This is a genomic window from Paenibacillus humicola (assembly GCF_028826105.1).
GTDB lineage: Bacteria > Bacillota > Bacilli > Paenibacillales > Paenibacillaceae > Paenibacillus_Z > Paenibacillus_Z humicola.
This window is the reverse complement of the sequence record NZ_JAQGPL010000001.1, coordinates 646,554-704,224: the sequence shown is the minus strand read 5'-3', so window position 1 is coordinate 704,224 and position 57,671 is coordinate 646,554. Positions and strand designations below refer to the sequence as shown.

The 57,671-nt window shown below is 61.4% G+C and carries 53 protein-coding genes, 1 pseudogene and 2 riboswitches (2 of these 56 cut by a window edge); of the genes and pseudogenes, 11 read left to right on the top strand and 43 right to left on the bottom strand.

Annotation, left to right across the window (positions count from 1 at the left end; genetic code table 11):
• From purF to guaA, 10 genes are all read right to left on the bottom strand, one after another.
• Positions 1-510, bottom strand: the beginning of a protein-coding gene (gene purF / locus PD282_RS03325) for an amidophosphoribosyltransferase (RefSeq protein ID WP_274648970.1). The gene continues 972 nt to the left of window position 1, outside the view; only the first 510 of its 1,482 coding nucleotides appear in the window; the start codon lies at positions 508-510; the stop codon falls past the left edge of the window.
• A complete protein-coding gene (gene purL / locus PD282_RS03320; protein WP_274648969.1) occupies positions 495-2,738 on the bottom strand; it encodes a phosphoribosylformylglycinamidine synthase subunit PurL in 2,244 nt (747 codons plus the stop codon). Before purL ends, purF begins: the two co-directional genes overlap by 16 nt.
• Entirely contained in the window at positions 2,716-3,411 is a 696-nt protein-coding gene (purQ, locus tag PD282_RS03315; protein ID WP_274648968.1) for a phosphoribosylformylglycinamidine synthase subunit PurQ, read from the bottom strand. The genes purL and purQ overlap by 23 nt, the downstream gene beginning before the upstream one ends.
• Before the next feature lie 4 nt (positions 3,412-3,415).
• Entirely contained in the window at positions 3,416-3,658 is a 243-nt protein-coding gene (purS, locus tag PD282_RS03310) for a phosphoribosylformylglycinamidine synthase subunit PurS (RefSeq protein WP_274648967.1), read from the bottom strand.
• A 118-nt stretch (positions 3,659-3,776) separates the two neighbouring features.
• Entirely contained in the window at positions 3,777-4,667 is an 891-nt protein-coding gene (locus tag PD282_RS03305) for a phosphoribosylaminoimidazolesuccinocarboxamide synthase (RefSeq protein WP_274648966.1), read from the bottom strand.
• Between the two features lie 144 nt (positions 4,668-4,811).
• Positions 4,812-6,107, bottom strand: a complete 1,296-nt coding sequence (gene purB / locus PD282_RS03300; protein WP_274648965.1) for an adenylosuccinate lyase — start codon at positions 6,105-6,107, stop codon at positions 4,812-4,814.
• Between the two features lie 6 nt (positions 6,108-6,113).
• Complete coding sequence (purK, locus tag PD282_RS03295) at positions 6,114-7,331, bottom strand: 5-(carboxyamino)imidazole ribonucleotide synthase (protein ID WP_274648964.1); 1,218 nt, start codon at positions 7,329-7,331, stop codon at positions 6,114-6,116.
• Positions 7,328-7,813 (bottom strand): 5-(carboxyamino)imidazole ribonucleotide mutase, encoded by a 486-nt coding sequence (gene purE / locus PD282_RS03290; protein WP_274648963.1) that lies wholly within the window; start codon positions 7,811-7,813, stop codon positions 7,328-7,330. The genes purK and purE overlap by 4 nt, the downstream gene beginning before the upstream one ends.
• Positions 7,814-7,993: 180 nt before the next feature.
• A riboswitch (purine riboswitch) is annotated at positions 7,994-8,095 on the bottom strand.
• A 320-nt stretch (positions 8,096-8,415) separates the two neighbouring features.
• Positions 8,416-9,813, bottom strand: coding sequence for an NCS2 family permease (locus PD282_RS03285; protein WP_274648962.1), 1,398 nt, complete (start codon positions 9,811-9,813; stop codon positions 8,416-8,418).
• Positions 9,814-10,027: 214 nt separating this feature from the next.
• Positions 10,028-10,129: riboswitch (purine riboswitch) on the bottom strand.
• A gap of 362 nt (positions 10,130-10,491) precedes the next feature.
• Entirely contained in the window at positions 10,492-12,030 is a 1,539-nt protein-coding gene (gene guaA, locus PD282_RS03280) for a glutamine-hydrolyzing GMP synthase (protein ID WP_274648961.1), read from the bottom strand.
• Between the two features lie 286 nt (positions 12,031-12,316).
• Between guaA and PD282_RS03275 the strand changes: the two genes are divergently transcribed.
• Positions 12,317-12,508, top strand: a complete 192-nt coding sequence (locus PD282_RS03275) for a hypothetical protein (RefSeq protein ID WP_274648960.1) — start codon at positions 12,317-12,319, stop codon at positions 12,506-12,508.
• A 189-nt stretch (positions 12,509-12,697) separates the two neighbouring features.
• On the opposite strand, the gene PD282_RS03270 is transcribed toward PD282_RS03275, so the two are convergent.
• The 10 genes and pseudogenes from PD282_RS03270 to PD282_RS03225 all read right to left on the bottom strand — a co-directional run.
• Positions 12,698-13,138, bottom strand: a complete 441-nt coding sequence (locus tag PD282_RS03270; RefSeq protein WP_274654992.1) for a hypothetical protein — start codon at positions 13,136-13,138, stop codon at positions 12,698-12,700.
• A 12-nt stretch (positions 13,139-13,150) separates the two neighbouring features.
• On the bottom strand, positions 13,151-13,501 hold the full coding sequence (locus PD282_RS03265) for an ASCH domain-containing protein (protein WP_274654990.1): 351 nt from the start codon (positions 13,499-13,501) through the stop codon (positions 13,151-13,153).
• 308 nt (positions 13,502-13,809) lie between these two features.
• Positions 13,810-16,353: a DUF4129 domain-containing transglutaminase family protein gene (locus PD282_RS03260; protein ID WP_274648959.1), complete on the bottom strand. Its 2,544-nt coding sequence runs from the start codon at positions 16,351-16,353 to the stop codon at positions 13,810-13,812.
• Positions 16,331-18,172: a DUF58 domain-containing protein gene (locus PD282_RS03255; protein ID WP_274648958.1), complete on the bottom strand. Its 1,842-nt coding sequence runs from the start codon at positions 18,170-18,172 to the stop codon at positions 16,331-16,333. The genes PD282_RS03260 and PD282_RS03255 overlap by 23 nt, the downstream gene beginning before the upstream one ends.
• Complete coding sequence (locus tag PD282_RS03250) at positions 18,169-19,194, bottom strand: AAA family ATPase (RefSeq protein ID WP_338045153.1); 1,026 nt, start codon at positions 19,192-19,194, stop codon at positions 18,169-18,171. Before PD282_RS03250 ends, PD282_RS03255 begins: the two co-directional genes overlap by 4 nt.
• A 434-nt stretch (positions 19,195-19,628) precedes the next feature.
• Positions 19,629-20,228 carry a GNAT family N-acetyltransferase gene (locus PD282_RS03245; protein WP_274648957.1) on the bottom strand — a complete coding sequence of 200 codons (600 nt, stop codon included), beginning with the start codon at positions 20,226-20,228 and terminating at the stop codon, positions 19,629-19,631.
• Positions 20,149-20,670, bottom strand: coding sequence for a thioredoxin-dependent thiol peroxidase (gene bcp / locus PD282_RS03240; RefSeq protein ID WP_274648956.1), 522 nt, complete (start codon positions 20,668-20,670; stop codon positions 20,149-20,151). The genes PD282_RS03245 and bcp overlap by 80 nt, the downstream gene beginning before the upstream one ends.
• A 56-nt stretch (positions 20,671-20,726) precedes the next feature.
• Positions 20,727-21,518: an ABC transporter permease gene (locus PD282_RS03235; RefSeq protein WP_274648955.1), complete on the bottom strand. Its 792-nt coding sequence runs from the start codon at positions 21,516-21,518 to the stop codon at positions 20,727-20,729.
• A gap of 7 nt (positions 21,519-21,525) precedes the next feature.
• Positions 21,526-22,320: an ABC transporter permease gene (locus tag PD282_RS03230; RefSeq protein ID WP_274648954.1), complete on the bottom strand. Its 795-nt coding sequence runs from the start codon at positions 22,318-22,320 to the stop codon at positions 21,526-21,528.
• Positions 22,321-22,591: 271 nt separating this feature from the next.
• A pseudogene (locus PD282_RS03225) lies at positions 22,592-23,599 on the bottom strand (ABC transporter ATP-binding protein); the annotation flags it as partial.
• A gap of 212 nt (positions 23,600-23,811) precedes the next feature.
• Here PD282_RS03225 and PD282_RS03220 point away from each other — a divergent pair.
• Positions 23,812-24,972, top strand: a complete 1,161-nt coding sequence (locus tag PD282_RS03220; RefSeq protein ID WP_274648953.1) for an LCP family protein — start codon at positions 23,812-23,814, stop codon at positions 24,970-24,972.
• Positions 24,973-25,103: 131 nt separating this feature from the next.
• On the opposite strand, the gene PD282_RS03215 is transcribed toward PD282_RS03220, so the two are convergent.
• Positions 25,104-25,937 (bottom strand): sugar phosphate isomerase/epimerase family protein, encoded by an 834-nt coding sequence (locus PD282_RS03215; protein WP_274648952.1) that lies wholly within the window; start codon positions 25,935-25,937, stop codon positions 25,104-25,106.
• 239 nt (positions 25,938-26,176) lie between these two features.
• On the opposite strand from PD282_RS03215, the gene PD282_RS03210 reads away from it, so the two are divergent.
• Positions 26,177-27,499, top strand: coding sequence for a glutamate-1-semialdehyde 2,1-aminomutase (locus tag PD282_RS03210; RefSeq protein WP_274648951.1), 1,323 nt, complete (start codon positions 26,177-26,179; stop codon positions 27,497-27,499).
• 273 nt (positions 27,500-27,772) lie between these two features.
• A complete protein-coding gene (locus PD282_RS03205) occupies positions 27,773-28,252 on the top strand; it encodes a nuclear transport factor 2 family protein (RefSeq protein WP_274648950.1) in 480 nt (159 codons plus the stop codon).
• A 104-nt stretch (positions 28,253-28,356) separates the two neighbouring features.
• On the opposite strand, the gene PD282_RS03200 is transcribed toward PD282_RS03205, so the two are convergent.
• The 8 genes from PD282_RS03200 to PD282_RS03165 all read right to left on the bottom strand — a co-directional run bounded on the left by PD282_RS03200 (position 28,357) and on the right by PD282_RS03165 (position 36,248).
• Positions 28,357-29,202 carry an inositol monophosphatase family protein gene (locus tag PD282_RS03200; RefSeq protein WP_274648949.1) on the bottom strand — a complete coding sequence of 282 codons (846 nt, stop codon included), beginning with the start codon at positions 29,200-29,202 and terminating at the stop codon, positions 28,357-28,359.
• Positions 29,203-29,298: 96 nt separating this feature from the next.
• Entirely contained in the window at positions 29,299-30,120 is an 822-nt protein-coding gene (locus PD282_RS03195; RefSeq protein ID WP_274648948.1) for a sulfite exporter TauE/SafE family protein, read from the bottom strand.
• 150 nt (positions 30,121-30,270) lie between these two features.
• A complete protein-coding gene (locus tag PD282_RS03190; RefSeq protein WP_274648947.1) occupies positions 30,271-31,305 on the bottom strand; it encodes an NAD-dependent epimerase in 1,035 nt (344 codons plus the stop codon).
• A 150-nt stretch (positions 31,306-31,455) separates the two neighbouring features.
• Positions 31,456-32,226, bottom strand: a complete 771-nt coding sequence (fabI, locus tag PD282_RS03185; protein WP_274648946.1) for an enoyl-ACP reductase FabI — start codon at positions 32,224-32,226, stop codon at positions 31,456-31,458.
• 89 nt (positions 32,227-32,315) lie between these two features.
• A complete protein-coding gene (gene uvsE / locus PD282_RS03180; protein ID WP_274648945.1) occupies positions 32,316-33,449 on the bottom strand; it encodes a UV DNA damage repair endonuclease UvsE in 1,134 nt (377 codons plus the stop codon).
• 2 nt (positions 33,450-33,451) lie between these two features.
• Complete coding sequence (locus PD282_RS03175) at positions 33,452-33,769, bottom strand: hypothetical protein (protein ID WP_274648944.1); 318 nt, start codon at positions 33,767-33,769, stop codon at positions 33,452-33,454.
• A 146-nt stretch (positions 33,770-33,915) separates the two neighbouring features.
• Complete coding sequence (locus tag PD282_RS03170; RefSeq protein ID WP_274648943.1) at positions 33,916-35,037, bottom strand: D-alanine--D-alanine ligase; 1,122 nt, start codon at positions 35,035-35,037, stop codon at positions 33,916-33,918.
• Positions 35,038-35,102: 65 nt separating this feature from the next.
• The gene (locus PD282_RS03165) at positions 35,103-36,248 is read right to left on the bottom strand and encodes an amidase domain-containing protein (RefSeq protein ID WP_274648942.1); all 1,146 of its coding nucleotides are present in this window, start codon (positions 36,246-36,248) and stop codon (positions 35,103-35,105) included.
• A gap of 317 nt (positions 36,249-36,565) precedes the next feature.
• On the opposite strand from PD282_RS03165, the gene acnA reads away from it, so the two are divergent.
• Complete coding sequence (gene acnA / locus PD282_RS03160; RefSeq protein WP_274648941.1) at positions 36,566-39,277, top strand: aconitate hydratase AcnA; 2,712 nt, start codon at positions 36,566-36,568, stop codon at positions 39,275-39,277.
• Positions 39,278-39,387: 110 nt separating this feature from the next.
• Here acnA and PD282_RS03155 read toward each other — a convergent pair whose 3' ends face one another.
• Complete coding sequence (locus tag PD282_RS03155; RefSeq protein ID WP_274648940.1) at positions 39,388-40,134, bottom strand: IclR family transcriptional regulator; 747 nt, start codon at positions 40,132-40,134, stop codon at positions 39,388-39,390.
• Between the two features lie 311 nt (positions 40,135-40,445).
• On the opposite strand from PD282_RS03155, the gene PD282_RS03150 reads away from it, so the two are divergent.
• The gene (locus PD282_RS03150) at positions 40,446-41,498 is read left to right on the top strand and encodes an alpha/beta hydrolase (RefSeq protein WP_274648939.1); all 1,053 of its coding nucleotides are present in this window, start codon (positions 40,446-40,448) and stop codon (positions 41,496-41,498) included.
• A gap of 212 nt (positions 41,499-41,710) precedes the next feature.
• Here PD282_RS03150 and PD282_RS03145 read toward each other — a convergent pair whose 3' ends face one another.
• The 8 genes from PD282_RS03145 to PD282_RS03110 all read right to left on the bottom strand — a co-directional run bounded on the left by PD282_RS03145 (position 41,711) and on the right by PD282_RS03110 (position 47,853).
• Positions 41,711-42,799, bottom strand: a complete 1,089-nt coding sequence (locus PD282_RS03145; RefSeq protein WP_274648938.1) for a mandelate racemase/muconate lactonizing enzyme family protein — start codon at positions 42,797-42,799, stop codon at positions 41,711-41,713.
• A gap of 370 nt (positions 42,800-43,169) precedes the next feature.
• Entirely contained in the window at positions 43,170-43,763 is a 594-nt protein-coding gene (folE, locus tag PD282_RS03140; RefSeq protein ID WP_274648937.1) for a GTP cyclohydrolase I FolE, read from the bottom strand.
• Positions 43,764-43,802: 39 nt separating this feature from the next.
• Positions 43,803-44,027 carry a YneF family protein gene (locus PD282_RS03135; protein ID WP_274648936.1) on the bottom strand — a complete coding sequence of 75 codons (225 nt, stop codon included), beginning with the start codon at positions 44,025-44,027 and terminating at the stop codon, positions 43,803-43,805.
• 305 nt (positions 44,028-44,332) lie between these two features.
• On the bottom strand, positions 44,333-45,568 hold the full coding sequence (gene queG, locus PD282_RS03130; RefSeq protein WP_420832266.1) for a tRNA epoxyqueuosine(34) reductase QueG: 1,236 nt from the start codon (positions 45,566-45,568) through the stop codon (positions 44,333-44,335).
• 58 nt (positions 45,569-45,626) lie between these two features.
• Positions 45,627-46,064: a ribonuclease HI gene (gene rnhA, locus PD282_RS03125; protein ID WP_274648934.1), complete on the bottom strand. Its 438-nt coding sequence runs from the start codon at positions 46,062-46,064 to the stop codon at positions 45,627-45,629.
• A gap of 19 nt (positions 46,065-46,083) precedes the next feature.
• Positions 46,084-46,731, bottom strand: a complete 648-nt coding sequence (gene lepB, locus PD282_RS03120; protein WP_274648933.1) for a signal peptidase I — start codon at positions 46,729-46,731, stop codon at positions 46,084-46,086.
• A 7-nt stretch (positions 46,732-46,738) separates the two neighbouring features.
• Entirely contained in the window at positions 46,739-47,290 is a 552-nt protein-coding gene (locus tag PD282_RS03115; RefSeq protein ID WP_274648932.1) for a DUF402 domain-containing protein, read from the bottom strand.
• A gap of 140 nt (positions 47,291-47,430) precedes the next feature.
• Complete coding sequence (locus tag PD282_RS03110; RefSeq protein ID WP_274648931.1) at positions 47,431-47,853, bottom strand: GNAT family N-acetyltransferase; 423 nt, start codon at positions 47,851-47,853, stop codon at positions 47,431-47,433.
• 525 nt (positions 47,854-48,378) lie between these two features.
• Here PD282_RS03110 and PD282_RS03105 point away from each other — a divergent pair.
• Positions 48,379-48,990, top strand: coding sequence for a superoxide dismutase (locus tag PD282_RS03105; protein WP_274648930.1), 612 nt, complete (start codon positions 48,379-48,381; stop codon positions 48,988-48,990).
• A gap of 721 nt (positions 48,991-49,711) precedes the next feature.
• Positions 49,712-50,119 (top strand): hypothetical protein, encoded by a 408-nt coding sequence (locus PD282_RS03100; RefSeq protein ID WP_274648929.1) that lies wholly within the window; start codon positions 49,712-49,714, stop codon positions 50,117-50,119.
• Between the two features lie 67 nt (positions 50,120-50,186).
• Here the strand turns inward: PD282_RS03100 and PD282_RS03095 are convergent, their stop codons facing one another.
• The 4 genes from PD282_RS03095 to galU all read right to left on the bottom strand — a co-directional run bounded on the left by PD282_RS03095 (position 50,187) and on the right by galU (position 55,115).
• Positions 50,187-51,863 (bottom strand): ribulokinase, encoded by a 1,677-nt coding sequence (locus PD282_RS03095; RefSeq protein ID WP_274648928.1) that lies wholly within the window; start codon positions 51,861-51,863, stop codon positions 50,187-50,189.
• A gap of 155 nt (positions 51,864-52,018) precedes the next feature.
• Positions 52,019-52,714, bottom strand: a complete 696-nt coding sequence (gene araD, locus PD282_RS03090; RefSeq protein WP_274648927.1) for an L-ribulose-5-phosphate 4-epimerase — start codon at positions 52,712-52,714, stop codon at positions 52,019-52,021.
• 105 nt (positions 52,715-52,819) lie between these two features.
• On the bottom strand, positions 52,820-53,941 hold the full coding sequence (locus tag PD282_RS03085; RefSeq protein WP_274648926.1) for a GntR family transcriptional regulator: 1,122 nt from the start codon (positions 53,939-53,941) through the stop codon (positions 52,820-52,822).
• A 298-nt stretch (positions 53,942-54,239) separates the two neighbouring features.
• On the bottom strand, positions 54,240-55,115 hold the full coding sequence (galU, locus tag PD282_RS03080) for a UTP--glucose-1-phosphate uridylyltransferase GalU (protein WP_274648925.1): 876 nt from the start codon (positions 55,113-55,115) through the stop codon (positions 54,240-54,242).
• Positions 55,116-55,324: 209 nt separating this feature from the next.
• On the opposite strand from galU, the gene PD282_RS03075 reads away from it, so the two are divergent.
• From PD282_RS03075 to PD282_RS03065, 3 genes are all read left to right on the top strand, one after another.
• Complete coding sequence (locus PD282_RS03075; RefSeq protein WP_274648924.1) at positions 55,325-55,732, top strand: secondary thiamine-phosphate synthase enzyme YjbQ; 408 nt, start codon at positions 55,325-55,327, stop codon at positions 55,730-55,732.
• 121 nt (positions 55,733-55,853) lie between these two features.
• Complete coding sequence (gene trxB, locus PD282_RS03070; RefSeq protein ID WP_274648923.1) at positions 55,854-56,801, top strand: thioredoxin-disulfide reductase; 948 nt, start codon at positions 55,854-55,856, stop codon at positions 56,799-56,801.
• Between the two features lie 47 nt (positions 56,802-56,848).
• A complete protein-coding gene (locus PD282_RS03065; protein WP_274648922.1) occupies positions 56,849-57,286 on the top strand; it encodes a Dps family protein in 438 nt (145 codons plus the stop codon).
• Between the two features lie 108 nt (positions 57,287-57,394).
• On the opposite strand, the gene PD282_RS03060 is transcribed toward PD282_RS03065, so the two are convergent.
• Positions 57,395-57,671 carry the 3' portion of a CBO0543 family protein gene (locus PD282_RS03060; RefSeq protein ID WP_274648921.1) on the bottom strand. The gene runs 227 nt beyond the window's last position, so the window shows 277 of its 504 coding nt (coding positions 228-504); the start codon falls outside the window, past its right edge; its stop codon occupies positions 57,395-57,397.

The following is a 57,671-nucleotide window of genomic DNA, read 5'->3' as shown; positions in this document are numbered from 1 at the left end:
GATCAGGTGGGCGATAACCTCTGTATCGCTCGTTGTTTGGAAAATCGACCCGAGCTCCTCCAGCTCCTCCCGGATGGCGGGAGCGTTGACGATGTTGCCGTTCGTCGCTACGGCCAGATCCCCGGAACGGTATTTAAAGACGAGCGGCTGCGCATTCGCCAGCCGGCTCTCGCCGGCGGTCGAATAACGGACGTGGCCGATCGCCATGTTGCCTTCGAGCGCGTCGAGCCGGTGCTTATCGAATACTTCCTTGACGAGCCCCATGCCCCGGTGGTACGTAAACCGGCCGCCCTTGTCGAGGTCGACCGTGCAGATGCCGGAGCTTTCCTCGCCGCGGTGCTGCAGCGCGTGAAGGCCGTAATAGGCAAGCTGGGCGGCGTCCGGAATGCCCCAGACGCCGAATACGCCGCATTCCTCGCGCAGCTTGTCGAATATGTCGTCCCGCCCGATGCCTTCGTTATAATGGCTGCCGGTCCACAGCTTCGGCAGCTGCTTCACTTCAACAGACATGGAATCGCATCCTTCCAGACCTTCTCCAATTGTTCGACCGGCGCCGAAACGCACGGTCTGCCGCTTACGCCGATCGTCAAATCGGCGCCGCGCACCGTGCCGATCCGGGCGTTCGGTACGCCCCGCTCCGTCAAATATTGCGCGAGCTTGTCCGCCCGCTCCGGCTTCGCCGACAGCAGAATGCGCGATTGCGATTCGCTGAACAGCGCCGCGTCGGCGCGCAGCTCCGTCGCGACGTTCACTTCGGCGCCCAGCTTGCCGCTGATGCACGATTCCGCCAGCGCAGCCGCGAGGCCGCCTTCGGACAGATCGTGCGCCGATGCGACGAGCCCTTGGCGAATAGCGCCGAGCACCGCGTCCAGCAGCTTTTTCTCGGCGTCCAGATCGATCTGAGGCGGGCGGCCTTCCGTCCGTCCGTGCAGCACGTACTGCAGCTCGCTGCCGCCCAGCTCGTGCTTCGTTTCGCCGAGCAGCAGGATGACGTCGCCCTCGGCTTTAAAGCCCTGCGTCGTAATATGATCGAGATCGTGCACGAGTCCGACCATGCCGATAACCGGCGTCGGATAAATCGCTCCTTTGGCATTCTCGTTATACAGCGATACGTTGCCGCCGATGACCGGCGTCTCCAGCGTTCTGCACGCCTCGGACATGCCGTCCGCCGCTTTCTCGAGCTGCCAGAACACCTCCGGCTTCTCCGGACTTCCGAAATTCAGGTTGTCCGTAATCGCGAGCGGCTCGGCCCCGGAGCAGACGATGTTGCGCGCCGCCTCGGCGACGGCGATGCGCCCGCCGACCTCCGGATCGAGGTAGACGTAACGTCCGTTGCAATCCGTCGTCATGGCGAGCGCTTTGCGCGTGCCGCGAATCGTGACGACCGCCGCATCCGAGCCGGGCTGAACGGCCGTGCTCGTGCGCACCATATAGTCATATTGATTATATACCCATTCTTTGCTGGCCACAGTCGGCGAGGCGAGCACCTGCTTCAGCGCTTCCGTCAAATCGGCCGGCTCGGGATACGCCGCCGTATCGACCTTCGCGTTCTCGGCGTAATACGCCGGCTCGAGCGAGGGCTTGTGATAGACCGGGCATTCGTCGACGAGCGCCTTGACCGGCATGTCGGCAACCTGCTCGCCCTTGTGGAACAGGCGGAGGCGGCCGTCGTCCGTCACCTTGCCGACCTTCGCGCAGATGACGCCCCAGCGATCGAAAATTTCCCTCGCCTGCGCCTCATGCTCCGGCGCAACGACGAACAGCATCCGCTCCTGCGATTCGGACAGCATCATTTCGTACGGCGTCATGCCTTCCTCTCGTTGCGGCACCTCGTCGAGGTACAGCTCGAGGCCGTTGCCCGCCTTCGACGCCATCTCCGCGCTGGAGCACGTCAGCCCCGCCGCGCCCATGTCCTGAATGCCGAGCACGATGCCGGAATCGATCAGCTCGAGCGTCGCTTCCATGACGAGCTTCTCCATGAACGGATCGCCGACCTGCACCGCCGTCCGCTTCTCCTCCGATTCCTCGGACAGCTCGACGGAGGCGAAGGTGGCGCCGTGAATGCCGTCGCGGCCGGTAGCCGGCCCGACGTAAAAGACCGGGTTGCCGACGCCTTTAGCAACGCCGCGCTGGATTTTATCGTGATCGATAAGACCGACGCACATCGCATTGACAAGCGGGTTGCCCTCGTAGCTTTCGTCGAACATCACTTCGCCCGCCACCGTCGGGATGCCGATGCAGTTGCCGTAGCCGGCAATGCCGCCGACGACGTGCTCGAACAAATATTTGACGCGGTCGTTCTCGAGCCGGCCGAAACGGAGGCTGTTCAGCAGCGCGACCGGACGCGCGCCCATCGAGAAAATGTCGCGGATGATGCCGCCGACCCCCGTCGCCGCGCCCTGATACGGCTCGACCGCGGACGGATGGTTGTGCGATTCGATTTTGAATACGACCGCCTGGTTGTCGCCGATGTCGACGATGCCCGCGCCTTCGCCGGGGCCCATCAGCACCTTCGGACCGGTGACCGGAAACTTTTTCAGGATCGGCTTGGAGTTCTTGTACGCGCAGTGCTCCGACCACATGACGCTGAACACGCCGATTTCCGTATAATTCGGCTGGCGGCCGAGAAAGCCGCAGATCAGCTCGTATTCCTGGTCCGTCACGCCGAACTGCCGGTAAATTTTCTGGTCCGCGATTTGCTCCGCCGTCGGCTCCTTAGCCGTTAACTGCTGCGCCATGCCGTTCCCTCCATGCGTTCAAAATCGAAGTAAACATCCGTTTGCCGTCCTCCGAGCCGAGCAGCTGATCGATCGCGCGCTCCGGGTGCGGCATCATGCCGACGACGTTGCCGCGCTCGCTGCAAATTCCCGCGATACCGTTCACGGATCCGTTCGGGTTTGCCCCCGCTTTGTAACGGAACACGACCTGCCCGTTCGCCTCGAGCTTCGCCAGCGTTTCCTCGTCGCAGTAGTAATTGCCTTCGCCGTGCGCGATCGGGATATCGACGATTTCGCCCTTCGCGAATTGGTTCGTGAACGGCGTCGCGTTGTTGACCACCTCAAGCAGCGCGCTGTGGCAGCGGAACTGCATGCCGCTGTTGCGCAGCAGCGCCCCCGGCAGCAGCCCCGCCTCAGTAAGAATCTGGAAGCCGTTGCAAATGCCGAGAATAAATTTGCCCTGCTCGGCCGCTTTGACCACCTCGCTCATGACCGGGGCGAAACGGGCGATTGCGCCGCAGCGCAAATAATCGCCGTAGGAGAAACCGCCCGGCACGAGAATCGCGTCGTAGGCCGAGAGATCGGTTGCCGTATGCCAGACGTAGTCGACCTCCTGGCCGATCGTGTCTTCCACCGCCTTGTAGCAGTCGATATCGCAGTTGGAGCCGGGGAAAACGAGTACCGCGAACTTCATCGGTTCAGCCCTCCAATTCGAATCGGTAATCTTCGACGACCGTGTTGGCCAGCAGCTTCTCGCACATCGTCTTCAGGCGCGTTTCGGCTTCCGCGCGATCGCTGGTTTCGAGCTCCAGCTCGAGATATTTGCCGATGCGCACCCTGCCGACTTCGCCGAAGCCCATCGAATGCAGCGCGCCCTGGACGGCGCTGCCTTGCGGATCGAGCACGTTTTGTTTGATCGTCACGTAAACCTTCGCTTTCATGGGGTGGGTCGCCTCCGATAAAATGGTTATGGGATGCGGGGCATCTTTGCTTGCCCCGCGCGTGAATGATTGCCATGTCCGTCCGGTGAAGCTTATGCTTTTCCGCCGGCGGCTTCCGCTACAGCGATTCGCCCGTCAAGCGGCGGTAGATCTCGAGATAACGGCGGGTCGTTTCTTCAACGACGCGGGCCGGCAGCGGGTCGGGCTTGCTGTTCTGATCCCAGTCCGATGCGGCCAGGTAGCTGCGCACCGGCTCTTTGTCCATGCTGTCGATCTCGATGTCGTATGCGTAGTTTTCTTTCGCCCAAAACCGGGAAGCGTCGGGCGTAAAAATTTCGTCGATGAGAATGACTTGACCGTCGATAAGGCCGAACTCGAATTTGCAGTCGGCCAGAATGATGCCGCGCTCTTCGCAGTAGGCGCGCGCGAATTCGTACAGCTTCACGCTGCGGTCGCACAGCTCTTCTGCCAGCTCGACGCCGACCAGCTCCTGCATCCGTTCGAACGAAATATCTTCGTCGTGGCCGACGTCGTTTTTGGCCGCCGGCGTGAAGAGCGGGCGCTCGAAGCGCTCGTTCTTGTGCATGCCCGCCGGCAGCGGAATGCCGTTCACCGCCGACGTTTTGGTATATTGTCTCCAACCGCCGCCCGTGATATAGCCGCGGACGACGCATTCGATGTCGATGCGCTCCGCTTTTTTCGTGACCATGATGCGGTTTTTCAATAGCTCCGGCTCCGTCACGAGATCGCCGAGCCGGCTCACATCCGTATGGACGACGTGGTTCGGCTGGATCCCTTTCGTCTGCTCGAACCAGAACGCCGACAGGCGGTTCAGCACGCTGCCCTTCTCCGGCACCGCCGGTTCGAGCACGTAATCGAACGCGCTGATGCGGTCGGTGACGACGATCAAATAATGCTCGCCCAGATCGTACAGCTCGCGCACCTTGCCTTTATACAGCAGCGGCGCTTTCACATAATCGGCCGCCGTGGACAGCGCTTGTGCAGTCATCGTTATCTCGCTCCCTTTCATCTGCCGCGTGTACCGGCTCGTGAAAAGCCTGTCCGGCGCAGCCCGTACCTGCGGCATGCTTATCCGCGTCACCCACTTCCCGCCCGGCAATCCGTGAAGAAAGCGGGCGGCGCGGCTGACGCGTCAGATCAATCCGAGACGTTTGAAAATCGTATCGACATGCTTCAGATGCCACGCCGGGTTGAAGCAGTCGTCGATCTCTTCCGGCGACAGCACCTCCGTAATTTCCGGCGACGCTTCAATGATGTCGCGGAACTGGCGCTGTTCCTCCCACGCCTGCATCGCGCGCGGCTGAACGGTGTCGTACGCCCGCTCGCGGCTGAAGCCCTTGTCGATCAGCTTCGTCAGCACGCGGCCGGAGAACGGCACGCCGTAAGTGCGCTGCATGTTGCGTTTCATGTTTTCCGGGAATACAGTCAGGTTCTTGATAATGTTGCCGAGCCGGTTCAGCATATAGTTCAGCAGCATCGTCGCATCCGGCAAAATGATACGCTCCACCGAGGAGTGGCTGATGTCGCGCTCGTGCCAGAGCGTGACGTTCTCATAGGCGGAAATCATATGGCCGCGGATGACGCGGGCCAGGCCGGAAATGTTCTCGCAGCCGATCGGATTGCGTTTGTGCGGCATCGCGGACGAGCCCTTCTGCCCTTTGGCGAACGGCTCCTCCACTTCGCGGAACTCGCTCTTCTGCAGGGCGCGGATTTCCGTCGCGAACTTGTCGAGCGACGTCGCGATGAGGGCGAGCGTCGCCATATATTCCGCGTGGCGGTCGCGCTGCAGCGTCTGGGTCGAGATCGGCGCCGGCGAAATGCCGAGCTTCTCGCAGACGAACTGCTCGACGAACGGATCGATGTTGGCGTACGTCCCGACCGCGCCGGAAATTTTGCCGAACTGGACGCCGCCGGCCGCATGGCGGAACCGCTCGAGGTTTCGCTTCATCTCTTCGTACCAGAGCGCAACCTTAAGACCGAAGGTCGTCGGCTCCGCATGAACGCCGTGGGTCCTGCCCATCATCGGCGTATCCTTGTAGGCGACCGCCTGGACGCGGAGAATGTCGATGAAGTTCAGGATGTCCTTTTCCAAAATCGCGTTCGCCTGGCGGAGCAGATAGCCGAGCGCCGTATCGACGACGTCCGTCGACGTCAGGCCGTAATGGACCCATTTGCGCTCCGGGCCGACGGTCTCGGAAACGGCGCGCGTAAAGGCGATGACGTCGTGGCGCGTCTCCTGCTCGATTTCGTTGATGCGGTCGATGTTAAAGGTTGCGCCGCTGCGCAGCGCTTCGGCGTCCTCGCGCGGTATCGCGCCGAGCTCCACCCACGCTTCGCAGGCGCAAAGCTCGACCTCGAGCCATGCTTTGAATTTGTTCTCCTCGGTCCAAATCGCTCTCATTTCCGGTCTGCTGTACCGTTCCAACATCGCCTATCAAACCCTCCAAATATTCGTTTCGGATATCCAGGCCAGCGCGGTGTCCGTATCCTTCGCCAGCACGTTGACGTGGCCCATCTTCCGTTTATGCTTCGCTTCATGCTTGCCGTACAAATGCACCTTCGGCGCGGCGCCGAGCCGCGCGGCAGCCTCGTCGGGCGCCGCCATCCATTCCAGCAGCGGGCCGACATGCTCGCCGAGCACGTTCGCCATGACGACCGGCGACATCAGCGACGGGTCGCCGAGCGGCAGGCCGCAGACGGCACGGATGTGCTGCTCGAACTGCGACGTGCGGCACGCCTCCATCGTGTAGTGGCCGCTGTTGTGCGGCCGCGGCGCCAGCTCGTTGACGAAGATCCCGCCGTCCGCGGTCAGAAACATTTCGACCGCGATCAGCCCGACGACGCCGAGCCCTTCCGCGATGCGGGCGGCCAGCTTCTCCGCTTCCGCCAGGACGGCGGCGTTCACGCGGGCGGGCACGATCGACAGGTGCAAAATGTTCTCGACGTGGATGTTCTCGGCAGCCGGGAACGTCCGGATTTCGCCCTGCGGATTTCTCGCCGCGATGACGGACAGCTCCTTCTCGAAGCGGATAAACTGCTCGAGCACGAGCTCCGTCCGCGCCTTGCTCAGCGTTTCGAACGCTTCGCCGGTTTCGTCCATGCTGCGGATGACCCATTGTCCCTTGCCGTCATAGCCGCCGGTCGCGGTTTTCAGTACGCAAGGCAGGCCGAAGCGCTCCGCGGCCTCGCGCAGCTCGTCCGCGCTGCGGATTTCGGCGTAAGGGGCTACGCGCACTCCTGCCGCCTCGATCGCCCGCTTCTCGCGCAGCCGGTGCTGCGTCGTATACAGCAGCCCGCTGCCCTGCGGCACGTACGATTCCTCCTTGAGCATGGCGGCGACGCCCGCATCGACATTTTCGAATTCGTACGTGATGACGTCGGCGCGCCGGGCCAGCTCGCGCGCCGCTTCGCGGTCGTCGTAGGCGGCGACGATCTGCTCGGCCACCTGCCCGCACGGCGCGTCCGGCGTCGGATCGAGCGCGACGAAGCGGTAGCCCATCGCGCTGCCGGCATTCGCCATCATCCGGCCGAGCTGGCCGCCGCCGAGGATACCGACCGTCGCGCCGGGCAAAATGACCTTCGCGCCGTCTGCGCGGTCGCCGGGTACACCGGGCGCTAACCGTTCTCCGACCGGCCCGTTCGTCCCGCTCATAGCGTCTCGCCGCTTTCCATCACTTCGCGCCGGATGCGGTCGCGCCGCGCCTGTACGCGCGCCTGCACCTCAGGGTCGAACGCTCCGAGCATTTGCGCCGCGAGCAGCCCTGCGTTCGTGCCGCCGGCATTGCCGATCGCCACGGTGGCGACCGGAATGCCGCCCGGCATCTGCACGATCGACAAAAGCGAATCGAGCCCGCTCAGGCTCGACGACTTGACGGGCACGCCAATAACGGGCAGAACCGTCTTCGCGGCGACCATGCCCGGCAAATGCGCCGCGCCGCCGGCACCGGCGATAATGACTTTCAGGCCGCGGGCGGCGGCGGTTTCCGCATATTCGAACATCAGGTCCGGCGTCCGGTGCGCCGAGACGACCTTTTTCTCATACGGAATGTGGAGCTCGTCCAGAATATCGCAGGCAAGCTTCATCGTCTCCCAGTCCGATTTGCTGCCCATGATGACGCCCACTTTCGCTGACATCGCAAAAACCTGCCTTCTATAGAGAGAGTATGGAAATAAACGACATATTCAGGAAAATAAAAATCCCGCCAGCGGTGTTTCCGGTCGGAAAACGGCTGCGGGACACGAACGGCCGTAAAGGAGGGTCATTTCATCCCTCCCAAAAGACAGGCCGAGGCTGCCCCGAACCGGGGCAACCTCATCTCTTCAACTCGCGCTCGTAGTCCGAAAATTTGCGGTTTTCGGGTAGAAACGTCCGGGCCTTATTCCCGAATATATACGAACTGCTCATGCACAAATTCAGTTTACTCAACCGCCCTACGCCTGTCAACCTAAATACGAACATTTATCGAGCCACCTTTTATAAAAGTTCGTTTTTCCGTCATGTATCGAATTCCGCCGTTTACGACCATAACCGCCAGTCGGAAACTAGCCGGCTTCAATACCGCCGGTGCGGCCGCATTTTGTCCATGGTCCAGGGATTTAACGCTTTCGTATAGCTTGCTCCGATCTGCAGGGAGCATACCTTACCTTTTAAAAGGGAAGTCCCGCAGAGCCTGCTTCCAAGCCGGCGGAACTTCCTCATGTGTTTGGCGTGCCCGGTCCGGCGCGCCAATGCCGCGTTACCCCTGGCTGCCGATAAACCCGTAGCGCGCGATAATGAGAACCGCGAGAATCCACATCAGCCAGTGCACCCTGTACTTGCCGTTGCCCTTGCCCGTAACGTTCGCCACTGTGGCCAGCACGACATACGAGACGATGCCGAGCGAAATGCCGTTGGCGATATTGTACGTAAACGGCATAAACGCGATCGTGAGGAAGGCCGGGATCGCATACACCATATCGCCGAAATCGATATCCTTGACCGATTGCATCATCAGCACGCCGACGATGATCAGCGCGGCGGCCGTCGCGGCATCGGGGATAAGCGAAACGACCGGCCAAAGGAACAGTGCGATCAGAAAAGCGATGCCCGTCGAAACGGCGGTCAGACCGGTCCGGCCGCCCTGGGCGACGCCGGATGCGCTCTCGACATAGGCCGTCACCGTGCTCGTTCCGAGCATTGCGCCGCCGCTGACGCCGATCGCATCGACGAACATCGCCTTGCCGACGCGTTTGCGGCCTTCTTCCGGATTTTTCATGATGCCGGCGCGGCTCGCCGTTCCGAGCAGCGTACCGAACGTATCGAACAGCTCGACGAACGTGAACGTCGCAATCACGGACACGAGCCCGGTCTGCCATACGCCGTTCCAGTCGAAATCCCAGAAGTTCAGCTGCGCAAAATCCGGCGACCAGCTGGCGCCCTGCAGCTTGGCGTCCACATCGACGTTGCCGGTCGCGATGGCGATGATCGTCGTGGCCAGGATGCCCCACAGGATGGCGCCCCGCACGCGCAGCACCATCATGACGCCGATCAGCAGCAGGCCGATCAGCGTCAAATAGACGCCCGGCGTTTCCAAGCTGCCCATGTGAAACACCGTTTCGAAGCCGAGCACGTCGGCGAAGACGCCTTTCGGAATGTCCGTCACCGTATTTTCGACCGCGATCGTCATGAGCCCGCTGTTTTTCAGCCCGATGATCGTAATGAAGAGACCGATGCCGACCGTAATCGCGCTCTTCAGGCTGTCCGGCACCGCCGTGATGAGCATCTGCCGAATCTGCGTCACCGTCAGAATGAGAAAGATGATACCGGAAATGAAGACAGCCGTCAGCGCCACCTCCGGCGTAATCGGCGAGCCTGTCGCTTTCGAAGCGAGCACCGTCGTCGCAAAATAGGCGTTGAGGCCCATTCCGGGCGCCAGCGCGACCGGAAAGTTGACGAACAGGCCCATCGCGATCGTGAAAATGCCGGCCGCCAGCGCCGTCGCCAAAAACACCGAGTAGGCGTTAAGCCCCGTTTCGCCAAGGACGCTCGGGTTGACGGCGAGGATATACGCCATCGTCATAAAGGTCGTCAATCCGGCCAGGATTTCCGTTCTTACCGTTGTTCCGTGTTCCTTCAAACGAAAGAAACCGCCCATTTTTGATAAGCCCTCCCCAAAAAATGTGATCAGAACAAACGAAACCCGGGTGAATGCGGAATGCCGCCCATCGCGGCGCGTCAGTCCCTCCGGAAAACAAGCGGCGGCAAACCATGACAAGCCGCTTCGATTCGTTCGGGACGACAGACTTTTCCAGCATTCTCCCAGGTTCCGCACAAAACGAGAAAAGGTAACGCAGCGGACCGGAAGCTGCGCGCCTTTTCAAGCTTTTCGTAGCCGGATCATTTGCGGTGACCTCGTAGAAACTCCCGGGCCCTATTCCCGGGATTATACGAAAAGAGCTGCTGATTGTCGTTATGGACAAGCCCATTCTAAAGCGGATTCGACAACACGGTCAATAGAAAAGTCGAGAAAACGCTTAACGTGTCCGGCCCTCGGACGAGCGGCCCCGAACGGGGGACCGCAGACGTGCGGTCGGCGGATGAGCAGCCGGTAAACGAGCGGCTTCAAAGCGGCTGGCAGACGGGCAGCCGGTAAAGGTGAAGCTTCAGAGCGGGCGGCAGTCGGGCGGCCACAAATGGATTTGCGCTAGCCGGAACGGATCCCTCGGCGCTGCCGGTTCCGGTTCCGCCAGCAGCGGAACAGATCCCTGCAAATTAAAAAACGGCTGTCCGGGAAGATGAATTCCCGTGCAGCCGATAACCGGTTTCGCCGTGCTTATTCCCATTCGATCGTTGCGGGCGGCTTCGACGTAATGTCATAGACGACCCGGTTGACGTTCTCGACCTCGTTGACGATCCGGACCGATATTTTCTCCAGCACGTCCCATGGGATGCGCGCCCAGTCGGCGGTCATGCCGTCGATCGACGTGACTGCGCGGATACCGACAGTGTACGAATAGGTACGGGCGTCGCCCATGACGCCGACGCTCTTCATATTCGGCAGCGCCGTGAAATACTGCCAAATTTCCCGGTCCAATCCGGCTTTGGCGATTTCGTCGCGAAGAATCGCATCGGAATCGCGGACGATCTTCAGCTTCTCCTCCGTTACTTCGCCTAGCACGCGGATCGCCAGGCCCGGACCCGGGAACGGCTGCCGCCACACGATTTCCTCCGGCAGGCCGCACTCTTCGCCGACCTTCCGCACCTCGTCCTTGAACAGCGCCTTCAGCGGCTCGACGAGCTTGAACTTGATATCCTTCGGCAGGCCGCCGACGTTATGGTGCGACTTGATCGTCTGCGCCGTCGCCGTGCCGCTTTCGACGATATCGGTGTACAGCGTTCCCTGCGCCAGAAACTCGAAGTCGTCGAACTTCGCGGATTCCTCCTGGAACACGTAGATGAACTCGTTGCCGATAATTTTGCGCTTTTGCTCCGGATCGTCGACGCCATTCAGCTTGCCGAGAAACCGCTCGCTGGCGTCGATTTTGACGACCTTCATATCGAACTTGCCGACGAACGTCTCCATAACGCTCTCCGCTTCGCCCTTGCGCAGCAGGCCGTGGTCGATGAACATGCACGTCAGCTGGTCGCCGATCGCCTTGTGGATCAGGATCGCGACGACCGAGGAATCGACGCCGCCGGAAAGCGCGCACAGCACCTTGCGGTCGCCGACCTGCTCGCGAATGTCGCGAATCGTATCTTCGATGAACGTCTCCATGCTCCAGCTGCCTTCGCAGCCGCAGACCTCGTAGAGGAAGTTCCGGATCATATCGTTGCCGTAAACGGAATGCCGCACCTCCGGATGGAACTGCACCGCATAAAATTTGCGCTCCTCGTGGCTCATCGCCGCGATCGGCGCGTGCTCCGTGCTGGCTTCGACGCGGAAGCCGGCCGGCAGCTCCACCACATGATCGCCGTGGCTCATCCAGACCGTCTGGCGGTGTTCAAGCCCCTGAATCAACCGGGAGCCGGCAATGAAATCGACGTCCGCCTTGCCGTATTCGCGCTTGCCCGCCCGCTCGACCTTGCCATGCAGCATATGCGACATCAGCTGCATACCGTAGCAAATGCCGAGAATCGGCAGACCGAGCTCGTAGACGGCCGGGTCGACCTTGGGCGCATTTTCCTCGTACACGCTTGCCGGGCCTCCCGAGAACACGATGCCTTTCGGCTGCAGCTCGCGGATCCGTTCCGCCGGCGTGTTGTACGGGAGCAGTTCGCTGTACACGCCCAGATCCCGAATGCGTCTGGCGATTAACTGGTTGTATTGTCCGCCGAAATCGAGGACAACGATCATTTCATTTGGCTTGTTCATTGCCGAGCCTCCCTCAAATCAATGTGATAATTATAGCGGTGCCGTATAAGCCAGTCAAGGCGAGTCCGGGAGGCCCGAAGCACACGAGAAGAAACGGCCGGCGCGGCCTTTTTGGCTGCGAAGACACTCGGGGAAAGCAAAGCGGGAAGTTTGATAAAAGACCGAAAAGGGCGGCCCGTTCAACATGATGCGGTATGGGAAAATGGAAGCGAAAGAAAACTTTTTTCCGCTCCTGTTCGTATTAAAAAGGGACGGAGTCCGATTTTGTGAAATGACGAGGTGGACCATGCGAATTCCGATTCTGTTTCTGATCGTTTACGGCCTGCTGACGCTTCATTTCGCCGACAAGGCCGCCGCGCAGTGGAAGGCGGGGCACGACCGGCCCGCCCGGACGTATGCACTGCTCGCCGCCGTCGGCACGGCAACCTTCGCGTACCGGACGTACGCCTCCTTCAAAACAAGAAACAACTACCTTTAAGACACGGCAGCGGATATGGATACGGATTTGATCGGGTATACGGTACGGAAAAAAGGGACAAGCAGCGCCGGAAGGCGCGGGGCTTGTCCCTTTTTTCGTTTTCGTCCGCGGCGGCGACGGGCTGCAAGGACGCCGTACAGGAAAGAGCCGGCCGAGCCCGCTCTGCACCCGCCGCGAACGGACGGATCATTACCAAAGCGCCGGCTTGGCGACCATAAACCACAGCATCAGGAGCAGCAGCGCCAGGTAGATCCAAACCGAGCGCCGCAGCCTGCGGAGCGCGTCTTCCCGGCTTTGATCCGGGGACGGGCTCGTCAGCACGAGCAGGTGCGGGGAAAATGCGCGGGCGAGAAACAGCAGCGAGGCAACCAGCACGATTACGGTCGCATCCAGCCACGGCGTCAGCCACGAATAGCCCCCGATGAGCGCAAGCAGCACGCCCGAGGCAACGAGCACGTGCCCGGCATGCTTGGCCATTCTCGCCGCGAAGCGGAACGAGCCGATATAGGCTTCCAGCTCGCGGCCTTCCGCGGTCCGCAGCCTGCCGAGCATCGGAATGAGCAGGAAAAACGGCCCGATCGACATGACGGCGCTAAGCACATGAAGGTAAAGAAGAAGCCGATACCCGATCAGCACGCGCGGTTAGTCCCGGGCAGGAGAAAATTCGTGCACCCAAACTTTCATGTGCGGCAGCCACGGCATGCCGGGATGAATGGACAGAATGGACTGCTTGTAGTCTTCCAGGCTGTCAAAGCCTTCCTGGCGGGCGTTCTCCTCTGTAAGTTCGCCGAGCGTCTGCACGTATACGCGGTCGACGACGAAGCGCTTGCCCTCGAGCTCCATAATTTCGCCGACGTCGGCGTATCTGCCGTTGCGGCGGGTCGCCGTCTTTTTCCCGGCGAGCACGCGCGCGACATCTTCGGGCATCGTGACCATCCTGTCGATCGAGCAGGTTTTCGGCGGCAGCGCGCCGTTTTCGATTTCATTTGTCATCTTCATCGTTCCCTTCCTCATGCTTCTAAAGGCAAAAGCTTTCTCTCTCACTTTAGCATAAGTCGAAGTGCGATTTCATCTTCGGGGAGGGAGAAAAAGGAAAACCCGCCAGGCGCACATTCGGCCGGGCGGGTGTGGATAAAAGGCAGCCGTCTGCAAGGGCAGAATCTTGGGGGCGGACGGCGGTCCGGGTGTGGCGCTCCGGCGAGGCAGCCAATGTGGGGCTGCCGCCGCCGGCGCTAACGGAGTGGCTGCTCCGGCATCGCGCTCGGACGAGGCAGCCTATGTCGGGCTGCCGCCGCCGGCGGCTAACGGCGCGGCCGCTCCGGCATGGCGCGCAGGGCGCGCAGCAGCGCGCCGATTTGCTCCGGCGCGGGCCGTTCCCGCCATTCGGCGCCGTACCGCGCGGCTTCGTCCCACCGGACGAAGTCGGCGAGCAGGCCCGCGGCCGGCGGCGGGAGGCGGAGCGACGCCGCGTATTCGCGCGGCGTCCGGTGCGGCGGCCGCTCGCCGCAGCGCCGGTACAGCTCGCGCCAGCAGCCGTCCGCGAGCGCGAGAAATTGCCCGCGGGCCGCCGTGCCCCGGCCCGCGCCGAGCGCGCTGCGGTACTTGCGCAGCGCGCCTGCGAACGCGAAGCGTTCGCGCCTGCGCCGCGCAGCCGCCGCAAGCACGGCGGCTGCCGCGGCGCCCGCGGCGGGCGCGGCCCAGGCCCACGGCCCGGCCGCGGCGCCGCGCGCCTCGCGCGCGTGGGCCTGCGCCCCGCGCGCGGCAGCCCCGGCGGCCCGCACCGCGGCCGCCTGCAGATCCGCCGCCGCGCGGCGGATCGCGCCTGCGGCGTCGGGCGCGGCGGCTTCGCCTGCACCCGCGCCGTACTGCGCACCGGCCGGGACGGCGGCCGGCGCAGCCGCATCGGCGGCGCCGGGTTCCCCTGCCGGCGCCGCAAAACCCGGCGTCGGCTCAAACGGCAGCCAGCCGGCGCCCGGGAAAAACACTTCCACCCACGCGTGCGCGTCGCTTGCACGCACGGTGTACGCATGCTCCGCCGGCTGCGAGCCTGCCGCTTCGGCGGCATCCCGCCCGCCCGCGGCGCCGACGGTTTCCCCGGGCGCAAAGCCCTTCACATAGCGCGCCGGAATGCCCTGCGTTCGCAGCAGGACGGCCATCGCCGAAGCGAAATGCACGCAGTATCCCTGCTTCTGATCGAACAGAAAATCGTCGACGAAGTCGGCACCGGCGGGAGGAACGGCCGTCTGCGTAAGGGTATAGGCGTAATGCGTGCGTAAATATGCTTCGACCGCCTTCACTTTGTCATAGCGGGTATCGCCCGCCTTCGCCATAATGTCTCTGGCCAGCGAACCGACCCGCGCGGGCAGCGATGCCGGCAGCTGCGTGTACGCGGCCGCCAGCCCGGCGGGATCTCCGCCGCTCGCCGCAGCGGCCTGCTGCAGCGCCTTGGGGTCGGCCGCAAGGGCCGCCGTCTCGACGGTATAGTCCGCCACGCGGTCCGAACCGTCAAGCGGGAACAAGGCCCCGGTCTCGGTGTCCGTCAAATAACCGTCCGCGCGCGAACCGCCGGCGGTTGTCAGCGACGTGACCCGCGCCTCCGGGCCTGCCGCGAACAGCGGCCAGCCGGGCGCCGGGGCGGCCGCCTTGACCGTCATGCGCTGCGGAGCTTCCGCTGTTCTGCTGGCGGCCTTCCCGCCTGCGCCTGCGCTTCCGTCGACTGCCGAGGCGCCGCCGGACGGGCCGCCCGCCTGCGGCACAATCGTCCGCGCCTCCAGCCGGTGCGCGGGCTGCTCCCAGCCCTTGCCGTCATAAAACGATTTGCTGTCGCCGCGAAGATATTCCTTCTCCGGCGACTGCACCGTAAAAAGCACGCTGTTGTCCGGCTTGATCGGCGCTCCCAGCGTCCGGTCGTCAAAGCCGTAGCCCGTCGTTCTCCCCGCCCCTCCGGACGGCACGTCAAGCGACGGCCAGCCGCCTGCGCCGATGCCGCCTGCCGCGACGGAAGCCGGCTGCTCCTTGCCCAGCTCCGCCTTGCCCCAGTCGATCGCCTGCGCCGCCCATGGCGCCGGCTCGCTCGAGAAGCCGCCGCCCCAGGCGGCGCCGATACCGACAACGGCCGCCAGCACGGCAATCCAGGCGGCTCCCGCCCACCAGCGGGCCGGCCAGCCGGCTATCGTCCGCGCCCCCCGCAAACCGAGCGTAAACGGAGCGCCGGCCAGCCGTTCCAGGCGCGGAACCGCCAGCAGGCCGGCGAGCGTCAGCCCTTCCGCGCAGGTGCGGAGCAGGCCGGGCAGCACATCGATGCCGAGAAAACCGTATAGCAGCATCAGATAAACCGCCGTCAAGGCGGTCAGCCCGAGCCCCCATTGCCGCAGCCATACGAGCGATTGCACGGCGGCCGCCATCATGGAGAGCCCGACCAGCAGCAGCAGTGTGCGCGACTCGCCGCTTAGTTGAAAGTCGCCGTGCGCCGCCCGCTCGGCGTCGCCGCGCAGCGCTTCCGCCAAATGCGCAATCGCCGCCGTGAAGGAACCGGATTCCCCGCCAAACAGATACAAGACGGCGGCGGCACTGATGACAAAACTGAGCGGAAGCGTTACCCGCGTCGGCGGCATGAACAATCCGACCGCCAGAAACAGGCCGACGGCGGCGATCAGCGGTCCGATCCGGTACAGCTCCGTGTAAGCCGCCAGCTGCCGCAGCGGAAGGAGCCACTCCGTCATCAGCCCGAACAGCAGGAGCGACGTGACGAGCCGTCTGCCGAAGCCCGCAAAAAACAGCGTGCCGTCGCCCCCCCGTTCCCAGGCGCCCGGCTTTCCTGCGCTAGCTTGCCGTAACTCCAGCATAACCGCCGCCTCCTTCGAAAATTTCCGGTTCCCTTCGGTAGCTTTCGGGAACGGGCAGGACGGTTACCGTGCAGCCTGTCCCTTTGACAAACCGGTTCCAGTGCGCGGCCGCTGCCGCCTCGTCACCGGCATTGCAGGATATGCGCAAATCCAGGCGAACGCCGCGCAGCGCGGCGATTTTCAGCGCCCGAACGAACGGTCCGTCCGTCGACCCCACGCCCGGAGACCCAGCCGCCGCGTCGCGATCCACTGCCGCTCCGGCGTCCGCCGCCGAAGCCCCGCCACCCGCTTTCGCTCCCGCTTCCAACGCGCCGCGATTCTCCGCCATTCCTGCACTCGCCGCCGAAGCCCCGACGCCCGCTTTTGCTCCCGCTTCCGGCGCGTCGTGGTTCTCTGCCATTCCTCCTCTCGCCGCCGAAGCCCCGCTGCCCGCTTTCGCTCTCGCTTCCAGCGACCCGCGGTTCACCTGCGGTACGGCGTTCCCCGTTCCGCCATGCCCCGGCGCACCCGCTTTCCCGCCGCCCTCCGGCGGTAAACCCGCCGTCAGGCAGACGATGACGCTCCCTCTCGGCAGCGCCAGCGACGCCTCCGCGATCGCGTCCGCAAGCGGCGCCTCTTTCTCCGCATGCAGACGCGCCAGCGTGTCGACCGCCTGCCCATACGCCGCTTGGTCGCCCGCCCCGACGTACCGCTTCGGCAGGCCCGGAGCGCCCAGCAGGAGCGATACGCCGCGTCCGCTTGCGGCCGCAGCCTGAAGGGCCCCGGCCGCGCTGCCGGCGGATGCGTCGAACAGCCGCCGGTCGCCGCCGTACGAGCCGGCCGAAACGTCCAGCAGCACCGCCTCCTCGGCGGGAGGCTCCCGGTCGTCGAGGCGCGTCTGCAGCCCGGCTCCGCGCGCCATGGCCCGCCAGTCGACCCGCCGCAGCGGATCGCCGGGTGCATATATCCGCGAATCGGGGCCGGCCCCCGGTCTGGAGGTCGCCGAAGCCGCCCCTATCGCCGGAGCCCCGGCCGCGCCTCTCGGCGGCCCGTGCACGGATGTGCGCTGGCCGCCGGGGACAAGCGACCGTTCCATCCCGCCCGGCATGCCGGGCAAGGGCGGACTCGGCCTGACCAGCATGCGGCTTTCGCACGGCACCACGAAGGACCGGACGGTCAGGCCGAGCGGATCGCCTGCCGCGACCTGGACCGGCCGGATGGCAATTTCGCCCCGATGCAGGCCGGAAACGCCATATTCAATCGTAAGCTCCCTGGCGAACCCGGGCAAACCGAGCGAGCGGAAAACAAGCGTCCTCCCGCTCTCGCCATCCGGATAAGCCAGCTCGTCGCGCACGGCCAGCCACAGCAGCGGAAGCGGCCTGCTCATCCGCAGCGTCAGCTTTACCCGCAGGCTCCCGCCGTCTACGGCCGTTCCGCCGTCCGGCGTCACGAACCGTTCGGCCGAAATTCGCCCTACGCTTAAATAGGGCACGACCCAGCACCAGACCGAAACGGCCGACAGGACGCCGAAAAACAGCCGCTCCGCCGCCCCGCCCCGCGCCTGCAGCGCCATGGCGCTCAGCCCCAGCAGTCCGAGCAGCAGCAGCCTGGCCGCAAAGCGGCCTTTTACCTCCCGCGTGCTGCCGGTCAGCTCCATTCTGCCCGATTCCCGGTTCGTTCGCGCCTGATCCTGTTTGCGCACCGCCGGCGGGTCCGCGAATGCGAGTTCGCCCGTTCTCGCGCGAAGCCCCGTTTTTTCTTGTCCGGCTGCACGGTTTCCCGGAACCGGCTCCCATCCGGCGCGCACAGCCGCTCCCGCTTCCCCGCTTTTCGCGTTCATCGGCGGCTCCCGCCTTCCGCGGCCGGCACCGGCACCGCGGCAAGAATGCGCCGCAGCGCGTCCTTGGGACGGACGCCGTCCGCCGCCGCTTCGTCCCGCACGATGAGCCTGTGCGCAAGCACCGGCTCGCAGACCGCCTTCAAATCGTCGGGCACGACGAACCGCCTTCCGGCTAAATACGCGGCAGCCTGCGCCGCCCGAGCCCAGTCCCGCACCGCCCGCGGGCTGGCGCCGAGCGACAGCTCGTCTGCGGCGCGCGTCGCCCGGACGACCCGCACGGCATAGACAAGCAGCGTCTGATGCACATGGATGCGCTGCGCGTCCCGCTGCATCCGCATCCATTCCTCGGGGACGACGACCGGCCGCAGCTGCTCCGGCTGCGGCCGGCCGGGACCGCCGGCGAGCATGCGGATCTCGTCGTCCTCCGACGGATAACCGACGGACAGCCGCATCATAAACCGGTCCAGCTGCGCTTCGGGCAGCGGGTACGTACCGCCGTCCCGCAGCGGATTTTGCGTAGCCAGCAGCATAAACGGCTGCGGCAGACGGATCGTTTCGCCGTCGGCCGTGATGCACCGCTCCTCCATCGCTTCCAGCAGCGCCGACTGCGTCCGTGGCGGCGTCCGGTTGATTTCGTCGGCCAGCACCACGTTCGCCATCAGCGGCCCCTGCCGGAATACGAGCTCTTCCCGCCGTCCGTCCCAGACAAGCCCGCCGACCACATCGGCCGGCAGCATGTCCGACGTAAATTGGATCCGCTTGAACTCGCCGCCCATCACGCGGGCGATCGCCCGCACGAGCAGCGTTTTGCCGACGCCCGGCACATCCTCCAGAAGCACGTGGCCGCCGGCCAGCAGTGCCGCGAATACTTGTCCGATAAGTTCCGTTTTGCCCAGCAGCACGCTGCCGACCTGCGCCATCATCGCCTTGAGCAGCCGTTCGGCCGCCTCCGGCCACAGATCCGGCTCTAAGCCGGTCTCCCTGTCCGACGGCCTGTCCATCCGTACCGGTTCATTCATCATAAGTCTCGCACGTCCTTTCGAAATCCGAAACGATCTTCGAATCTATCAACCAGTTTCGCCATTTCGGGGGGTGTTTACACCTTTTTCATAGAACGGGAAGCGAGATTTATGAGGGGACCGTTTTCAACGATTCATTTGGAAGCGGCATCCTTAAATAGTCCAACAGAGATGGAGGGGGCGGCGGTGTCTGTTTTCCAGAGAGCGGCGCCAGGATCCGTGCCCGTTTCGCGGCCGATGCGCTGCATTTGCTTCTTTCGCATTGTGGGAGCCATTACCGGCACCTGACCGCCTTGCTGCCTCGCAAAGCGCGAGCTTGATCGGTGCCGGGCTGAATATTAGGAGCGAAAAACGAACACGGGGCCGTTCCAGCGCTCATCTCGGAGGGTCGTTTCGTCAAAAGAATCCGGACCTGCATACGCCGCAATCACATGCTTTCAGAACTGATACGCGGGCAGGTTGCCGGATGTTTGCCTGACCTCCCACGTTCCTGGAAACTTGTCGAAAATGGAGAATGCTACTTTTTTGCCTACGCCTTTACGCCGGAACTTTCGCATAATGAAAAAATCGGATATCGAGTTTGTTTTTTCCGCCTTGCTCCATTTCATATAGGTTTGGGGAATGTCGAGACTGACCAGCGCGAAGCCCGCGATCTCCCCGTCCGCCCGGACGAGGAAAGGCCGCCGGTATTCATCCGTCCACTGATGGTCGAAATATTTGTACAAGCAGAGGCCGTGGCGGTTTAAGATGTGGCCGTCAAATTCGCTGCTGTCGTATCGGTACAGTTGAATCAACGGGTATAGCGAAACAATCCCGGGACCGCCGGGAAAAACGAAGAGCCGTTCCCGGCCACATCGGGAACAGCTCCACAAAATCGTTTGCCAAACGAGCGGCTCCACCCGCCCGGATATCTTGCCAACCGGTCCAGCCGCTTGCCGTCCGGAGCCGTCCGCAATTTCACTTCTTTTCCGGCGCCGCCGCGCGCTTTCCTTTTCCGTTTTCCAGTTCCCGGACCGTCTCCAGCACGTTCTCGACATGTCCCTTCACGCGCAAATTGCGCCATTCCCGCACGAGCTTTCCCTTCTCGTCAACCAGAAAGGTCGAGCGGACGAGCCCCATGTATTCGCGGCCGTACAGCTTTTTCAGCTGCCAGACGCCGTACAGCTCGCTGACGCGGTGCTCCGTATCCGCCAGCAGCTCGAAGGGCAGCTCGTATTTCGCGGCGAAGCGGACGTGCGTTTCGGCCGGGTCGTTGCTGATGCCGAGCACGACGGTGTTCAGCCTGCCGAATTCGGCGTACGCATCGCGGAAATCGCACGATTCCTGCGTGCATGCCGGCGTCAAATCTTTCGGATAGAAGAACAGGACCACCCGCCGTCCGGCAAAATCGCTTAAAGAAACGTTCCGCCCATCCGCCGCCGGCAGCGTGAAATCGGGCGCCTTTTTGCCGACGAACGCTTTCGGTTTGATTGCAGCCATCCTTATTTCAGCCCTTTCTATCGTTAAAATTTAATGTCATTCCTTGTTCCGCCCGCTTATGAGCCTGCGCCGCGGTACCGCTTGACACCATGGTTCCAGACCGCAAGTCCGATCGACAGGACGACGATGCCGACAACCGGCGTAAGGAGGGCCAGCGTCTGCAGATGATCCTCCTGCCGGTTCAGGAAATAGGAGGCCGGGATCACGCCGACGAAAGCGAACGGCAGCAGCCACGTCAGCAGGAAACGGATCGTTTTGTTATATATGTTGACCGGGTAGCGCCCGTAATTCTGAAGGTTGTACATCAGCGGCAAAATGCCCGTCGGCGCGTCCGAGTAAAACGAAATCGCGGTCAGCGCGGTATACAGGCCCATATAAATGAGCGTCGCGCCGGCAATAAAAATAACGAGCATCAGAGCGTCGAGCGCTTCGAACGGCAGTCCGAGCTTCGCCCAGCTGATCGCCATGATGACCGCCCCGACCGCCGAGCCGAATAGGGACGGCGGATCGAGATTTTCCAGCAGCACCTGGAACAGGTTGTAGGCGGGACGGGTCAAAATCCGGTCCATTTCCCCCTTCACGATATACCGCTCGCTGAAATTCCAGACGCCGAAGAAGGCGCTGAAAATCCCGTAGGGCACCATGAAGAAGCCGTAAACGAAAATCACCTCGGCCTCCGACCACCCGCCGAGCGAGGGCGTCTGCCGGAACACGATCAGGATGAAAATCAGGTTGATCGCCTGATACATCAGATCCGACAGCACCTCGATCCAGAAATCGGCACGGTACGTGAGGCGCGTTTTCGCGTAATTTTTCATGTAGTCGAGGCATAAGGTCAGGTAGAACATGCTTTCGTCACCCTCCCTGCACGAACAGCCGGAACCGGGCCTGCCGCCAGACGAGCAGGATCGGCACGAGCAGCAGCGCGAACCAGACGATCTGCACGGCGAGCACCTGGAGCGCCGCGCTTCCCGCCGTCCGGCCGGTGAATACCGACGTCGGCAAATACGTGATCGCCTGGAACGGCAGCCATTCCATCGCCTTCGCCAGCCAGCCCGGGAAGAACGAAATCGGCACGACAACGCCCGAGAACAGGTCGACAAGCACGCGCTTCATGCGCAGCATGCCTTCGTTGTTTTCGACGAAAAAGGCGAACAGGCCGGTCAGGATGTTGATCTGCGTGTTTATCAGAAAGCTGAGCATCAGCATGACGAAATACAGCGCCCAGACGGCGGGATCCTGCGGCAGCCGGACGGGAAACAGCAGGCAGACGATAACCAGCCCCGGGATCATGAACAGCAGCAGCCGGAACAGGCCCTCGCCGAATCCCTGCATCGTCTTGACGAGCAGGTACGAGTACGGGCGGATAAACTGGACCGCTACGCTGCCGTCGCGGATTTCGCCCGCGATTTCCCGGTCCAGATTATTGAAATAAAAGGCGCGCGCCATCCACGAGACGGCGACGTAGGTCGTCATCTGCAGCAGCGTGAAGCCGCCGAGCTGGTTTTGCGCGCCGTAGATCGCCTGCCACAAGAAATAATAAGCGCCGATATTGATTGCATAGATGACGATGCCGCTGTAATAATTGACGCGGTAGGCGAGCATCATCAGGAAACGGATGCGGATGAGATCGAGATAGGCGCTAGCCATTTCGCACCGGCTCCTTTTCGCGCTCCGCCGGCTGCCCGGCGGCGCCGCCGTCCCGCTTTGTCTCGGCCCGGCCCGCCGTTTCCGGCGAAGCTGCCTTGGCGGCATCCGCATTATCCGCGGCGGTTTGCGCGGACGGCGTCTGCGGGTTCGCCTCCGGCACAGCTTCACCGCGCTGCCGGTCGCCCGGCTCGCCCCGTGCCGCCGATAAATGTGCCGGGTACCGCGCGATAAGTTCGTCCGGCGGGCCGGATGCGAGCTTCCCGCCCGCTGCGCGCGACGCCGAGCCGGACGAATAAATTTCCCGGACGATTTCGTCCGTATTCGTCTCGACGATTTGAATGTCCCGGATATCGGCTGCGCCCCCGACGACACGCGCCAGCGCTTCGGAGACGTTCACCGAATGCGGCAGCCACATCGCGGCCGTCAAATCGCCGCCGATCGTCCAGGCGACGCCGCCCAGATCCGACGTCCGCTCCCGCAGCGCGGCGGGATCCGGCTCCGATCCGAACTGGAACCGGATTTCGCGCCCTTTGCTCCAGCGCGACTTCAGCTCCTCCAGGCTGCCGTCGTAAATAATGCGGCCGTCGTCGAGCATAATAACTCGCGAGCACAGCGCTTCGATATCCTGCAAGTCGTGCGTCGTCAGCAGGATGGTCGTCCCCTGCTCGCGGTTCACTTTTTTCAGAAACTCGCGGATCTCCGTCTTGACGACGATGTCGAGCCCAATCGTCGGCTCGTCCAGAAACAGGATGGACGGATCGTGCAGCAGCGACGCCACCAGCTCGCAGCGCATCCGCTGGCCGAGACTCAGCTTGCGCACCGGCCGGTTCAACAGCTCGCCGAGCTGCAGCCGCTCGACAAGCTCGTCCAGCCTGCTGCGGAAATCGGCTTCCGGCACCCGGTACACCTTGCGCAGCAGCCGGAACGACTCGATGACGCCGATATCCCACCACAGCTGGCTGCGCTGGCCGAACACGACGCCGATTCCGCGCACGAATTTTTCGCGTTCCTTGAACGGCACGAAGCCGTTTACGTTCATATAGCCCGAGGTCGGCACCAGAATGCCGGTCAGCATTTTGATCGTGGTCGATTTGCCGGCGCCGTTCTCCCCGATATAGCCGCATATTTCGCCCTGAGGGATTTGAAACGTAATGTCCTTCACCGCGGTGACCGAGCTGTATTCGCGCCGGAACAAGTCCTTTAACGCGCCTCCCAGTCCTTCGCGGTTTTTTTGCACTTTAAACTCTTTGCGTAGATCCTGGACGTCAATGGCGAGCATAAAATCTGCTGTTCTCCTCTCACTCGACATTTCCTGGGAAATATCTGCTTCATTCGAATCTATTATATAAAACTTGCGCCGGTATGACGTTACATTTTATAATTTTATGATATGTGCTGCTTTTTTATTTTTGAAATCGTGAAAAACTGTCGAATGCCGCGATCTTATCTATACTAACATTTTTAAAGCCGCTTACAAACAGGAGGAACGACATGTCTCGGACTGAAGATAGGATGAAGAAGCCGAAAAAACCGTGGAAATGGGTGATGCTCGGCGTCTCGGCCGTGCTGCTGTGCATCGTCGGATATTTTGTGTATCAGGCGGTCGGCGTGTATAACGGACTGAACAACCTGAGCGATCCGGGGAAATCTACGCAAATTCCGATCAAATCCTTTCCGGAGGATACGCAGAAAAATCTGCAGCCTACCGAATGGACGGGCAAGGAGCGAGTCAACATCCTGCTCATGGGCGGCGACAACCGCGGCCTGAAGGAAAACGAATCGGCCCGCTCGGACTCGATGCTTGTCGTTTCGTTCGATCCGGTGACGAAGGAGGCCCACCTGTTCTCCGTCCTCCGGGACACATACATCCCGATTGAAGGGCACGGCGAAGGAAGGATCAATACGGCGATGGCGCTCGGCGGGCCGAATTTGGCGATGAAAACGATCGGCGACCTGCTCGGACTGAACATCCAGTATTATGTGTATACGGATTTTGAAGGATTCAAATCGCTGATCGACGCGATCGGCGGCATCGATTTCGATGTCGAGAAAGATATGAATTATGTCGATAATGCCGATAAGAACCGTTACGACATCCATTTGAAAAAAGGGATGCAGCATCTCGACGGCACGCATGCGCTCATGTACGTCCGTTTCCGCCACGACGCCATGAGCGATTTCACCCGGACCGAGCGGCAGCGCAACTTCCTGTCGGCGGTCGCCGACAAGCTGAAGTCCGGCTGGAATCTCGTGCGGGCGAAGCAGATATTGGACAGCATTTCGCCGTATATCAAGACGAACATTGAAGTATCGGATATGCTGAAGCTGGCGCAGCTCGGCGTCGAAAGCCATCTGGCCGGAACGGCCCAAATGCCGCCGATGGATCTGCTCGGCTCCAAGAACGCCGACGGCGCTTCGGTGCTGACGGTGAGGGATCCGGAAGAGCTGAAGCAGTACGTGCAGCAGCAGCTGGCGCTTGACCAGACGCAGAAGACGCCGGCCGGGGGAAGCGGCAGCGCGGCGGGAACGGACGGCACCGGCGGTTCTAATTCCGCAAGCGGGACGGCCGACCGCAGCGGGACCGGCGGCAGCGGGTCGGGCAGCGATGTGAGCAGCAGCTCAAGCAGCGCCGACAGCGGATCGGAGCGATAATCGCGCAGCAGCCTCAGGCTGACGTAACGCTGAGACGCCGATAAGTGATTGCACAAAGAGAGGGCGCACGGGAACGGGCGGCAATGCCGCTTCCCCGGCGCCCTCTTTATTTTGCGTTCGAAGCCTTGCCGTTACAGCTCGATGCTCAGGCTTTCGGCCGACTGCCGGATGTAGGCCGCCGCCTGCCTGTACTGCTCCTGCGTGGACAAGTGCTCGATAATAAGCGGCGTATCCGCGTCCAGCTTGGCGAGCTCCGTCAAATACGTCCGGTAGTCCAGCGCGCCGGTTCCGGGCACAACCTCGTCGAGATGAACCGTCAGCTTGCCGGAAAGCCGGATGTCTTTGGCGTGGCAGTTTTTGATATACGGCCCGAGCTTCGCGAAAAAGTCCTTGATCATCTCGCCGTTGCGGTAATATGTCCGCGGGCTGCTCACCATGTTGACCGGATCGAGATGAACCGCAAAGCCCGGCCGGTCGATCGCTTTCAGCAGCGCCAGATAGGTATCGGCCGAATCCGGGTACACCCACGGCATCGTCTCCAGCGAGAAAAACGTCCGCTTCGGCTTCACCGCGTCGATAATCTCCCGCGTCGTCTCGACGATCAGATCGAACGTCTCGCCGCTGAAATTGTCCGGGTGCGGGCCGTCCCACTGCTCGCCGCGCGAGCCGGCGATGTTGACGCAGCATCTTGCGCCGATCCGCTCCGCGAGCGCGAGCTGGCGTTTGCAGTAGTCGACCGCCTTGTTCCGCACCTCCGGGTCGGCGCTGAGCGGATTGCTCCATGCTCCGACCTCCGATATGAGGATGCCCCTCGCCTCCGCCGCTTTTACATAAGCGTCCGCCAGCGCCTCGCCGGCATCGGCGTTCACCGGACAGACGGCGGCGCGGAATCCTTCCTTCTGCAGCGCGTCCGCCCACGTTTCCGGCTCTTTGTTTTCCACAAATACATAGCCGCCCAATCTCATCGCCGTCTTCCCCTCTCAATGGAATGATAGATTTGATATCCTCCAGCCGTCTCGCGGATTTCCGCTTTGTCTCTCTGCTTGTTTCGTTAAAACGCATACACTACTGCCGGCGTCTGCAGACAGCTCTTCCAACTCGTCCGGAATCGCCCCGTTATGGTATAGTAAATGGGTTGGTTCATATCAAGCTTAGCCGTCCGCATCCGAATGCGGCTTATGTCTTAGAAGGAGGCTGCATGTCCATGTCCAATCTCCGTCCTCGCTCGGAGCAGCTGTACGCCGAAGCGCTGCAGCATATCGTCGGCGGCGTCAACAGTCCGTCCCGCTCGTTCAAGGCGGTCGGCGGCGGCGCGCCGGTGTTCATGAAACGCGCCCGGGGGGCGTATTTCTGGGATGTCGACGACAACCGCTACATCGATTATTTGTGCGCCTACGGTCCGATTATCGCCGGCCACGCACACCCGCACATTACGGCGGCGATCGCGCGCGCGGCCGAGAACGGCACGCTGTACGGCACGCCGACCGAGCTCGAAATCGAGCTGGCGCGCAAGCTGAAGTCGGCGATCCCGTCGCTCGGCAAGGTCCGTTTCGTCAACTCCGGCACCGAAGCCGTCATGACGACGATCCGCGTAGCCCGGGCGTATACGAAGCGCAATAAAATCGTCAAATTCGCCGGCTGCTACCACGGCCATTCCGACCTCGTGCTTGTCGCCGCCGGCTCCGGCCCGTCAACGCTCGGCATTCCCGACAGCGCCGGCATTCCCGTAAGCATCGCCAGCGAAGTGATTACGGTTCCGTTCAACGACCTGGACGGGCTGCGCCAGGCGCTGGAGCGCTGGGGAGACGATGTCGCGGCGGTGATGGTCGAGCCGATCGTCGGCAATTTCGGCATGGTCATGCCGGAGCCCGGTTTTCTCGAAGGGCTGTGCCGCATGACCCGCGATGCCGGCGCGCTTGTCATTTACGACGAGGTCATCAGCGGCTTTCGCTTCCATTACGGCTGCGCGCAGACGTTCGGCGCATTCCCCGATCCGGCGGCAATCGAGCCCGATTTGACCGCACTCGGCAAAATTATCGGCGGCGGGCTCCCGATCGGCGCCTATGGCGGCCGCAACGAGATTATGGAACAGGTGGCGCCGCTCGGTCCCGCTTATCAGGCCGGCACAATGGCCGGCAACCCGGCTTCCATCTCCGCAGGCATCGCCTGCCTTGAGGTGCTGGAGGAGCCCGGCGTCTACGAGCGGATGGACACGTTTGCCGCAGCGTTGGCGGATGCGCTGCAGCGGTCAGCAAGCAAGCACGGCGTGCCGCTGACGGTCAACCGGATCCGCGGCTCGTTCTCCACCCATTTCTGCTCGCACCCGGTTACGAATTACGACCAGGCGCAGGATACGGACGGCGAACGGTTCGCCCGTTTCTTCCGGCTCATGCTGGAGCAGGGCGTCTGTCTCGCCCCGTCCAAATACGAGGCCTGGTTTCTGACGGCCGCGCATACCGGTGGCGATATCGCCGCGACGGCGGAAGCGGCTGAACATGCGTTTAGAACGATGTCCGAAACGCGCTGAAGCTTGAACGCTTACGTGATGATACGTGGATAAACTTTCGAAATCATCGCAGGTTTTTCACTTGGATTTCCCGTGTATAACGGTTTATGCCGTTTATTGTAAACGACCAAAGATGAAGATCATCCTCCGAATTGGCCGCCTGTCTACAGGCGGTTTTTTTTGGAACTCAATCCACAATCGACAAGAACAGTCTATACTTGCTGCTATGAAAAGCCTACAATAAACGGGAATCTTTATCCCGTTAAACCCGAAATTTGGAAGGAATGATGCGTGATGCTCGATAATCAGGATCCGATCAGCTGGATTAACAAACTGGCCATTACCGAAACGGTATCCAAATTTGCCTGGTTTGCCGACAACCGGGAATGGGAAGCGCTTGAGCAGCTGTTCACGGAAGAAGTGAAGATCGATTACACGTCCCTGACGGGAGGCGAACCGGCGACCATCCCGGCAAACGCGCTCATGAACAGCTGGAAGCAAGGCTTAACGCCGTTAAAAGCGACGCAGCACTTCCTATCCAATCCGATCGTCGATCTCGATAGCGAGTCCCAGGCGACGTGCCGTGCGTACTTCCAGGCCCGGCACGAATATCCGAATCCCTTCGGGGAAAGCCAATGGACGCTGGGAGGAACCTATACCTTCCGCTTTGCGAGCGTAAACGGACAGTGGAAAATTTCCGGGCTGGTCATGACGGCCGTTTGGGCAAGCGGCAATCAAAATATTATGAACCTGGCCGTGCAGCAGCAGCAATAAAGCGAAGCCGCCGGCTTCCGCCGCTGTTCTTCCCGTACAAAAGGCATGCTTCCCGCACCCGTTCCAAGCTTACGGTGCATGAAGCATGCCTTTCTTCCGCCGGATTAACCTGCCGCGTCCGCTTTTTTCAGCTCGCCGAGAAACTGGTCGTGTATTCGCCCGTTGGACGCGACGACATTGCGGATGCCGAGGTCGTACGGGTTCCCGAGCGTATCGGTGACCGTTCCGCCCGATTCCTTCACAAGCAGCGCGCCCGCGGCCAGGTCCCACGCGTTCAGTCCGAATTCCCAAAAGCCGCTTAAGCGACCGGCAGCCACATACGCCATATGTAGCGCAGCCGAGCCGCTGGAGCGGATATTGCGCACCTGTGGAACAAGCGCCTGCAGCCCTTTCAGGTTCATCGGCCGCGCGAAGGCCTCATCCGGCGGAAAACCGGTGGCGATCAAGCTGTCGCGAAGGGTGTCCTCCTGCGAGACGCTCATCCGGCGTCCGTGAACGTACGCGCCTTTGCCCTTCTCGGCCACGAACAGCTCATCCCGCATCGGATCGTAGACGACGCCGACCATGACCTCGCCTTTGTGCGCAAGCGCGATCGAGACGGAGAAAAACGGGAAGCCGTGGACGAAATTCGTCGTGCCGTCGACCGGGTCGACGATCCACAAATATTCCGCGCCGCGGACGCCCTGCAGCGCCTTCGCCGACGCCTCCGGCCCCGGCTCGACCCCTTCCTCGCCAAGAAACGAATGATCGGGAAAATGCGTCATGATCAGGTTGCGGATCATCTTCTCGGATCCTTTATCAACCTCGGTCACAAGATCCTGAGCGGAATATTTTTGCGACAGGCTTGTATAATTCCCGAGCTTGGTTTTGATCCATTCGCCCGCTTTCGCCGCGCAGTTGATTGCGACGGCGGTGAAGCTTTTGCCTCCGATTGCCGGCTGTTCACTCACGGTCTATCACGCTACTTTCTATGAGTTCGTTATCGCTTTTACTACAATACGCCGCCTGTCCGGCAAAGTTTCGCCCGTTTATTGCCAGCCGCGGCGTCAAAGCTGCGTCCAGCCTTCGACGATGAGCTGGACCGCCAGCAGCACCAGCGTGATGCGGAGCAGCCACAGCAGCCCGTTCCCCGACAGCCTCGACGCGATGTAGGCGCCGATTTTGCCGCCTGCCCAAGCGCCCGGCACGAGCGCGGCGACGACGTACCAGTCGGTTTCGCCCAGCCAGACGTGCACGCCGCTCCCGAGAATCGACGACAGAAAAATGACGAACATCGACGTCGCCGCCGCCACATGCGGAGGGAACCGGAACAGGAGCACCATGGCGGGCACGAACAGCGAGCCGCCGCCGATGCCGAACAGGCCGGAGATCAGACCGACACCGAGACCGACCAGCAGCAGAGAAACGATGCCGTAGCTGTATTCGTACGACCGGCCTTCCACGTCCGTGAACGTCCGCTCGATCGGCCAGCTTCGCGTGACCGGCTTCATATAATCGCGGGCGACGAGCAGCCCGGCCATCAGCAGCATGAAGCAGCCGAATACAAGCTGAAAGGTGCCGTTCTTCAGCTGGTTCGTCAGCGCCGACCCGACCATGGCCGCAGGCCCGCTCGTAATGAACAGCAGCCACCCGCTGCGGAAATCGACCCGTTTCTTCTTCGCGTAGGTCATCGTCGACGCAAGCGCTGTCACGATCAGCACCACCAGCGAGGTGCCTACCGCGGTCGCATGCCCGATCGGCGCTCCCGTCAGCTGCGGGCCGAGCAGCACGAGCGTCGGCACGATAATGATGCCCCCGCCGAGGCCGACGATGCTTCCGAAAACCGCGGAAACAAGCCCCAGCAGCACCAGTAACCCGATTTCAATCATAGGCGTCCGCCTCTCTTCCTTATTCGACGCCGGCGCGGAATATTCACAATAGTACTATTTTACCCTATTTGATCCTTTTTCCGCCACCAGAACCGGTCATCTTGGATGTAATCGTGCGAAAAAGCGAAGCCGATGCCTGGTATCTCCCGTTCATTCGAAGGTCTGCCGCTTGTTATGGTACGCCAGATACCACTCCACGAACCTCGGAATCCCTTCCTCGATCGGGGTCTTCGGCGCATAGCCGATCTCGCGGACGAGCGGCCCGACGTCGGCAAACGTCTCCGGCACGTCGCCCGGCTGCATCGGCAGCAAATCGAGCACGGCGCGCCGTTTCAGCGCCCGTTCGATCGCGGCGATGCAGTCGAGCAGGCCGACCGGCCGGGAGCCGCCGATGTTGTAAATCCGGTACGGCGCACCGCTCGTCGACGGATCCGGCCGGCTGCCGTTCCAAGCCGGATCCGGCTTGGGCGGACGCGGAATGAGCTGCACGATCCCCTCGATAATATCGTCCACGTACGTAAAATCTCTTTTCATCCGCCCCTCGTTATAAACGGCGATCGGCTCCCCGGCGAGAATCGCCTTCGTGAACTTGTACACCGCCATATCCGGCCGCCCCCACGGCCCGTATACGGTGAAGAAGCGCAGCCCCGTCGCGGGAATGCCGTACAGGTGGCTGTAGGCGTGCGCCATCAGCTCGCCCGCTTTTTTCGTTGCGGCGTACAGGCTGATCGGGTGATCTGCGGGATCCGAAGCGGAGAAGGGCATCGCCGTATTGCTGCCGTAAACCGAGCTCGATGACGCGAACAGCAGATGGCGCGTTCCATAGCTGCGGCAGGCTTCAAGCACGTTCAGAAAGCCGGTCACGTTCGCATCGACATACGCCTGCGGATTGACGAGGCTGTACCGGATGCCCGGCTGCGCGGCGAGATGCAGCACAGCGTCGGGACGGTGCCCGCCGGCAAAGCAGCGCTCGACAGCCTCCCGCTCCTCCAAAGCCGCCTGCACGAAGGCGAAGCCCGGCTGCCGGCGAAGCTGCGCAAGCCGCGCCCGCTTCAGGTCCGGGTCGTAGTAGTCGTTGAGGCTATCGAGCCCGATCACCCGCCCGCCCTCCGCCAGCCACCGCCTTGCGGCGTGGAAGCCGATAAATCCCGCGCAGCCGGTTACAAGCAGTGTCTCCGTCTTCATGTACGTCCCTCATTTCCCCTGCAGGTTCACGGCTTCGGCGGAGCGCATTCCGGCCGCGTAGCGCGCAAAAGGCTGCCGTCACCGAAAGCGGAAACGGCAGCCTGCATCGCTGATCGAAGCAGTTGATCGATTATAAGCGCGGCACGGAGGTTAAACCCCGACAATATGGTAGCCGTTGTCGACGTAAATCACTTCGCCCGTTATGCCGCGGGACAGCCCGCTCATGAGGAACATGGCGGTATCGCCAACCTCCGCCGCATCGGTCGTCCGGCGCAGCGGCGACTTCTCCTCGACCTGGCGCAGGATGGCGTTGAAGTCCTTGATTCCCTTCGCCGCCAGCGTCCGGATCGGACCGGCGGAAATCGCATTGACGCGGATATTGAACGGGCCCAGATCGGCCGCGAGGTAGCGGACCGACGCCTCGAGCGCCGCCTTGGCCACGCCCATTACGTTGTAGTTGCGCAGCGCGCGCTCGGCGCCGAGGTACGTCATCGTCATGATGCTGCCGCCTTCGGTCATGAGCGGATAAACGCGCTGGGCGACCGCCGTCAGCGAATACGAGCTGATATCGTGCGCAAGCGCAAATCCCGCGCGCGACGTGCTGACGTACATTCCCTCAAGCTCCTCCGTCTTGGCGAACGCAATGCTGTGCACCAGGCCGTGCAGCACGCCGAAATGCTCCTTCAGGTGCGTGACGAGCGTGTCGATTTCTTCGTCCACCGTTACGTTGCACGGCAGCACGACGGAGTCGGGTAACGTGTCCGCCAGCTTGCGCACGCGCTCCTCGACGCGCTCGCTTTCGTACGTAAACGCCAGCCGGGCGCCCTGGGCCGCCAGCGCCTGCGCGATCGCCCAAGCGATGCTGCGGTCGTTGGCCACGCCCATAACCAACATATTTTTGCCCTCTAACAATCCGTTCATCTTCACAAGTTCCCCCTCTCCCGATTCGGGAAGATTCATTAGGTTAACCGATGGCATGAAAATAAACCCGGACCCGCGCGAAAATGGGATCAGCGCACCTCGATGGTTCCGCCGTCGACGACGCGAATGCCTTCCCCCGCCGCTTCCAGCGCCCGCATGTCGTCCATCAGCTTAAACAGCGCTTCGTCCTTCAGCTTCGCCTCGAGCATGCAGTCGAGCGCCGGAACGGATCCGGCCGTCTCGCGCAGGAAGCGGACGAGCGGCCCAGTCTCGACATAGTCCGCATGGCCGCGCGGGTCGCCCGCGCTCTTCGGGCTCGACGCGTGCAGCTTCGGCGGTAGCGGGGCTTGTCCGGCCGCCGAATCCTCGGCCGCATCCGCAAGCGCTGCCATAACCGCCGCCGGGCGGGCATCCTGTCCAACGCTAACCTTATTCGCTGTCCCGGCGCCGGTTTCCTGCCCGGCTTGCGGACGAATCCGGCGCAATTCGGCTTCGCGCTCCCAGGTGCGCACGATGCGCGGCCACAAATCGCCGAGCAGCGACGCCTCCGTCTCTCCGCCGCCGTTCACCGCATGATGGTGAATGTCCAGCACCATCGGCGTTTGGGCCGCTTCGGCCGCTTCCAGCGTTTCGCGGGCGGTGAACGTTTTGTCGTCGTTCTCGAGCGTGATGCGGCTGCGGAACTGGTCCGGCAGCCCGCCGAGCTGGCGGACGAACCTCTCGCCCGCAGCGGCCTTGTCGCCATAGGCGCCGCCGATATGGATGTTGCATTTCGCCCGCTCGTCCAGCCCCATGGCCTCCAGCATGCGGACATGATATTCCATATCCCTCTTCGAGCTCACCAGCACCTCCGGCCGCGGCGTGCTGAAGACGCAGAAATGGTCGGGATGAAACGACACCCGCATCCCCTTCTCCTTCACGAACGCGCCGATGTCGGCGAACGGTTCCGACAGCGCCGGCCATGGCGACCAGTCCCGCAGCTCCTCATGCGTGAGAAGCGGAATCAGCTTGGAGGAGAAACGATACACGCCGATGCCGTGCGCCGCGCAGTGACGAAGCAGCCGCAGCGTATTGTGCAAATTTTCCCCGGCGATCCGCTCCAGCCGGCGCAGCCCCGCTTCGCGGTCGGCCAGGCCGGAGAAGCTTTTGAAGGTCATCGTTTTGGACGGCGATGCGTTCGTCAGCTGCATGCTCATCGCCACGAAGCCGAAACGGACGATCATGTTCAGCGCCGCTCCCCGAAAAACAGCTCGTCGGCAAGCGCCGTCTGCACGCGCGCCTCTTCCTCCGTCAGCTTCCGCACGAGCTCCATCTCCACCTGCGTCACTTCTTCGCCCTGAAAATTGATTTCCGCGATCGAAGCGACGATTCGCACGACCGCGATCGCCTCATTCTCCGGCGTATAAGCGATCACCTTTTGCCCCGTCGGATATACGCGGAAGCCGCTTTTGACCATTTTGCCCCGCCCGTATTCGAGCAGCTCATACAGCTCCTGCGCCGATTTGAACTTGCACACCGAATTGAATTCCGTTTCGAATCCCATCTCTTCCACTCCTTCCCGTATGTAGAGAGCGGCAGGCTCGCAAAAGGATCCCCCGGACGATACGCGCGGACCGGGATTCAAGCAAAGCGTTCGAGCCTGTCCGTTTGTCCGGCGTGCGCTCCTTTATCGATTCAAGCCCCGGCCTGTCAGACCGGGCTTCCGCCGCCGTAATCGATGCGCTGTTTCTCCGTATGGCGGGCGATCGCCAGCTCGATCAGCGTATCGAGCAGTTCCCTGTAAGAGACGCCGCTTTCCTTCCACATCAGCGGGTACATGCTGTACGGCGTAAAGCCCGGCATCGTGTTCACCTCATTGATCAGCAGCTTGCCGTCGGCCTTCCGCAGGAAAAAATCGACGCGGGACAAGCCGGACCCGTCGATCGCCAGAAACGCGCGGACCGCCATCTCGCGCGCCGCCTCCGCCACGTCCGGCGGAATGTTCGCCGGGATGTGCATCATCGATTTGCCGTCGATATATTTAGCCTTATAATCGTAAAATTCGTTCGAGGATGTAATTTCGCCCGGCACCGAAGCCCGGGGTTCATCGTTGCCCAGCACGCTGACCTCGATTTCGCGGGCGTCGACGAACTCCTCCACGATCACCTTGCGGTCGTACCGGAAGGCGTAGTCGACCGCCGCAATTAGCTCCTCGCGGCTGCGCGCCTTGGAAATGCCGACGCTCGAGCCGAGATTGGCCGGCTTGATGAAGCACGGATACCCGAGCGCGACCTCGACTTCCATAATGAAAAACGCCGGGTCCTTCACCCATTGGGTCCGATTGAAATGACGGTATACGCATTGAGGCAGGCCCTCCTGCGCGAACACCTTCTTCATCATGATCTTGTCCATGCCCACCGCCGAAGCGAGCACGCCCGCCCCGACATACGGGATGTTCGCCATTTCGAGCATGCCTTGAATGGTGCCGTCTTCGCCGAACGTCCCGTGCAGCATCGGAAACACCACGTCGATCGTATTGCCGTCCGCGTTCTGCGGCACATTCCGCTCGTCCAGGGAGTTGAATACCGGGATGAGCGCGTCGGTTCCGGAGGCCGCATTGCCGCCAGCTAGGCGAAGCAGCTCCGGCTCATCCGGCGGAGCGAGCAGCGGCGCGCCGGCGCGCCATTCTCCCTGTTTGGTAATATAGAAGGGTTTAATCTCGTACTTGTCGTAATCAAAAGCTTTCATCACCGCCAGCGCGGTCTGCAGTGAAACCTCATGCTCGCCGGAGCGTCCCCCGTAAACAAGTCCAACCCGCACTTTCTCCCCCATGTTCAATCCTCCGGTAGTATAATGTCCCACTAGGGGCTGGCGCCATTCGCCGATGTGCCTTCCGGTCAAAACTCGTCCGCGATATGAAAAAAACGGTAGCGCGTCTGTTCCGTCCAGGCGTAAGAGTCCCGGTAATCCCAATACCGGTGCCGGCTTGGAACCGTATTGGCGTTGACAAGCGGCATGCCGTCCGCGTCGAATGCGGTGACGACGGTGCTGTGCTGATAGCGGCCGTCCCCGGCCCAATCGTAAGTAATGACGTCCCCGAGCTCCAGCCGGCCGGCGGAGTCGACGACCGTCGCCCGCATGCCCGTTTTCCGGCTGCCGGACAAATAGGTTTGAAGCGAATTCGCGACCGCCCAGCTGTAGCTCCACAGCTCGCGGCCGCCGCTCCGGCCCCGGTACCACCAGCCCGAATTCCTTTTACCAGTATAGTTCATCGGCGCATTGCCTGCAAAGATGCACTGGGAGATATAGTTCGTGCAGTTGACCTCGAAATTTTCGTACGCCGGGTTCGGCTCGTTCCACCATCGGTCGGCGTAGGAGGCGGCCAAATCCCGGCGATATGGAATTCCGGCGCGCTGATGTTTGAAAAACGGTAATAAGTCATAATTTATATAAGGTATGGATTCCGGCTTGGCTTCCGCCCATTCGGGATCGTTCTCGGCGGCAAGCTGAACAAGCTCCGACTCCGCCGAACCGTATCGCGGACGGCGTTCGGATACGATCGGCTCGATCCGCGCGACCCGGTAGCCGTCGTCGTTCGCAAGCCACAGGCGCTCCCGTTCGATTCGCTGCTCCGTATAGGTTCTGCCCCGGTGCTCCATCGTCCGGCGAATATGCAGCTCGACGAGCACCGCGACCTCCGACCGCGAGCCGGATTCGCTGATGCGCAGCAGATTCGCGTTCGTTTCGCTGCGGAGGGACAGCACGCCCCGCTCCAGCTCCTGCTCGCGCAGACGCTGCATGCGCCGTTCGTACCGGGCGAGATGCTCCGCATCCGTCACGAGTCCGCCGAAATCGGGCGCGAGCCGGTCGGTTTCCGCTTGATTGTACAGCCTTACATAGTCGTGAACGGCGGCCTTCCACCGGTCGGCGGGATCCGCAGGCGAGCCTGCAGCCGGCGACGTCTCCGATCGTCCGGCGGCGGCCCGGACGGACGGCCTCGCCGGACGGCCGAAGACGGGTTTTCCCGTTCGCATGCGCGGCATAACGACTCCTCCTCGCTTTATTTGGGCTGGCAAAGTTGGTTCATTATATGAAGCGGATACAGGATTCATGAAATTTGGGCAAAAAAACGGCGCTTCGATCCGCTGAAAGCGTCTTTACGAACTCGCGCGGTTAATTTATACTAAAGATATAGTTGATTTTTGAAATCGTGTTTCATACAGTGAAACACGATTCGATTTTGTATACGCACCGCTAAGGAGCATCGCAAAAAACTTAGCGAATCCTTCCGAAGCAGTTTTTTGCTCGCCTAGGAAGCGTCGCTAAGGAGCATCGCAAAAAACTTTTAGGAGGCATCATCATGTCGCAACAAAACGAATATGCCGTCCGCTCTTCGCTCGAGGTCGGCGGTAAGTCTTACGCTTACTACCGGCTGAAAGGGCTGGAGGAGCAAGGGGTCGGCACCGTTTCGAAGCTGCCGTTCTCCATCAAAGTGCTGCTCGAAGCCGCCGTCCGTCAGTTCGACGGCCGCGGCATTACGAAAGAGCACGTGAAACAGCTGGCCAATTGGGCCGAAGGCCGCGAGGACAAGGAAGTTCCGTTCATTCCGGCGCGGATCGTCCTGCAGGACTTCACCGGCGTGCCGGTCGTCGTCGACCTCGCCGCCATGCGCGACACCGTGAAGAAAGCGGGCGGCGACCCGAAGCAGATCAACCCTCTCGTTCCGGTCGATCTGGTCATCGACCACTCCGTTATGGTCGACGCCTTCGGCACTCCCGAAGCGCTCGAGTACAACATGAACATCGAATTCAAACGGAACGAGGAGCGCTACCGCTTCCTCCGCTGGGCGCAAACGGCGTTCGATAACTTCCGCGCCGTTCCTCCGGCAACGGGTATCGTTCACCAGGTCAACCTCGAGTATCTGGCATCGGTCGCGGCGACGAAAACGGTCGGCGGCGAAACGGTCGTTTACCCGGACTCGCTCGTCGGCACCGATTCCCATACGACGATGATCAACGGTCTCGGCGTTGTCGGCTGGGGCGTCGGCGGCATCGAGGCGGAAGCGGGCATGCTCGGCCAGCCGCTGTACTTCGTTATGCCGGAGGTTATCGGCTTCCGTCTGACCGGCAGCCTGGCCGAAGGCTCCACGGCGACCGACCTGGCGCTGACGGTCACGCAAATTTTGCGCAAAAAGGGCGTTGTCGGCAAGTTTGTCGAGTTTTTCGGCCCTGGCCTGTCCAACATCAGCCTTGAGGACCGCGCGACGGTCGCCAACATGGCGCCGGAATACGGCGCGACGATCGGCTTCTTCCCGGTCGATACCGAGACGCTTCGCTTCCTGCGCGCAACCGGCCGTACCGAAGAGCAGATCGCGCTGGTCGAAACGTTTTATAAAGAGCAGGGCATGTTCCGTAACGACGATACGCCGGAGCCGGTATTCACCGATATCGTCGAGCTGGACCTGTCGACCGTCGTGCCTTCGCTGGCCGGACCGAAACGTCCGCAGGACCGCGTCGAGCTGACGGCGATGAAGGATGCCTTCAACGACATCGTCCGCACGCCGATCGAAAAAGGCGGCTACGGTCTTTCCGACAGCGCGATCGATCAGGTGGTCGAGGTGAAGCATCCGAACGGCCAGGTCAGCAAAATGAGCACGGGCGCCGTCGTGATCGCGGCGATCACGTCCTGTACGAACACGTCCAATCCGAGCGTAATGCTGGGCGCGGGCCTTGTCGCGAAAAAAGCGGTCGAGCGCGGCCTGAAGAAGCCGGCTTACGTGAAAAGCTCCCTGACGCCGGGCTCGCTCGTCGTTACGGAATATTTGAAGAAAGCCGGCCTGCTCGAATCGCTTGAGGCGCTCGGCTTCTATGTCGCAGGCTACGGCTGCGCGACCTGTATCGGCAACTCCGGCCCGCTGCCGGACGAAGTGAGCAAGGCGGTCGCCGACAACGACATGACGGTTGCGGCCGTGCTGTCCGGCAACCGGAACTTCGAAGGCCGCGTCCATGCGCAGGTCAAAGCGAACTATCTCGCGTCGCCGCCGCTCGTCGTCGCTTACGCGCTGGCCGGAACGGTCAATATCGACCTGTCCAAAGACCCGATCGGCTACGACGGCAGCAATCAGCCGGTTTACTTGAAGGACATTTGGCCGACGTCCAAAGAAATCGCCGACGCGGTCGGCGTGGCCTTGAGCCCGGAAATGTTCCGCGAGAAATACGCGAACGTATTCACGCAGAACGAGCGTTGGAACGCGATCGACGTACCGCAGGGCGAGAGCTACGAATGGGACCCGAAATCGACGTACATCGCCAACCCGCCGTTCTTCGAGAACATCGACGCAGGCGTCGCCGACATCGCCGATATCAAAGGCTCGAACGTGCTTGCGCTGCTCGGCGACTCCGTCACGACGGACCATATTTCGCCTGCAGGCAACATTAAGGCCGACAGCCCGGCCGGCAAATTCCTGATCGAGCATGGCGTCAACAGAGAGGACTTCAACTCGTACGGCTCCCGCCGCGGCAACCACGATGTGATGATGCGCGGCACGTTTGCCAACATCCGCATCCGCAACCAGGTGGCGCCGGGCACGGAAGGCGGCGTGACGACGTATCTGCCGACCGGCGAAGTGATGTCGATCTATGATGCATCGATGAAGTACCAGGCAAAGGGCACGAACCTCGTCGTCATCGCCGGCAAAGAGTACGGAACGGGCAGCTCCCGCGACTGGGCGGCAAAAGGCACGTACCTGCTCGGCGTCAAAGCCGTCATCGCCGAAAGCTTCGAGCGGATTCACCGCTCCAACCTCGTCGGCATGGGCGTCCTGCCGCTGCAGTTCCAGGAAGGGCACGGCTGGAAGACGCTGAACCTTACCGGCCGCGAAACGTTCGACATCACCGGTCTCGGCAACGACGTACAGCCGGGCCAGACGGTCCAGGTTACGGCGACCCGCGAAGACGGCACGACGTTTGACTTCCCGGCCATCGTCCGGCTCGACTCGATGGTCGACGTCGACTACTACCGGAACGGCGGCATCCTGCAGACGGTGCTTCGCCAAATGATCGCCAACAACTAGTCAAGCAGAAACCGCAGCGCTTCGGCGCCGATCACGAAAGAAGCGGAGCCTCAGGCCGAATGGCCTGAGGCTCCGCTTCTTTTTCATTGCGGCAGCCGGCTCGATTCGAGCTATTTCAGCATGGAGCCGATGCGCTGCGCAGCTTCAATGATGACGGGCGCGTGGCGGCGCATCGTCTCCGGCGTCAGCCGGTTGGCCGGCCCGGATACCGACAAGGCGGCGGCCATTTTGCCGTTGCGGCCGAAAATCGGGGCCGAGACGGCGGCGGCGCCGGGCTCGCGCTCCTCGAAGCTGGTGGCATAGCCGAGCGTCCTGATCTCGTCGATCTGCTCGCGGTACTGCGCAATATCGACCGAGGAGGGCCATGACGGATCTGCCAGCAGCGACTCGCGCGTCTCCGCATCCTCGAAGGCGATCAGCACCTTGCTGGACGCCCCGACGTACAGCGGCAGTCTGACCCCGACGGGCGCCACCCGCCGCACCGCCTGATCGCTCTGCACTGCCTGGATGCGAATCCGTTCCGAGCCGTCCCGCAAATACAAGCTGACCGTTTCGCCGAGCAGGTCGCGCAGCCGTTCCATCTCGGGCAGGCCGAGCACGGCCGGATCGTCGCCGCCCGCCATGTTCGCGGATAGCTCCCAAATCCGCAGTCCGAGCCGGTAGCGGTCGGACGCGCGGTCCCTCGTGACGAAGCCTTTGTCCTCCAGCGTGGCGAGCATCCGGTGAACGGTGCTTTTGTGAAGGCCAACCTTGTCGGCGATTTCCGTCATCGCAAATTCTCTCCCGGACGTAAACGCGAGCAAAATATCGAGCGCCCGTTCGACGGCGCGTACGGTCGATTTTCCTTCCTCCGCCATGGCTTGTCACCTCGCAGATACAGTTTCACTTAATGAAACTCAGTTACACACAGTATACCCGACACCGCTTTTTCCGTAAAGACTGCTGGCAGTCCGTTCCTGAAAAATTACAGCCGCGTTACAATCGGCTAACATCATGTCGACATTCATTGACAGATCCGTCAAGCTCGTCATACGATAAAGGTAATACATTACGTAAAGCGCTTTCATAGCGACGAATGGCTTGGGTCTTTCGGATAGCCGGCTTCAAGCAAAGCTGCCCTATAGTCCCATCGATCGACTTTGCATTTTATGCTTGAGGGGGAATCACCATGAGTACGACCATTACGCCGTCGCTGCCCGTAGGCGGAGGTTTGCCGCCGGAGCTGCTGCCCTCCCCTCTGCCTGCGCCCTCGGGACCCGCTCTGGCGCGTGCTCGCCGGAGACATGCCGCGGTGGCCGTCTTATCCGCCCTGATGGCCATGGTCCTGTTTGCGCTGCTGGCCTTTCACGGGTATATTGCCTGGATCATCGCGCATCCCTACGTTCCGCCGCTGACATCCAATCCGATGGAAGCCAAGGGGCTCGCTTATCAGGACGTTTCTTTTCCCAGCGCCAGCGGGCGGACGACCGTTCACGGCTGGTACATTCCGGCGGCCTCCGCCGATGCCGGTGCCGCGTCTTCGAAACGCACCATTATTTTCAGCCACGGCTACGGGGCGAACCGCGAGGAAAGCTGGGTGCCGATGTACGATCTGGCGGGGCTGCTGCACCGGCTGCACTATAACGTCCTGATGTTCGATTACGGCTATGCCTCGCATGCCGACCCTTCGCCGGCGACCGGCGGCTATGAGGAATCGCAGGAGCTGCTGGCCGCGATTCATTATGCGAAAACGCACGGAACGGACCAGCTGATCGTCTGGGGATTTTCCATGGGAGCCGGAACCGCGCTGCAGGCGGCGCTGCAGACCGACCAAATCGACGCGCTGCTGCTCGACAGCCTGTTCCTGCCGAGTCCTGACGCGCTGTACGCCAATATCCGGCAGTACTTGGACCTTCCGCGCTTTCCGTCGCTGCCGCTCATTCAGTGGATGCTGCCGTTTTGGACGGGAACCGGATTCAACTATATTCCGGCGAAGCAGGTCGAAGAGAACGCCTATCCGTTTCCGGTCTATGTTATGCACGGCACGGATGACGGAACGGCGCCGCTGACGACCGCCGAGGAGATCGCCTCGCGCCAAGTCAACCCGCTGTCGCGCGAATGGATCGTGAAGGGCGGCAAGCACGAGCTGCTGTTCAAAGTATATCCGAGAGAATATATCCAGCGCGCGGTCGTTTTCCTGGCCCAGGTCGACAACGCTTATAAAACCGCTCACACGGCGTAGCCCGGTTCCGTTTGCGCCGGCTGCTTTCCATAACCGGCGCTCCGCCCGCCGCTCGGGCGCCGGAGCCGGCATAACCCCTTATCCGCCTGTTAGAGCAAGCAGTGCCTTTTCTATGGGCATGCCTCGAGCGGAACAAAAAGAAGCCTGTCCGAAAATCGGACAGGCTTCCGCTGCTACAGGCCCAAGTGCTGCGGCCTTGAAGCCGCATCGTCTTACAAGCGGCTGATTCGGTACTCCGCCCGCTCCAGCCATTCCGGCCGGACCGTAACGCCCCAGCCCGGCCCTTGCGGAAATTGGACTTTGCCGTCCGATACGGCCAAGGGCTCGGTGAACAGGTCCTTCGTCCACGTATCCGGCTCGATCGAAAATTCCAGGAATTTGCCGGCATTCGGGATCGCTGCCGCCAAATGCATCGTAAACACCGTGACCATCGACAAGTTAGCCGCATGCGGCATGCAGGGCATGCCCGCCGCCTCCGCCATCCGGGCGACCTCCATCGCGCGGCTGATGCCCCCGACATAGCAGATGTCCGGCTGGACGATATCGACCGCCCGCATGTCGATCATGCGCTTGAACTGCGCCAGGTCCGTGTCCTGCTCGCCTCCGGTGACCGGGATGTCGAGCGCGTCGGCCACCTGCTTCGTCCATTCCAGCTCCGGATACGGGCACGGCTCCTCGAAATGGCAGACGCCGTATTCGGCGAGCATGCCGCCCATCTCGATCGCCTTGCCCGGCGTCAGGCCGCTGTTCGCGTCGACGAACAGCTGCGTGTCGTCCCCGATCGCCTTCCGCACCTCGCGCACGACCTCCTCCGACCGTCCGGGGTAGACGTCGACGTCGTTCCCGAAATTGTTCGCGATCCGGATCTTGAACGCCCGGATACCCTGCGTATCCTTCAGCCGCGCGATCCGCTCCGCTTCGTCCTTCGGCGAGATGTTGCGCTTCATGCTGGAGCCGTAAATATCGAGCGCTTGCGGCTTGCCGCCGAGCAGCTCGCAGACGCTTTTGCCAAGGCGCTTGCCCTTCAAGTCCCACAGCGCCGTATCGAGTCCGCCGACCGCCCGGCAAATGTACGAGCCGGGAAACTTATGCTCCTCGCGGACGATTTTCTCGGCGAGCGCCTCGATCTCGTCGCAATCAGCGCCGAGCGCGTGCGGCGCCACCTGCTGGTGCAGCACAAGCGCCGAAATGTTGGCGTGGTAGGGCGCCATTTGGCCGAAGCCCTGCTGCCCGTCCTCCGCCGTCACGCGCACGAACGACAGCTGCCGGGTCGTAAACGTCTCAATGCTTGCAATTTTCATTTTTTTCTCCTCCCTCAAGCCCACGGCCGTTACCCGCCGGCGACTAAAACGGTCTGATTCGCGGACAGGCGTTCGGCGGGCAATGGTTTCTCCTCAGCGGGACCCTCCCGCTGAAATGACTAGTCCTACAAAAACGACGGTTTATTCCCAGCTTAAGCCCGCCCCCCGGAAAATGCAAGCGTTTTCGACAGGTTCTTCCGTACGCCGCGCAACCTGTTCAGCCGCTGCTTGCACCGGACGATTTCGGAGGACTCACACGATCGTTTCCTGTCGGCGGCACAAATAAAGGGCACAAAAAAAACCGCCCGCGGATGCGCGGGCGGAACGCAGGCGGTCCATGCTATTCATCCGGACCGTCAGGACGGTTCCGTCATTGCTTGAGCAGCGACAAAAATTCCGAGCGCAGCGCGGAGCTTTTGCGAAATTCGCCGCGGACGGCCGAGGTGACCGTCTTGCTGCCCGGCTTCTTGACGCCGCGGGAGCACATGCACAAATGCTCGCCTTCGACGACGACCATCACGCCGTTCGGCTTCAGCACTTCCTCCAAAATATCGGCGATCTGCGACGTAATCCGCTCCTGCACCTGCAGGCGGCGCGTAATCGCTTCGACGAGGCGGGCAAGCTTGCTGAGTCCGGCGATTTTGCCGCTCGGAATATAACCGATATGCGCCTTTCCGAAAAAGGGCGCCATATGGTGCTCGCATTGGCTGTAATACACGATATCCCGCACGATGACCAGCTCCTCGTGCTGTTCGTCGAACGTGACGCCGAGCACGTCGCGGGGATCGACGTCGTAACCGGCGAAAATTTCCTCATACATCCGGGTGACGCGCGCCGGCGTTTCAAGCAGTCCTTCCCGCTCGACGTCTTCCCCGATGAGCTTCAAAATCTCTTTGATATGGTATTCGATCTGTTCGCGGTTGTCGCCAACCAGCGAATTGACGTAATCCTTCTTGCCCGCCATGTGTGACGGCCTCCCTCCGGAAGGCGGCCCAGGCGCACGTTATTTGCGCCTTCCTCCGGACCGCTGCTGATTTTTCATCATGCTCTGCGCTTTCTGCAGCTGCTGTTTGTTCATATTGTAGCCCATCTGCTTCGCCATCTTTTGCAGCATTTCGGGATCGTTCTGCATCTTTTCCAGCTGCTTGCGCAAATAATAGACGCCGATGAAAAATCCCGCAACTCCGCCGACTATAAGCGTTATGATCGAAATAATAACCGTCCACATCTTCTCGTTCACCGCACCCTTAAGTTTAGAAATATTCGCAACTTGCAACCTATCATAGCATGGACGGCACCCCTGCGCAATGCAGGAAGGTCCTCCGGACAGACGGCTGTTCGCCCGCCCCGAGCCTGCCCGTCAAACCCCCGTAGACGGCGCGAAAAGACAGCCCGCCCACCGGCCGAGAACGCCATGTTAGCACGGGCTGCAGCCACGCGATGCGGAGCGCGGGCGATTCACTGCCGCCGCCTCCCGGCGATGCGCGCGGCCGGCTGTTCAGCCGTCTTAGCCGTGCCGGGGCATCGGCCACCTTACAGCGGCCGATCCTCCGCCCGGTCCGCTTGTTCCGGGCCTGTCATCCCGGCATTCGCCTCCGCGCCGGGCTCAAGCTCTGCTTCGGCAAGCGCCTTCCGCGCACGCCGGATGGCCTGCCGAACCGTCTCGTCCCGCTCGTCCGCAAGCGCCCGATCCAGCGCTTCGGCGGCTTCCGCGCCCCCGACCCGGCCGAGCGACCAGGCCGCCGTCGCGCGCAGCTCGAAGCGCGGGTCCTCCGCCAGAACGGCGGCGAGCGCCGGAACGGCGCTCCGGTCCTTGAAGTTGCCGAGCGCGATGACCGCATTGCGCTGAATCGGCTTTTTCCCGCGCCAGGCGGAAGCGCTCCGGCCGTACGTTTCCTTGAACTCGCGGTTGCTCATCGCTAGAAGCGGAACGAGCAGCGGCTTCACCTTCTCGGGGTCCGGCGCAAGCTCCGGCTGGTGCGTCCAGTTGCGCCCCTTGTTCTCCGGGCATACAACCTGGCACGTATCGCAGCCGTACAGGCGGTTGCCGATTTTGCGCATCATTTCATCCGGGACGATGCCTTTCGTCTGCGTAATGAACGAAATGCAGCGCTTCGCATCGAGCTCTCCCGGCCCGACGAGGGCACCGGTCGGACAAGCGTCGATGCATGCGGTGCATTCGCCGCAGCTCTCGGTGACGGGCTTGTCCGGCGGCAGCGGCAGATTGGTGATCATTTCGCCGAGATAAACCCACGAGCCCCATTCCGGCGTAATGATCGCACAGTTGCTGCCGCTCCAGCCGATGCCGGCCCGCTCGGCCACCGCGCGGTCCGACAGCGCGCCGGTATCGACCATGCTCTCCGCGCGAACATGCGGCACGCGTTCGTGAAGCCACGCTTCGAGCCGCCGAAGCCGGTCGCGCAGCACCGAATGATAATCCTCGCCCCAGGCCGAGCGCGAGATGATGCCGCGCCGCGCGCCCGGCGCGGATTTCGGCGCATCCTGCAGCTTGGACGGGTAAGCGACCGCGATGGCAACGATCGACTGCGGATCGTCGAACAGCAGCGCAGGCTCCGTCCGCTTGTCGAGATCCGGCTCTTCGAACCCGGATTCGCGGCCGAGCTCGCGATGCCGAAGCAGCCGCTGCTTCAGCTCGGTAAACGGGGCGGCCGAAGCGACCCCGATTTTATCGATGCCGAGTTCCGGAGCGGCAGCTTTCATTTTCGTTTTCAACTGATCCCAGAATGTCTCCGCTCCGGCCATAACCATCGCCTCCTGTCGCCTTCTGTTCGTAGGTTTCGCCGCTCCCGGCTGCAATATCCGCCCGTTACAACTGCCGGATTGCTTCGCGCGCCAGCTCGTCGCACCGGTTGTTCCACTCGTTGTCGCTGTGCCCCTTCACCTTCACATAGCTCACCTGATGCTTCTGCATCAGCGCCCACAGCGACTGCCACAAATCCTGATTTTCAACCGGCTGGCCCTTGCTATTGCGCCAACCGTTCTTCAGCCAGCCGCGAATCCAGTTTTGCTGGAAGCAGTTGACGACATAGGCGGAATCACTGTACACCTTCACGCTGCACGGTTCCTTCAGCATGCCGAGCGCTTCGATAACGGCCCGGATCTCCATCCGGTTGTTGGTCGTAGCCCGTTCACCGCCCGATATTTCTTTTTTGTGTTCTCCGTAAAAAAGCACCGCGCCCCAGCCCCCCGGACCCGGGTTGCCGGAGCAGGCGCCGTCGGTATAGATCGTCACTTCCTTGGTCAAACAAGTTCACCTCCGGTCGCTACAACATGTGGATGCCGACGATCGGCCATAAGATGAAGTCGGCCCGTCCCTGAATCAGACCTCGCGGCACCGACCCGAACGCACGGCTGTCTTTGCTGGCCCGCGTATGGCGATTGTCGCCCATAACGAAAAAGCGGCCCTCCACCACCTTCAGCGGCCCAAAGTCCGAATCCTCGATTTTCGTATCCGTATACGGCTCCACCACCAGTTGGCCGTTGCGGTACAGCTGGCCGCTGCGAATTTCGATCGTATCGCCCGGCACCCCGATGATCCGTTTAACGAGAAATTCCTTCTTGTCCGCATCGTCGGAAGGGTCGCGAAAAATCACGACGTCGCCGCGTTCGGGCGGGCCGAACCGGTACGCGAATTTATCGACGAACAGCCACATTTTGTCCGACAGCGTCGGCTCCATCGAGTGGCCGTCTACCGTCGAGAGATTAAAGACGAATGTATGCAGCAGCAGGACAAAAAGCGCAGCGACCGCAAGCGTGCGGACCCAGTCCCGGAGCTCCGCGGTCCACACGCGCGGCCGGCCTCCGCCCGAATTGCCCGCCTTCCCGCTTCCGTTCGGTCCGGCCTGCTTTCGCCTGCCGGGCAGCCCGGACGGCGCTTCCGTTTCGTGCCGGGAATCCGAATAGGGGGCCATGTCGGCTTCACACCTCGCCCGTCTTTTTTTGCCACTCCTCGTAATAGGCGATGACCAGATCGTCCTGAAACGGAGCGCGGCCTCGGCCGATCCGGTCCATAAGCGCTTCGAGCCCGGCCATCACCTTGCGGTCCACCACGGCCGAATAATGATACGCTGCTTTATGGAACTCGTATTCGTCCCGGTCGACGATTTGCGGCGCCCCGCCGCTCGGGATGATGACGTCCAGGTCGTAGTCGATATAGGTCAGCAGCCGGTTGTGAAAATACGGCGGTGACGCCACGTTGCAGTAATACCGGACGCCGCCGTCCTCCAGCAGAGCCACCACGTTGAACCATTCGCCGGGAATAAAAAACGAAACAGCCGGTATCCGGCTGGTCCACTGCTTGCCGTCCGCCTCCTGAATCGGAGTCTGCCGGTTAATGAACACGAACATCGATTCGGCCGCATGCCCGGGAGCCAGCCGTTCCTTCGGGATTTGCCGGTTTTCCAGCCACATCCGGTGCAGCCTGCCGTTATGCTTGAAGCTTTTGATCACGCAAGAAATGTAATTGTCCATGTGCTTTCCGTACTCCCGCAGAAGTTCTTACTTATAAGAAAAGCATATCCGTCCGCCAAAAGCAATGTCGGGGGCAGATATGCTCGTCCATGTAAAGCTTGTCGTGTTTGTTTTGTCTGTGCGGGGAAAACCCCGGTTGTCTAACCTGCGACGATGCTCAGCTTCTGAAAGGAGCGAAAAAAATCTGAAGCCGCGTAGCCGAGCGATTCGTATAAAGAAAGGATCGGTTCGTTATGCTCGTCCGCCGTAATCATAATTCTCGAAACGTTCCGCTGCTCGAAGCGCTGCCGGAGCGAACGAATCAGCTTCTTGCCGATGCCCTGCCGCTGATAATCCGCATGCACGGCGACGCGGTAATAGTAGCCCTTGTTATCGTCGATCGTACCGATAATCATGCCGGCAATGACGCCGTCCACCGATGCGACCAGCACAAGCTCGCTGTCCCATGAAAGCTGGCGCCCGAAAGCTTCCATCGTTTGCTCGTAGCAGTCCTCCGATAAAACCGATTGAAGGAGTTCCGTAACAGGGCGGTAATCCGACAACTGAAAAGAACGAACGTTCATAGAAATTACCTCTCAATCACAGACTATGATTTCAGATACGTTTAATAATACGACAAATTGTTCGTAAATTCTATTAAAACCTTTAGATTTCCTTAATAATTGAATAAAAAACCGTAAAATTGGATGAAAGCGCTTCATTTTAACCGTTTTCGCCGTTTTTCGACAAAATTCTTTTCTCTCAGTCCGGAAACAATTTTGCATATTTTAAATACGATTAAGTAAATTTATAGATTTCGGCTGCATGAGAATGCTAAAATGGGTCCCTCACTCGTCTTCATTGTCATCAGCTTCTTGCCTTGCGCGAGTATAGCCGCTCCATGTCCCCCGATTCCGCGCAAATCATTTTTTCACCGGCACTTGTTTATTTAGCCCGCTTCCAGGGTATATAAAATATGGGACCGGAGGTTGTACGAAAAATGTTTGCAGGGCGCCCGACTTTACAAACATTTTTGTTGATTTATTAGAGCGGAAGTTAGATAATGGGTATGAAAAAGAATACATAAACGAATCAGGAGGTAGTCATTAATGGCCCATCAATTACCTGCACTTCCTTATCCGAACAATGCGCTCGAGCCGCACATCGATGCGCAAACGATGGAAATTCACCACGATCGTCACCATAATACGTACGTGACGAACCTGAATGCTGCGCTGGAGTCCGCTCCCGAGCTGCAAAGCAAATCCGTCGAGGACCTGATCGCCGATCTGAACGCGGTTCCGGAATCGATCCGCACCGCGGTCCGCAACAACGGCGGCGGACATGCCAACCACAGCCTGTTCTGGCAGACGATCGCTCCAAACGCAGGCGGCGCGCCGAGCGGCGCACTGGCCGACGCGATTGCAAACGAGCTGGGCGGCTTCGATAAATTCAAGGAAGATTTCGCGAAAGCGGCTGCAACCCGTTTCGGCAGCGGCTGGGCATGGCTCGCGCTCGGCAAGGACGGCAAGCTGAAAGTGTACAGCCTGCCGAACCAGGACAGCCCGATCATGGAAGGCGATACGCCGCTGCTCGGTCTGGACGTATGGGAGCACGCGTATTACCTGAAATATCAAAACAAACGCCCCGACTACATTGCAGCGTTCTGGAATGTCGTCAACTGGGCGGAAGTAGGCAAGCGTTACGACGCGGCGAAGTAAAAGCCTACTCCGGCAAATAGAAACAGGATCGTCTGCGGATTTTCCGCCGGCGGTCCTGTTTTTTTGCGTCCATTTTCGCTGGTTCGCAACGGCATCGCCGACCCCCTGCCGACGAACCGGCCGCCGGTTCAATCTAATCATGCGTCTGTTTGCAGCGGGAGGCCTTCTGTCGAAAACACCCGGATTGGCCTGGCTTGTCCGTTAAACCGCCTGATTCCGCCGCTTAACCCGCCCCGTCGTTTGCCGGGTTCCTCGAATGAACCCGTCGAAACCTGTCCAAGCGTGAAACTTTTACTTCCGGGACAGGAAAATGGATAGGCACTCGCCCATATCATGTAGGGAGAGCATTCCCTATCCATTTTGCAAAAGGAGAAGTGTGTACATGTGGTATAACCCGTACGCTTCCGGAAACGTTCCAGGCAGCTACGCCAATACTTACCCCGCTTTTGCGGGCGGTTATTGCGGCTGCTGCGGGGAGCCGCGCGGCATGGGACCGGGACCGGGATTCCCTCCTCCCCCGCCGGGACCGGGACCCGGACCCGGGCCGGGGCCTGGACCTGGGCCTGGACCGTTCCCGCCGCCATTTCCGCCGGGACCCGGACCGGGGCCTGGACCTGGGCCTGGGCCTGGGCCGTTCCCTCCGCCGTTCCCGCCGGGACCCGGACCGTTCCCGCCCCCGCCGCCGCCGTTCCCGCCGGGGCCGGGCTTCCAGTTCGTCTTTGTGTTCATTAACGGCGGGCGGTTTTTCCCGTGGCTGACGAGAACGCACCCGGTCCGGTTTTTCCGGGGGATCACCATTTACCAGGCGCTCGCTGCAACGGGCGTCGTCCGGTTCGGCTTCGGCGGACGGATCGTCGCCGTGGACGGCGTCTTCATTACCGGCAACATCGACGTCATTTTGCGCTTGAACGGCAGGCGCATTCCGCAAACGTTCCTTTTCTATCCGCTGCAGCCGCGCGATACGGTGTCGCTTGAGCTGGTGGTGAGGGGACCCGGATTCCCGCGCGAGGATGAGTTCGAGGACATGGCTGCCGAGCAGCAGTTCCAGGACAGCTTCGAATATCACCCGGATGCGCAGCAGCAAAATGTTGACGACGATACGAGAGCCGAGGCTGAAGAGGAGGGATAACGCGTTAACACAAAGAGGTCCGGCACCGCCCAAACCGGGGATGCCGGACCTTCCTTATACTCGCAGCCTATTCGCGTGTACTTGCCGCTTCCTTGATCGCCTTCAGCCGCTTCATGACGTCGTTGGCGCCGCGGCCGAAATAATCGTGCAGCGCGTTGTACTCCGCGTACAGCCGGTCGTAAACCGCAACGTTTGCGGGAATCGGCTTGAACGTCTCCTCGCGCACGCGGCCCATGCGGGCGGCCGCTTCGACGATATTGTCGTAGCCGCCTTTGGCCGAGCCCGCGGCAACCGCCCCGAACATCGCCGCGCCGAGCGCCGGCGTCTGCTTCGATGCCGCGATTTTAATTTCGCGGTTCGTCACGTCCGCGTAGATTTGCATCAGCAGCCGGTTTTTTTGCGGCAGGCCGCCGCAGGCGTACAGCTCGTTCACTTCGACGCCGCTGCCCTGGAACGCCTCGACGATTTTGCGCGTGCCGAACGCCGTCGCCTCCAGCAGCGCGCGGTACATGTCCTGGGGCTTCGTCAGCAGCGTAAGGCCGACGAACACGCCGGTCAAATCCGTATCGACCAGAACGGAACGGTTGCCGTTCCACCAATCGAGCGCGAGCACGCCGGACTCGCCCGGCTTCAGCTCGGACGCTTTGCGCTCGAGCCAGTCGTGCACGCCGACGCCTTCCGTTTTCGCCGCCTCCGCCACATAGGCGGGAACGGCCTCGTCCACAAACCAGGCGAAAATGTCGCCGACCGCGGATTGCCCCGCTTCGTACCCGAAATAACCCGGAATAATGCCGTCCTCCACGACGCCGCACATGCCTTCGACTTCCTTTTCCGCCGTGCCGAGCAGCATGTGACAGATGGACGTGCCCATCGCCATGACAAGCTTGCCCGGCGTCACAACCCCAACCGCCGGCACGGCGGCATGGGCGTCGACGTTGCCGACCGCGACCGCGGTGCCCGGCGCAAGACCGATCCGCGCCGCCATCTCGGGCGTCAGCCCGCCGGCCTTCGTGCCGAGCGGCTGCACGTCGCCGCGCAGCTTCGTTTCCGTCAACTGCTCAAGACGGGGGTCGAGCGCTTTGAAAAACGGTTTGCCCGGGTAACCGTCCCGTTTATGCCAAATCGCTTTGTAACCCGCGGTGCAGCTGTTGCGGACGATGTTGCCCGTCAACTGGCCGATCACCCAATCGGTCGCTTCGACGAACTTGTCGGCCGCTTCATAAATCTCCGGCGCCTCGTTCAAGATCTGCCAGCCTTTGGCGATCATCCACTCGGAGGATATTTTGCCCCCGTACCGGGCCAAGAACGCTTCGCCGCGCTCGGCCGCGATCCGGTTAATTTCGTTCGCCTCGTCCTGAGCCGCATGATGCTTCCACAGCTTGACCCAGCTGTGCGGATTCGCTTTGTACGCCGGCAGGAAGCAGAGCGGCCGGCCCTCTTCGTCGATCGGCAGCATCGTACATGCCGTAAAATCGATGCCGAAGCCGATAATATCGGCCGGATCGATGCCGGAAGCCCTTACAACCGCAGGCACGGATTGCTCGAGCACCTCCATGTAATCGTTCGGGTGCTGCAGCGCCCAGTCGTATTCGAGCTTCAGGCCGGTATCCGGCAGCTTTTCGTCGATGACGCCGTGGCGGTAGGGCGTGACATGATCGGCGATTTCCTCGCCGTCCGCGAGACGGACGAGCACCGCTCGTCCCGATTCGGTCCCGTAATCGACTCCAATGGCGTATTTGGACATAGTAGACCTCCTAAATATTTTGTGGAGCAAAAAACTGGCTGCAAAAGGCGCCGTCTTGTTTTGCGAAGAGCTTCCGTGACCCTGCTCGGTGGCCCGCTCATCCGCTTGTTTTTGCGGAGCTTCCCGTGACCATGCAAGGCAGGCCCGTTCTCCGCTTATTTTTGGCCGTAATACGCGTTTTTCCCGTGTTTGCGCAAATAATGGCGGTCCAGCAGGTTCTGGTCCATCGGCTGCGCGTTCGGATTCAGCATAAAGGTTTGCAGCCCCATTTTCGCCACTTCCTCGACGACGACCGCGTTGTGCACCGCATTGTGAGCGTCTTTGCCCCAGACGAACGGCGCATGGCTGAAGACGAGCGCGGCGGGAACCTGCAGCGGGTCGATGCCGCCCTTGACGAACGTTTCAATAATAACGTTTCCGGTCTCGAGCTCGTATTCGCCCGTAATTTCCTGCTCGGTCATCGGCCGCGTGCACGGAATCTCGCCGTAGAAATAATCCCCGTGCGTCGTGCCGAGCGCCGGGATGCCCCGTCCGGCCTGCGCCCAGCTGGTCGCCCACGGCGAATGGGTGTGGACGATGCCGCCGATCCCATCGAACGCGCGGTAAAGCGCGGCATGCGTCGGCGTATCGGAGGACGGCCGCAGGCTGCCTTCAACCACGGTGCCTTCCAAATCGACGATGACGATATGCTCCGGCCGCAGCTCCTCGTAAGGAACGCCGCTCGGTTTAATGGCCATAAGACCGCGCTCGCGGTCAACGCCGCTCACGTTGCCCCACGTGAACGTGACGAGGCCGTACTTCGGCAAATCCATATTCGCTTCCCACACGGCTTCTTTTAACGCTTCCAGCATGAATCAAGCCCCTCCCGCAACGATCGGACCGGCCGTCATCCGGCCGGCCTTCGGAATTCAATTCGTTACGATCATTATAACTTGTACGTACAAGTGTGTCACGCCCTATTTTGCACCGGACACGGGAGCGGGTCCTGCCGATTCGCGCTCGATCAGCTTCGGCTCGTATACGATATCCTCCGGCTGCCGCCCGCCGCCTCGCCGGTTCACCAGCTCCGTCAGCAGCGCGACCGCATCCTCGCCCATGGCCGTCTTCGGGTGCTCGAACGTCGTCAGCTTCACTTCCGTCGCCGTCGCCAGCGAAGCGTTGTCGAAGCCGACGACGGACAGCTCGGCGGGCACGGCCAGCCCTTTGCGCCTCACGACGTCGAGCAGCCTGACGGCAAGCTCGTCGTTGTAGCAGACAATCGCGGTCGGCCGGTCGCCCGGCTCCAGGTCCAGCAGCGCGGCCAGCGCCAGCTCCGGCTTCGACGTCTTCTCCTCGGTCGTATAACGAACCAGAAAGCCCGGAGCGAGCGCCAGCTGCCGTTCGCGCAGGCAGCGCAAAAATCCCCGCATCCGGTACACGCCCTGAAAATCGTCGGTTTTGAACAAACCGGCAATCCGCCGGTGGCCGAGCTTCGCCAAATGCTCCGCTGCGCGGAAACCGCCCAGCTCGTCGTCAACCTTCAGGCACGGCACGTCGAGATCGCTGTACCGCTCGTTCAGCATGACGAACGGCGTTTTGCGCGCTTCCAGCGCCAGAAACAGATCCAGGTTCGGGTTGCCTTCGGCGCTTTTGGTCGGCTCCACGATCAGGCCGCCTAGCTGCTGGCGCAGCATCGATTCGAGGCATTCCCGCTCCTTCGCCTTCTCGTTGTCGGTGCTGGCCAGCACCAGCCGGGCGCCCTGCAGACGAAGAGCCGATTCGACGCCGCGGACGATGGTCGGGAAAATATAGTCCGAGATATACGTCGTCACGAGTCCGACCGTAAGCGCGGACGAACCGGCGCGGCCGCCCTCCGCCGTTTCGGCGACGAACGTGCCCTTGCCCTGCGTCCGGTACAGCCAGCCCTCCGCCTCCAGATCGCCGAGCGCCTGCCGCACCGTCTGGCGGCTCATGCCAAACCTGGAGGCGATCTCGTTCTCCGACGGCAGCTTGTCGTGCGGCTTGAACCGGGCGGCCGCGATCCACGAGACGATTTCTTCCTTCAATTGCCGGTATTTCGGTTGAAGCCGTTCCTTCACGTTGCACCTCGATTTCCGTTTGTCCAACTTGTATGGAAACAGTATAGCATGCATTCAACTTGTACGTACATAAGCCGCCGCCCGATGAAACAACCCTCCGAACTCGGCACCTCTTAGATTTACGCCTTACCGGCGAATAGACGGCACCGCTTTGATCAGCTGTTCCAGCCGATCGTGATTTTTCGTCTCATAAACTCCTCCGTTAATCGTTATAACCGAAAAAAACCGCCTGCCGCGGGTTATCCCCGTTCCGGCAGGCGGCAAAATGTTAACGCGGTAAACGATTGGCGCCGTAAACTTATTTGCTGACCGCACCGAGCCGTTCCAGCAGATAAGCCCTGACATCGTCGGCCAAATCTTCCCGGCCCAGCGCGATATCGATCGTGGCCTGGACAAAGCCGAGTTTGTCTCCGACGTCGTGCCGGCGGCCGCCGAACCGGAAAGCCGTCAGCGGCAGCACCGTGTTGAGACGCTGCAGGCTGTCGGTCAGCTGGATCTCGCCGCCTTTGCCCGGCTCCGCCCGCTCCAGCAGGCCGAATATCGCCGGATCCAGCACGTACCGGCCGACGACGGCAAGGTTCGAGGGCGCTTCGCCCGGGTTCGGCTTTTCCACCAGGTCCTGCACCGTTCCGTCGCCGCGGCCGCCCAAATCGACGATGCCGTATTTGTGCGTCTGATCCCACGGCACCTCCATCACGGCGACGACCGACGACTGGCGCTGATCGTACAAATCGATCATCTGCTTCAGGCAGGGCGGCTCCGACAGCAGGATATCGTCGCCGAGCAGCACGGCGAACGGCTCGTCCTCGACAAAGCTGCGCGCGCACAGCACGGCATGGCCGAGCCCGAGCGGCTCCCGCTGCCGGATGTAGCAAATGTCCGCCAAATGCGAAATGCCGCGCACCACCTCCAGCATTTCCGCTTTACCGTGCGCTTCCAGCTCCGCCTCGAGCTCGAACGATTTGTCGAAATGATCCTCGATCGCCCGCTTGTTGCGCCCGGTGACGATCATGATGCTTTCGATGCCCGAGGCCACCGCTTCCTCTACAATGTATTGAATCGCCGGCTTGTCGATCAAGGGCAGCATTTCCTTCGGCTGCGCCTTGGTTGCGGGCAGAAACCGGGTTCCAAGCCCTCCGGCCGGTATAATCGCTTTGCGTACTCTTTTCTTCATGTCCAAGACCCCTCTCCTTATCCCTAACGTCCCGGGCGGCAGCCGCCCGCTGATTCCGGACGCTGCCGCAAGCTTGTATACCATAATGATACCCGTATTTTCCCCGCCTTTCCATGGTCAAATGATGATTTGACATCGATCTGCCGGGCATGCCACACTGGGTACACATACAGGGATTCCCTACTTTTCACGACAAAGGAGCGAAAATGATGCTGGTAAAAAGAACGCTGAAAACGTCCCGCAGAGACGAAATGATCGACATCACCCGCGAGGTAGCCGCCATCGTAAGCGGCTGGACGTTTACGGACGGCGCCGTTATCGTCTACTGCCCGCATACGACCGCCGGCATCGCGATTCAGGAGAACGCCGATCCCGACGTGAAGCACGACGTGCTGATGCGGCTGGAGGAGGTGTACCCGTGGGAGCATCCGAAATACCGTCATGCCGAAGGAAACACCGCCTCTCACCTGAAAGCGATGACGACGGGCACATCGCAGACCGTCATCGTCAGCGGCGGCAGGCTGCTGCTCGGCCGGTGGCAGGGCATTTATTTCTGCGAGTTCGACGGGCCGCGGACGCGAGAGTTTTACGTCAAGCTGATGAGCGGCGAAAATTGAACGCCTCTTTGCCAAAAAACATCTTGACTTCTTTTCTTATTTATAATAATTTTAATTTAGTATTTATTATAATTATGATTGAAGGCAGCCGCAGAAGGTTAATGAAAGGAGAGCTCACCACGTGGAAAAAATCATCATTGTCGGAACCGGCCCTTCCGGCCTGACCGCCGCCATTTATCTCGCCCGCGCAGGGTTCAGCCCGCTCGTGCTCGAAGGTCCGCAGCCCGGCGGCCAGCTGACGACGACGACCGAGGTCGAGAACTTCCCCGGCTTCCCGGACGGCGTGCTCGGATCGGAGCTGATGTCCAATATGCGCAAGCAGGCGCAGCGCTTCGGCGCCCGTTTCCGGACCGGCTGGGTAGAATCGGCCGATTTGTCGCAAAGGCTCTTTAAGCTGTCGCTGGAGAGCGGATCCGAGCTGGAGACGGAAGCGATGATTATTTCGACCGGCGCATCGGCAAAATATATGGGAATCCCGGGCGAGCGGGACAACGTCGGCCGCGGCGTCAGCACCTGCGCGACATGCGACGGTTTCTTTTTCCGCGGCAGAAAGCTGATCGTCGTCGGAGGCGGCGACTCGGCCATGGAGGAAGCGTCGTTCCTGACCCGGTTCGCGACCGAGGTGACGGTCGTCCACCGCCGTCCTGAGCTGCGCGCTTCGAAAATCATGCAGGACCGGGCGCGGACCAACGGCAAAATCGGCTGGAGCCTGAATGCGACCCCGCTTGAGGTCAAAGCCGGCGGGCAGGGCCTGCAGGGACTGGCCGTCCGCGATAACGAGACCGGCGAAGAGCGGCTGATTGCCGCGGAAGGCGTGTTCGTGGCGATCGGCCATACGCCGAACACCTCGTTCCTCGGCGGCCAGGTCGAGACGGACGAACAAGGGTACATCATCGTCCGGCCCGGCACGACGGAGACGAACATTCCCGGCGTTTTCGCCTGCGGGGATGTGCAGGACCGCCGTTACCGTCAGGCGGTTACCGCGGCGGGAAGCGGCTGCATGGCGGCGCTCGACTGCGAGCGCTATTTGGAGGAGGCCGGTTCGTCCACCGCGCCGCAAACCGTTTAAAAAACGGTGCGAGCGCAACGAAACCATTTGACAAAGGAGCGGAGAACATGAGCAAATTAAACGATCTGCTGAACCAACAAGTATCTAGCTGGAGCGTCCTGTACGTGAAGCTGCACAACTACCACTGGTATGTGAAGGGCAGTCAATTTTTTACGCTGCATGTGAAATTCCAGGAGCTGTACGAGGAAGCCGCGCTGCACGTCGACAATATAGCCGAGCGCCTGCTCGCGCTGGAAGGCAAGCCGGTCGCCACGATGAGCGAGCAGCTGAAGCTTTCCAGCATCAAGGAAGCGAGCGGCAAGGAATCCGCCGAGGAAATGGTCGATTCGCTCATTGCCGACTTCTCCGTCGTCATCGGCGAGTTGAAGGAAGGCATGAATGAAGCCGAGAAATCCGGCGACGAAACGACCGCCGACCTGCTGCTCTCCATTCACGCCTCGCTTGAGAAGCATGTGTGGATGCTGAAGGCGTTTAACGGACGTTAAGCCCGAAAATGATGCAAGGGGGATGCCGTCAAGCCGTATACCGCGGCTTGTCGGCATCCCCCTTTATAATGAAGAAGAAGGGACCGCCGGGTGGACCCGGCAATCTTATCACAACCGCCCGCGCTTCGAAAAGCCGGCGACCTGCCCGGCAAAAAACCAAAGCCCGAGCCGCCGGGACAGCCACAAGGTCGCGGAAATGCTGAGTGTCGTATAGTACCAATGCCAGCCGGTATAGCGGATCAGCTTCGTATAATGCTCAAACAGCAGCTCCGGAATCGTGATGCCTCCCGCAAATGCGGCATAATAAAGCAGCCTGACCGGGACGGTACGGCCGCGGGGATAATAGAGCCAGAAATAAGCGGCGACGGTCGGATAAATAAAAAAT

Coding starts and splice junctions, on each gene's coding strand:
- PD282_RS03135 (WP_274648936.1), bottom strand. CDS start 44,027: ATGTGGACGGTTATTATTTCGATCATAACGCTTATAGTCGGCGGAGTT.
- PD282_RS03255 (WP_274648958.1), bottom strand. CDS start 18,172: ATGAACGCGAAAAGCGGGGAAGCGGGAGCGGCTGTGCGCGCCGGATGG.
- PD282_RS03275 (WP_274648960.1), top strand. CDS start 12,317: ATGCGAATTCCGATTCTGTTTCTGATCGTTTACGGCCTGCTGACGCTT.
- PD282_RS03105 (WP_274648930.1), top strand. CDS start 48,379: ATGGCCCATCAATTACCTGCACTTCCTTATCCGAACAATGCGCTCGAG.
- bcp (WP_274648956.1), bottom strand. CDS start 20,670: ATGGCTGCAATCAAACCGAAAGCGTTCGTCGGCAAAAAGGCGCCCGAT.
- araD (WP_274648927.1), bottom strand. CDS start 52,714: ATGCTGGAAGCGTTAAAAGAAGCCGTGTGGGAAGCGAATATGGATTTG.
- purQ (WP_274648968.1), bottom strand. CDS start 3,411: ATGAAGTTCGCGGTACTCGTTTTCCCCGGCTCCAACTGCGATATCGAC.
- PD282_RS03115 (WP_274648932.1), bottom strand. CDS start 47,290: ATGGACAATTACATTTCTTGCGTGATCAAAAGCTTCAAGCATAACGGC.
- PD282_RS03285 (WP_274648962.1), bottom strand. CDS start 9,813: ATGGGCGGTTTCTTTCGTTTGAAGGAACACGGAACAACGGTAAGAACG.
- PD282_RS03110 (WP_274648931.1), bottom strand. CDS start 47,853: ATGAACGTTCGTTCTTTTCAGTTGTCGGATTACCGCCCTGTTACGGAA.
- queG (WP_420832266.1), bottom strand. CDS start 45,568: ATGGTTATGGCCGGAGCGGAGACATTCTGGGATCAGTTGAAAACGAAA.
- PD282_RS03210 (WP_274648951.1), top strand. CDS start 26,177: ATGTCCAATCTCCGTCCTCGCTCGGAGCAGCTGTACGCCGAAGCGCTG.
- PD282_RS03235 (WP_274648955.1), bottom strand. CDS start 21,518: ATGTTCTACCTGACCTTATGCCTCGACTACATGAAAAATTACGCGAAA.
- PD282_RS03190 (WP_274648947.1), bottom strand. CDS start 31,305: ATGAAGACGGAGACACTGCTTGTAACCGGCTGCGCGGGATTTATCGGC.
- PD282_RS03250 (WP_338045153.1), bottom strand. CDS start 19,194: ATGATGAATGAACCGGTACGGATGGACAGGCCGTCGGACAGGGAGACC.
- purK (WP_274648964.1), bottom strand. CDS start 7,331: ATGAGCGGGACGAACGGGCCGGTCGGAGAACGGTTAGCGCCCGGTGTA.
- purE (WP_274648963.1), bottom strand. CDS start 7,813: ATGTCAGCGAAAGTGGGCGTCATCATGGGCAGCAAATCGGACTGGGAG.
- PD282_RS03265 (WP_274654990.1), bottom strand. CDS start 13,501: ATGACAAATGAAATCGAAAACGGCGCGCTGCCGCCGAAAACCTGCTCG.
- lepB (WP_274648933.1), bottom strand. CDS start 46,731: ATGGCCCCCTATTCGGATTCCCGGCACGAAACGGAAGCGCCGTCCGGG.
- purL (WP_274648969.1), bottom strand. CDS start 2,738: ATGGCGCAGCAGTTAACGGCTAAGGAGCCGACGGCGGAGCAAATCGCG.
- PD282_RS03170 (WP_274648943.1), bottom strand. CDS start 35,037: ATGGGGGAGAAAGTGCGGGTTGGACTTGTTTACGGGGGACGCTCCGGC.
- PD282_RS03095 (WP_274648928.1), bottom strand. CDS start 51,863: ATGTCCAAATACGCCATTGGAGTCGATTACGGGACCGAATCGGGACGA.
- PD282_RS03220 (WP_274648953.1), top strand. CDS start 23,812: ATGTCTCGGACTGAAGATAGGATGAAGAAGCCGAAAAAACCGTGGAAA.
- PD282_RS03305 (WP_274648966.1), bottom strand. CDS start 4,667: ATGACTGCACAAGCGCTGTCCACGGCGGCCGATTATGTGAAAGCGCCG.
- purS (WP_274648967.1), bottom strand. CDS start 3,658: ATGAAAGCGAAGGTTTACGTGACGATCAAACAAAACGTGCTCGATCCG.
- PD282_RS03215 (WP_274648952.1), bottom strand. CDS start 25,937: ATGAGATTGGGCGGCTATGTATTTGTGGAAAACAAAGAGCCGGAAACG.
- acnA (WP_274648941.1), top strand. CDS start 36,566: ATGTCGCAACAAAACGAATATGCCGTCCGCTCTTCGCTCGAGGTCGGC.
- PD282_RS03165 (WP_274648942.1), bottom strand. CDS start 36,248: ATGCCGCGCATGCGAACGGGAAAACCCGTCTTCGGCCGTCCGGCGAGG.
- PD282_RS03065 (WP_274648922.1), top strand. CDS start 56,849: ATGAGCAAATTAAACGATCTGCTGAACCAACAAGTATCTAGCTGGAGC.
- PD282_RS03230 (WP_274648954.1), bottom strand. CDS start 22,320: ATGGCTAGCGCCTATCTCGATCTCATCCGCATCCGTTTCCTGATGATG.
- PD282_RS03205 (WP_274648950.1), top strand. CDS start 27,773: ATGCTCGATAATCAGGATCCGATCAGCTGGATTAACAAACTGGCCATT.
- PD282_RS03245 (WP_274648957.1), bottom strand. CDS start 20,228: ATGTCGAGAACGTGCTGGAGACGGTCCGGGAACTGGAAAACGGAAAAG.
- PD282_RS03260 (WP_274648959.1), bottom strand. CDS start 16,353: ATGCTGGAGTTACGGCAAGCTAGCGCAGGAAAGCCGGGCGCCTGGGAA.
- purB (WP_274648965.1), bottom strand. CDS start 6,107: ATGTTGGAACGGTACAGCAGACCGGAAATGAGAGCGATTTGGACCGAG.
- folE (WP_274648937.1), bottom strand. CDS start 43,763: ATGGCGGGCAAGAAGGATTACGTCAATTCGCTGGTTGGCGACAACCGC.
- uvsE (WP_274648945.1), bottom strand. CDS start 33,449: ATGATCGTCCGTTTCGGCTTCGTGGCGATGAGCATGCAGCTGACGAAC.
- PD282_RS03150 (WP_274648939.1), top strand. CDS start 40,446: ATGAGTACGACCATTACGCCGTCGCTGCCCGTAGGCGGAGGTTTGCCG.
- PD282_RS03145 (WP_274648938.1), bottom strand. CDS start 42,799: ATGAAAATTGCAAGCATTGAGACGTTTACGACCCGGCAGCTGTCGTTC.
- galU (WP_274648925.1), bottom strand. CDS start 55,115: ATGAAGAAAAGAGTACGCAAAGCGATTATACCGGCCGGAGGGCTTGGA.
- PD282_RS03155 (WP_274648940.1), bottom strand. CDS start 40,134: ATGGCGGAGGAAGGAAAATCGACCGTACGCGCCGTCGAACGGGCGCTC.
- fabI (WP_274648946.1), bottom strand. CDS start 32,226: ATGAACGGATTGTTAGAGGGCAAAAATATGTTGGTTATGGGCGTGGCC.
- guaA (WP_274648961.1), bottom strand. CDS start 12,030: ATGAACAAGCCAAATGAAATGATCGTTGTCCTCGATTTCGGCGGACAA.
- PD282_RS03175 (WP_274648944.1), bottom strand. CDS start 33,769: ATGGGATTCGAAACGGAATTCAATTCGGTGTGCAAGTTCAAATCGGCG.
- PD282_RS03075 (WP_274648924.1), top strand. CDS start 55,325: ATGCTGGTAAAAAGAACGCTGAAAACGTCCCGCAGAGACGAAATGATC.
- PD282_RS03195 (WP_274648948.1), bottom strand. CDS start 30,120: ATGATTGAAATCGGGTTACTGGTGCTGCTGGGGCTTGTTTCCGCGGTT.